Annotated in this window: 38 protein-coding genes (2 of these 38 only partly in view); 18 read left to right on the forward strand and 20 right to left on the reverse strand. The window is 54.6% G+C overall.

Features of this window, described 5'->3' with window-relative positions:
• Both Q371_RS25390 and Q371_RS25395 read right to left on the reverse strand, forming a co-directional pair.
• A protein-coding gene (locus tag Q371_RS25390; RefSeq protein ID WP_051963354.1) for a sensor histidine kinase crosses the window boundary here: on the reverse strand, positions 1 to 1,224 show its 5' portion. Its footprint begins 813 nt before the window's first position; the window shows 1,224 of its 2,037 coding nt (coding positions 1-1,224); it begins with the start codon at positions 1,222 to 1,224; its stop codon lies off the left edge, out of view.
• Entirely contained in the window at positions 1,221 to 2,486 is a 1,266-nt protein-coding gene (locus Q371_RS25395) for an ATP-binding protein (protein WP_051963356.1), read from the reverse strand. Before Q371_RS25395 ends, Q371_RS25390 begins: the two co-directional genes overlap by 4 nt.
• 313 nt (positions 2,487 to 2,799) lie before the next feature.
• Here Q371_RS25395 and Q371_RS25400 point away from each other — a divergent pair, with 313 nt between their 5' ends.
• Positions 2,800 to 4,644, forward strand: coding sequence for a hybrid sensor histidine kinase/response regulator (locus Q371_RS25400; protein ID WP_051963358.1), 1,845 nt, complete (start codon positions 2,800 to 2,802; stop codon positions 4,642 to 4,644).
• Positions 4,645 to 4,665: 21 nt separating this feature from the next.
• Here the strand turns inward: Q371_RS25400 and Q371_RS05555 are convergent, their stop codons facing one another.
• A complete protein-coding gene (locus Q371_RS05555; RefSeq protein WP_034337295.1) occupies positions 4,666 to 6,372 on the reverse strand; it encodes a MutS-related protein in 1,707 nt (568 codons plus the stop codon).
• A gap of 441 nt (positions 6,373 to 6,813) precedes the next feature.
• Between Q371_RS05555 and pgi the strand changes: the two genes are divergently transcribed.
• Positions 6,814 to 8,436: a glucose-6-phosphate isomerase gene (gene pgi / locus Q371_RS05560; protein WP_034337297.1), complete on the forward strand. Its 1,623-nt coding sequence runs from the start codon at positions 6,814 to 6,816 to the stop codon at positions 8,434 to 8,436.
• Between the two features lie 68 nt (positions 8,437 to 8,504).
• Here the strand turns inward: pgi and Q371_RS05565 are convergent, their stop codons facing one another.
• Together Q371_RS05565 and Q371_RS05570 are read right to left on the reverse strand one after the other, a co-directional pair.
• Positions 8,505 to 10,106, reverse strand: coding sequence for a S8 family serine peptidase (locus tag Q371_RS05565; RefSeq protein WP_034337300.1), 1,602 nt, complete (start codon positions 10,104 to 10,106; stop codon positions 8,505 to 8,507).
• 109 nt (positions 10,107 to 10,215) lie between these two features.
• A complete protein-coding gene (locus Q371_RS05570; protein WP_034337303.1) occupies positions 10,216 to 11,247 on the reverse strand; it encodes a GGDEF domain-containing protein in 1,032 nt (343 codons plus the stop codon).
• A gap of 321 nt (positions 11,248 to 11,568) precedes the next feature.
• Here Q371_RS05570 and Q371_RS05575 point away from each other — a divergent pair, with 321 nt between their 5' ends.
• Complete coding sequence (locus Q371_RS05575) at positions 11,569 to 12,567, forward strand: LacI family DNA-binding transcriptional regulator (protein WP_034337569.1); 999 nt, start codon at positions 11,569 to 11,571, stop codon at positions 12,565 to 12,567.
• 71 nt (positions 12,568 to 12,638) lie between these two features.
• Here Q371_RS05575 and Q371_RS05580 read toward each other — a convergent pair whose 3' ends face one another.
• Positions 12,639 to 14,330 (reverse strand): M3 family oligoendopeptidase, encoded by a 1,692-nt coding sequence (locus Q371_RS05580; protein ID WP_034337306.1) that lies wholly within the window; start codon positions 14,328 to 14,330, stop codon positions 12,639 to 12,641.
• A gap of 212 nt (positions 14,331 to 14,542) precedes the next feature.
• On the opposite strand from Q371_RS05580, the gene trpS reads away from it, so the two are divergent.
• The 3 genes from trpS to Q371_RS05595 all read left to right on the forward strand — a co-directional run bounded on the left by trpS (position 14,543) and on the right by Q371_RS05595 (position 17,610).
• A complete protein-coding gene (gene trpS / locus Q371_RS05585) occupies positions 14,543 to 15,556 on the forward strand; it encodes a tryptophan--tRNA ligase (RefSeq protein WP_034337309.1) in 1,014 nt (337 codons plus the stop codon).
• A gap of 17 nt (positions 15,557 to 15,573) precedes the next feature.
• Positions 15,574 to 16,461 carry an endonuclease/exonuclease/phosphatase family protein gene (locus Q371_RS05590; protein WP_034337312.1) on the forward strand — a complete coding sequence of 296 codons (888 nt, stop codon included), beginning with the start codon at positions 15,574 to 15,576 and terminating at the stop codon, positions 16,459 to 16,461.
• 63 nt (positions 16,462 to 16,524) lie between these two features.
• Positions 16,525 to 17,610 carry a protease complex subunit PrcB family protein gene (locus Q371_RS05595; RefSeq protein ID WP_034337314.1) on the forward strand — a complete coding sequence of 362 codons (1,086 nt, stop codon included), beginning with the start codon at positions 16,525 to 16,527 and terminating at the stop codon, positions 17,608 to 17,610.
• A 75-nt stretch (positions 17,611 to 17,685) separates the two neighbouring features.
• On the opposite strand, the gene Q371_RS05600 is transcribed toward Q371_RS05595, so the two are convergent.
• Positions 17,686 to 20,586, reverse strand: a complete 2,901-nt coding sequence (locus tag Q371_RS05600; RefSeq protein ID WP_034337316.1) for a (Fe-S)-binding protein — start codon at positions 20,584 to 20,586, stop codon at positions 17,686 to 17,688.
• 495 nt (positions 20,587 to 21,081) lie between these two features.
• Between Q371_RS05600 and Q371_RS05605 the strand changes: the two genes are divergently transcribed.
• Together Q371_RS05605 and Q371_RS28060 are read left to right on the forward strand one after the other, a co-directional pair.
• Positions 21,082 to 21,474 carry a type II secretion system protein gene (locus Q371_RS05605; protein ID WP_034337319.1) on the forward strand — a complete coding sequence of 131 codons (393 nt, stop codon included), beginning with the start codon at positions 21,082 to 21,084 and terminating at the stop codon, positions 21,472 to 21,474.
• Between the two features lie 74 nt (positions 21,475 to 21,548).
• The gene (locus tag Q371_RS28060) at positions 21,549 to 21,935 is read left to right on the forward strand and encodes a type II secretion system protein (RefSeq protein WP_034337322.1); all 387 of its coding nucleotides are present in this window, start codon (positions 21,549 to 21,551) and stop codon (positions 21,933 to 21,935) included.
• Positions 21,936 to 22,002: 67 nt separating this feature from the next.
• Here Q371_RS28060 and Q371_RS05615 read toward each other — a convergent pair whose 3' ends face one another.
• The 5 genes from Q371_RS05615 to Q371_RS05635 all read right to left on the reverse strand — a co-directional run bounded on the left by Q371_RS05615 (position 22,003) and on the right by Q371_RS05635 (position 27,987).
• Entirely contained in the window at positions 22,003 to 23,937 is a 1,935-nt protein-coding gene (locus Q371_RS05615) for a beta-galactosidase (protein WP_034337572.1), read from the reverse strand.
• A 26-nt stretch (positions 23,938 to 23,963) separates the two neighbouring features.
• Positions 23,964 to 24,836, reverse strand: coding sequence for a carbohydrate ABC transporter permease (locus tag Q371_RS05620; RefSeq protein ID WP_245618242.1), 873 nt, complete (start codon positions 24,834 to 24,836; stop codon positions 23,964 to 23,966).
• Positions 24,833 to 25,696 carry a carbohydrate ABC transporter permease gene (locus tag Q371_RS05625; protein WP_034337325.1) on the reverse strand — a complete coding sequence of 288 codons (864 nt, stop codon included), beginning with the start codon at positions 25,694 to 25,696 and terminating at the stop codon, positions 24,833 to 24,835. The genes Q371_RS05620 and Q371_RS05625 overlap by 4 nt, the downstream gene beginning before the upstream one ends.
• A 94-nt stretch (positions 25,697 to 25,790) precedes the next feature.
• A complete protein-coding gene (locus tag Q371_RS05630; RefSeq protein ID WP_034337328.1) occupies positions 25,791 to 27,056 on the reverse strand; it encodes an ABC transporter substrate-binding protein in 1,266 nt (421 codons plus the stop codon).
• A 172-nt stretch (positions 27,057 to 27,228) separates the two neighbouring features.
• Positions 27,229 to 27,987 carry a DeoR/GlpR family DNA-binding transcription regulator gene (locus tag Q371_RS05635; protein WP_034337331.1) on the reverse strand — a complete coding sequence of 253 codons (759 nt, stop codon included), beginning with the start codon at positions 27,985 to 27,987 and terminating at the stop codon, positions 27,229 to 27,231.
• 384 nt (positions 27,988 to 28,371) lie between these two features.
• Between Q371_RS05635 and Q371_RS05645 the strand changes: the two genes are divergently transcribed.
• Positions 28,372 to 29,979, forward strand: a complete 1,608-nt coding sequence (locus Q371_RS05645) for a DNA repair protein RecN (protein ID WP_034337337.1) — start codon at positions 28,372 to 28,374, stop codon at positions 29,977 to 29,979.
• Positions 29,980 to 30,084: 105 nt separating this feature from the next.
• Entirely contained in the window at positions 30,085 to 30,858 is a 774-nt protein-coding gene (locus Q371_RS25405; RefSeq protein ID WP_051963366.1) for a GNAT family N-acetyltransferase, read from the forward strand.
• Between the two features lie 2 nt (positions 30,859 to 30,860).
• Here the strand turns inward: Q371_RS25405 and Q371_RS05655 are convergent, their stop codons facing one another.
• Positions 30,861 to 31,121, reverse strand: coding sequence for an acylphosphatase (locus Q371_RS05655; RefSeq protein ID WP_245618244.1), 261 nt, complete (start codon positions 31,119 to 31,121; stop codon positions 30,861 to 30,863).
• Positions 31,122 to 31,307: 186 nt separating this feature from the next.
• Here Q371_RS05655 and Q371_RS05660 point away from each other — a divergent pair, with 186 nt between their 5' ends.
• From Q371_RS05660 to Q371_RS05670, 3 genes are all read left to right on the forward strand, one after another.
• Complete coding sequence (locus tag Q371_RS05660) at positions 31,308 to 42,083, forward strand: translocation/assembly module TamB domain-containing protein (protein WP_034337342.1); 10,776 nt, start codon at positions 31,308 to 31,310, stop codon at positions 42,081 to 42,083.
• Between the two features lie 119 nt (positions 42,084 to 42,202).
• Positions 42,203 to 42,832, forward strand: coding sequence for an ABC transporter ATP-binding protein (locus tag Q371_RS05665; protein ID WP_051963369.1), 630 nt, complete (start codon positions 42,203 to 42,205; stop codon positions 42,830 to 42,832).
• Positions 42,829 to 44,313: a hypothetical protein gene (locus tag Q371_RS05670; protein ID WP_034337344.1), complete on the forward strand. Its 1,485-nt coding sequence runs from the start codon at positions 42,829 to 42,831 to the stop codon at positions 44,311 to 44,313. Before Q371_RS05665 ends, Q371_RS05670 begins: the two co-directional genes overlap by 4 nt.
• A gap of 96 nt (positions 44,314 to 44,409) precedes the next feature.
• Here Q371_RS05670 and Q371_RS05675 read toward each other — a convergent pair whose 3' ends face one another.
• The 3 genes from Q371_RS05675 to Q371_RS05685 form a co-directional block, all read right to left on the reverse strand.
• On the reverse strand, positions 44,410 to 45,885 hold the full coding sequence (locus Q371_RS05675) for a phytoene desaturase (RefSeq protein ID WP_034337581.1): 1,476 nt from the start codon (positions 45,883 to 45,885) through the stop codon (positions 44,410 to 44,412).
• Positions 45,886 to 46,026: 141 nt separating this feature from the next.
• On the reverse strand, positions 46,027 to 46,926 hold the full coding sequence (locus Q371_RS05680) for a phytoene/squalene synthase family protein (RefSeq protein WP_034337346.1): 900 nt from the start codon (positions 46,924 to 46,926) through the stop codon (positions 46,027 to 46,029).
• 65 nt (positions 46,927 to 46,991) lie between these two features.
• Entirely contained in the window at positions 46,992 to 47,627 is a 636-nt protein-coding gene (locus Q371_RS05685; protein ID WP_169743794.1) for a class I SAM-dependent methyltransferase, read from the reverse strand.
• 148 nt (positions 47,628 to 47,775) lie between these two features.
• On the opposite strand from Q371_RS05685, the gene Q371_RS05690 reads away from it, so the two are divergent.
• Genes Q371_RS05690 through Q371_RS05700 form a run of 3 tightly spaced genes read left to right on the forward strand, consistent with a single transcriptional unit; the run spans position 47,776 to position 48,860 of the window.
• Complete coding sequence (locus Q371_RS05690) at positions 47,776 to 48,108, forward strand: phage holin family protein (protein WP_084571248.1); 333 nt, start codon at positions 47,776 to 47,778, stop codon at positions 48,106 to 48,108.
• The gene (locus Q371_RS05695) at positions 48,095 to 48,484 is read left to right on the forward strand and encodes a DUF883 C-terminal domain-containing protein (RefSeq protein WP_034337349.1); all 390 of its coding nucleotides are present in this window, start codon (positions 48,095 to 48,097) and stop codon (positions 48,482 to 48,484) included. The genes Q371_RS05690 and Q371_RS05695 overlap by 14 nt, the downstream gene beginning before the upstream one ends.
• Positions 48,459 to 48,860, forward strand: a complete 402-nt coding sequence (locus tag Q371_RS05700) for a Fur family transcriptional regulator (protein ID WP_034337352.1) — start codon at positions 48,459 to 48,461, stop codon at positions 48,858 to 48,860. The genes Q371_RS05695 and Q371_RS05700 overlap by 26 nt, the downstream gene beginning before the upstream one ends.
• Positions 48,861 to 49,025: 165 nt before the next feature.
• On the opposite strand, the gene aceF is transcribed toward Q371_RS05700, so the two are convergent.
• The 3 genes from aceF to Q371_RS05715 all read right to left on the reverse strand — a co-directional run bounded on the left by aceF (position 49,026) and on the right by Q371_RS05715 (position 54,231).
• A complete protein-coding gene (aceF, locus tag Q371_RS05705) occupies positions 49,026 to 50,696 on the reverse strand; it encodes a dihydrolipoyllysine-residue acetyltransferase (RefSeq protein WP_034337355.1) in 1,671 nt (556 codons plus the stop codon).
• A gap of 102 nt (positions 50,697 to 50,798) precedes the next feature.
• Complete coding sequence (aceE, locus tag Q371_RS05710; protein ID WP_034337357.1) at positions 50,799 to 53,507, reverse strand: pyruvate dehydrogenase (acetyl-transferring), homodimeric type; 2,709 nt, start codon at positions 53,505 to 53,507, stop codon at positions 50,799 to 50,801.
• A gap of 298 nt (positions 53,508 to 53,805) precedes the next feature.
• Positions 53,806 to 54,231 (reverse strand): hypothetical protein, encoded by a 426-nt coding sequence (locus Q371_RS05715; protein WP_034337359.1) that lies wholly within the window; start codon positions 54,229 to 54,231, stop codon positions 53,806 to 53,808.
• Positions 54,232 to 54,406: 175 nt separating this feature from the next.
• On the opposite strand from Q371_RS05715, the gene Q371_RS05720 reads away from it, so the two are divergent.
• Entirely contained in the window at positions 54,407 to 54,826 is a 420-nt protein-coding gene (locus Q371_RS05720) for a secondary thiamine-phosphate synthase enzyme YjbQ (RefSeq protein ID WP_034337587.1), read from the forward strand.
• Here the strand turns inward: Q371_RS05720 and Q371_RS05725 are convergent.
• Entirely contained in the window at positions 54,807 to 56,885 is a 2,079-nt protein-coding gene (locus Q371_RS05725; RefSeq protein WP_169743795.1) for an ABC-F family ATP-binding cassette domain-containing protein, read from the reverse strand. The two genes, Q371_RS05720 and Q371_RS05725, sit on opposite strands and share 20 nt — an antisense overlap.
• 129 nt (positions 56,886 to 57,014) lie before the next feature.
• Between Q371_RS05725 and Q371_RS05730 the strand changes: the two genes are divergently transcribed.
• Positions 57,015 to 57,671: the 5' portion of a vWA domain-containing protein gene (locus tag Q371_RS05730; protein ID WP_034337361.1), read on the forward strand. The gene runs 654 nt beyond the window's last position; the window shows 657 of its 1,311 coding nt (coding positions 1-657); it begins with the start codon at positions 57,015 to 57,017; its stop codon lies beyond the right edge, outside the window.

Below are 57,671 nucleotides of genomic sequence, written 5' to 3' on the forward strand. Positions count from 1 at the left end.
GTCACGGACGATGGCGGTGTAAAAACGGCCTTCTGGAATGTCCCAGTGGGCCAGAGAGGCCTCCACAGGAAAACGGGTTCCGTCTTTTTTCAGGTTAACAGCTTCCAGCGTCATGGCAATCTCGGGAGCTTCGGTGGGTTGAGGTTGGCTTGCTTGCTGCTCGCGCACCTCTGGGGGGTTGAGCATGCCTGCATTCTGGCCCAGCACCTCCTCTTCGGTGTAGCCATACAGCTCACGCGCATGGCGGTTCCAGCTCAGGATGGTGCCTTTGGCATCCAAGGTGATGATGGCATCGTGGGCCGATTCCGTGAGAACGCGGTACCGCACCTCACTGTCTTTGAGTTTCTGCACGGCCTCTTGCTGTTGCAAGTCGGTGCGGTGCAATGACCACCCGAGGTAATACACCATCAGGGTGAACACGGCAATGTTGCTGACCGAAACCAGAATGGCTCCAAAATCCATGCCAAACAGGTTGTAGTAAATCCCCTGATACCTGAGCCACGACAAGAGGGCAGGCACCAGAATGGCCGCTGGAATCAAACGGCGAACCACAGCCCCACCAGCGGTTCTCTGGCGCATCAGGTTGACGATGCTCCAATCGGCTCTGGCACACCAGAAACCAAAACACAGCAAGACAAAAGTGTTGGCTGTGCTGAGGGCCATCTGGGCTTTCCAACCCATGAAGGTCAGACCCGTGATGCCAAACAGGTAAGCCAGAATGGAAAAGATGGACAGCAGAAACACCACAAAAACCAGCACTTCTGCAGGCCATCTGCGTTCATCCCGACGCACATCCATGATGGCCAGAGAAAACCCCAGCATCACAAAGCCCAGAGCCGTGGGCACCGCAATGTTGTTGGTCTTCAAATCCGGGTTGTTGTAGAAGGTCTGAAAGAGCAAATCATCCAGCCGGAAATCTTGCTGGGTGATCCAAGAAACACACACCATGGCTCCAAAAACAATCTGAAGCACCGAAATCAGAATCACCAGAGGTCGCCATGTGGTCCGTTCTCCACTCACCAGCAAGAGGGCAATGGCGGTCAACACAAAATTCAAGGCGGTGAGCGGATTCATGAGGGTGAGGGTGGTTTGCTGCCACTCTGGGTTCAGTTTCCATCCCACCAGCACCCAGAGTCCCATGAAAAGCACAGCACACCCTGCAAATCTTGCCAACCAGTCAGCAGAAAAAGGCAGGGGATTGGTCTGGGGTGCAGAGCGGATCATGCCTCCTCCTTTGCAGGGGTGGGCAACGTGAAGTAAATGGTTGCCCCTGAATCCAGAGCCCCTTCGGCCCAGATGCGGCCTCCATGCCGTTCAACAATGCGTTTGACCACTGCCAGACCCATACCATTGCCTTCAAATTCTTGGTGCCCATGCAGGCGGTGAAAAGGCTGAAACATCTGTCCTGCAAACCTCATGTCAAATCCCACCCCATTGTCTCTGACATAAAACACCGTTTCGGATCCAGAGGGACCCTGCTGGATTTCGCTCCCCACATGGATGCTCGGGTGGGGCTTGGTGACTGAAAATTTGATGCTGTTGGTCAGCAAATGGTGAATGAGGGTGCGCATCAGGCCCGGATCTCCGTAGAGGGTCATGTTGGGCATGATGTGCAAATCCACAGGATGCTGGGCCATTTTGACCATGCTGGCAGCCACCTTCTGGGTCAATGTGGAGAAGTCCAGCAAGTTGACCTGCATGGCCGCCCTTGTGACCCGAGAATAGTCCAGCAAGTCATCGAGAAGGTCTCCCATCCGTTGACTGGCCTTGCGGATGCGCTGCAAGTAGCCTCTGGCGGTTTCATCCAGCACTTCGCTGTAGTCTTCCACCAGAGCCTGACTGAACCCATCCAGACCCCTGAGGGGTGTACGCAGGTCGTGTGCCACACTGTGGGCGAAAGATTGCAGGTCGCGGTTGGCGGCTTCCAGTTCGAGGTTGCGTTTGTGCAAATCGAGCATCAATTCTTCGGTGCGAACATGCAGGGCATCATTGGTGGATTGAAGTTGCTCTGGCGTATAGGCCGAAGCGGTCACTTCTCGGGTGAGTTCCGCCGTGCGGTCCTGCACCAGAAAAAGCACACCCTGCCCATCCAGAGGCTGCACCGACAGGCGAATGGGTTTGCGCACCTCCTGCACTTCCAACCAGCGGTCCTCATGGCGAAATGGGCTTTTGAGCACCTCTTCCCAGAGGGCCGTCACAGCAGTCTGACTGTCTGCCAGATAAAGCTTGAGGCTGTGGGCATCCGGAAAATCCTGCTCTGGAGCAAGGGAGAGCAGGTCACGGGCACAGCGGTTGCAGTCCACGGTCTCTCCCTGCGCGTTGTAAACCCACCAAGCATCATGGGAGAGGTCTTTGAGGGCCTGCAATACACTGTGGTCAGAAGGCACAACAGGCTGAGACACCCCGAGGTTCTCTTTCCTCTGGGGCATCCATTTTCCAAGGGCAAATCCAAACAACGCACCAAACACCAAAGAGAGCAGGTTCATGACCCACCTCCTGTAACACTCATTTTGAATTCAGTTTCCAGTCTCAAACAGCAAAAATTGCTACAGGCCGGAACACACAGGGCAAGCACAGGGCAACCTCCACATCCGGCATGCCGGGCATCACAAAATACCACGGGCAAACTTCTATCTCTAGCACTTCTTCAGCTGAAATACAGCGGATTGTATAACAAGCCTCGGGCACAAGAACATCACATGGGGTACGATGCTGCATTCAGAAATGTGCTGTAATCTCAAGAGAGACTGCCATGCGCACCCCTGAAAGCCACCCAATAAGCCCAAAAAGGTCTGATCCATGACATTGAAAGTTCTGATTGTAGAGGACAACCCCGATGATTCTGAATTGCTGATCAGGCGATTGCGTCGGTTGCCTGACCACACCTTCGAATTCACTGTTGCACCCAGTGGACAGGATGGGCTGCATGCCCTGACATTGAACACACCAGAATTGATTTTTCTGGATTTCAACCTGACCGACATGAACGCCCTGACCTTTCTGGAGAGGCTTTCCCAGCTTCCCCTCAAAACCGTGGTGATCACCCTGACCGGCAACGGCGATGAAAAATCTGCGGTCAGTGCCCTGAAAGCCGGAGCTCTGGATTACCTCAGCAAAAACAATCTGGACAGTGAGACCCTCAAACGCACCATTGATTCTGCTCTGGAGCGCCACCGCCTGAACGAGCAACTGGTCAGCACCCAGTTGCAGATTTCCAGAATGATTCAGGAAACCCCGGTCGGCATGTGCCTGCTGGACTCCGATCTGAATTTTTTGAATGTCAACGAGAAATTCGCCCAGTTTGCCCACTTTCCACTGGACGACATGGCAGGCACCTCCTACTCCAGCATCCCGAGTCCCCTCTTGCAGCAACTGGAGTGGATGTGCAAACGGGTGTTGCTCTCGGGCCGTTCTTTTCGGGATGTGGAGGTCAGCACCGGACAGGGCATGCACGCCGAGTTTTATCTGGTGAACATCTACCCGATCTCCAACCAACCCGGCGTGATCCTGTGGATTGGCATCACCGTCACCGACATCACCCGCAGCAAACAGGACGCGTTGCTGTTGCAAGAAAGCCAGAACCAGCTCAACCTCACCCTGGAAGCCACAAAAGTGGGCACCTGGAAATGGAACCCGAGCACCGGAGAAATCGACTGGCTGGGCCAGACCGCCCACATGTTTGGCTTTGACCACTTTCCGATGCGTCCTTCGTTGCAGGATTTGCTCTCGGGCATCCACCCTGAGGACCAATCCAGTTTTGAGGAACACCTGCAAAGCAGCCTCTCAAACCATCAGGATTTTGCTCTGGAAATCCGCATTCCCCGTCTGGATGGCAGCAACCGCTGGGTGATGGCGCGTGGTCGGGCAGATCTGTCAGGGCCTACCCCACAAGTGCTGGGCACCCTTGTGGACATCACCGACCTGAAAGAAGCCGAGTTGGCCCTGAGGGAAATTTCTCAGGCACAGCAGCGCTTTGTGAACGACGCAGCCCACGAACTGCGTGCACCATTGACCGCCATTCAGGGAAATCTGGACCTCATCCACCGTTACTCCAACATGGCAGACGAGGACAAAGAAGAAGCCCTTGCTGATGTCGCCCGAGAAGCCACCCGTTTAAGCCGCTTGGTGCAGGACATGCTCGCTCTGGCGAAAGGGGACGCTGGAACCGAACTTCGCATGGAGGAGTTTGATCTGTCTTCGGTGCTTGAAGATGCCCTCAAGAGCACCAGCATGCTGACCCGAGAGCACCAGTTGCAAGTGTCGGATTTGCCAGAGGTGGACATCCTCGGGGATTATGACCGCCTGAAGCAGGTTCTGGTGATCCTGCTGGACAACGCCTCCAAGTACACCCCTGCAGGGGGCGAAATTCGGGTGAACATGGAAAGCACAGGCAGGCATGCCCTGATCCATGTCTCGGACACCGGGATGGGGATTGCAGAAGAAGACCAGCCCAGAATCTTTGAGCGCTTTTATCGGGGTCAGTTGTCCAGAGAAAAAGATCCGGGCGGGACCGGTCTGGGACTTCCCATCGCCAAGTGGATTGTGGAAAAGCATGGGGGGAAAATCACCCTGCAAAGCACCCTCGGAGTGGGCACCACCCTGACCTTGCACCTTCCGGTGCTGAAAGAAGTGGCTTCCCACTGATTCAACAGACAGATGCAACATTCAGAGGCCCCGTTTTTTGAGGGCCTCTTCAATTTTGTGCAGGCTGATACCGTGCTGGTCTGCAATCCGTCGGGCATAACTGATGCCCTGAGGCAAACCGGGACGCAGGTGGTACGTGGGCTGCACCTCTCCCGAGTCTGCAACCTGCACCTCTGCAATGAGACTCACCACGTCTGCTGTGCCCTCCACGCTCTGGTTGATGGGTTGTGCTTTGTGGGCCAGTTCATGCAGGTGGGTGTTGAAGATGGCTCTGGCCCCGAGCATCCTCAGTCCTTTGACCACATCTTCAGCCAGCAACAGGCTTTCGGAAAGGTTGGTGCTGGTGAGGGATTCATTGAGCAGGATCAGGCTGTAAGGGGTGGCTTTCTGGAAAATTTCGCCCAGACGTGAGGCCTCTTCGCCAAAGCGTCCGGTTTCAAGGTCAGGACGTTCTTCCATCGGATAGTGGGTGTAAATGGCATCCACCGGACTGATGCTTGCCGAGACACCCGGAACGTACCATCCGGCCTGAAACATCGCCTGGGTGAGACTGACCGCCTGCGTGTAGGTGGTCTTCCCTCCCCGATTGGGTCCAGTGATCAGGAAGATCCGGCCTGTTTCATCAAACTGCACCCTGTTGGTGATGACGGTCTCTGGAAGGTGTTCCTGAGCATCGCGGTTCAGGTGCCTCAAAGCCAGCGTCACATTGAAATTCTGCTCGATGTGACACACCCTTTCCTGCATGGGACGGATGCTCGGTCTGCACATGGGCATTCCAGCCTGCTTCAATTGCTGGATGATGCGCGCTGCCCCGAGGTAGAAATGCAGCTCGGGTTCAAGGCGGGAAAGAAATTTGCCATTCAAACTCAGGTACTTCCCGAGGGCTTTGGAAATGGGCTGGGCCACATCGCCCAGAATGCGGGTGAGGTCTGCAAAAAGCGGACTGAGCAGGTTGTCCTGCCGTTCGTGCCTCTGGATGGCCACCCCTCCAATCAGGTCTTCTTTGTAAGGCAGGGCATGGAGGGGTCCAATGCCCTCCAACTGTCCGGGGCGGGGTTTGCTGCCAAACAAACGCTTCAGGATGGGCACCCCCCTGAAGCGCTCACCATGCACCGCCAGCAAGGTGGCCTCCTCTGGCTTGAGCTGTGCATCCAGATTCACCCCAATACTGATGCTGGCCAACCCACCAAACCGGGACTGCATCTCTGGAAGTTCCTGTTTCAGGGATTGAAACTGGGGATCTTCCTGAAGGGATTGCAGCACTGCTTTCAAACCCTGCAAACCAGCAGATTTCAGAGGTTGATGTTGCAGCACACCCAGCAAACTTTCCACGCATTGCAAGTACAGTTCAAGCTCTCCCAGCCTCCAGCTCACTTCGTGGAGTGGGGTGAGCCTTCGTTCCCGACTCGCCACATAATCCGTAAGGGTGGTGATGTGTGGAATCACCTCCTGAAAACCTTGGGCAAGGCTGGGGTTTTTGAGGACATCTTCCAGCACCTCTTGCCTGTAAAAAATCACAGAAGGGTCTGTGCACAAATCCAACAAGGCTTCTGAGAGCACCGCACTGGAAGCCCCACTGGCACGTTGCAAATGCTGCAAAAGCTCTGCAAGCCCGGTGTCCCGGATGCTGTTGCCGGGCCAGTGTCGTTTCTGGCCTTGCAGGGGCCGGGTTTCTGAGGGCCAGAGCAGGCTGTGGTCTCTGGGAAGCAAGTCGCCGGGTTGTGTCATTTGCCTTTCAGCATAGGGGGTAGCCTTCCAAAACTCTGTAATTTGAAGTGGACCTGATTCGGGCTGCTGATTTGGAGCACAAGCCCAGCATCAAGGGAAGCTCAAAGTCGCAGGTCACGATGCAAACGGAGAAAGCCATCAGCCAGAAGAAAAGTTTTCTGCCTTTTGATCTGAAAACCTGAGGGGCTTTGCTTATGGGTCTTGCTGTCTCCGAAAGCAAAAGCTTTTTGGTGGGCTTTTTGCTGAAAGCTGACGGCTGAGAGCTGAAAGCTTTTTCAGTGGACGGGCCAAACTTCAAGCTTTGCATTGAACTGCGCCCGGCCTTGTTTAAGCAAGTTGAAGCACCACCCAGAGCAGAAAATGCAAGGTTGGGCTCTGGACTGGGTGCAGGTGACAAACGTTTCTTTTCGAGTCCCCACCGAATTGGTGTAAATTATACACATGTTGAAGAACCCCACTGAACTCCCCGCATGGAAAGCCCTTGAGGCGCATTATCAAGAGATTCAGCACCTTCACCTGCGCGAACTGTTTCAGCAGGACCCCACCCGAGGTGAACGCCTCACCGCCGAAGCAGACGGTCTGTTTCTGGACTACTCCAAAAACCGCGTCAATGACCTGACCCTCAAACTGCTGCTGGATCTGGCCAGAGAAGCCGGTCTGGAACAACACCGCGCCGCGATGTTCTCTGGCGAGAAAATCAACACCACCGAAAACCGTGCCGTGCTGCACACCGCTCTGCGTGCCCCAAAAGGTGCAGAAATCATCGTAGATGGGGTCAATGTGGTCCCAGAGGTCCATGAAGTGCTGGACCGCATGGCTGCCTTCAGTGAGAAAGTCCGCTCTGGAAGCTGGCTGGGGTACACCGGCAAGCCCATCAAAACCGTGGTCAACATCGGCATTGGTGGGTCTGACCTCGGACCTGTGATGGCTTACGAAGCCCTGCGTGCTTACAGCAACCGTGGCATCACCTGCAAATTCGTCTCCAACGTGGACGGGACCGACTTTGCAGAAGCCGTGCATGGCCTGAACCCCGAGGAAACCCTGTTTGTGGTCTCCAGCAAGACCTTCACCACCATCGAGACCCTGACCAATGCCCACTCGGCACGGAACTGGTTGCTCTCTGGCCTCAAAGATGATGCGGCTGTGGCAAAACACTTTGTGGCTGTGTCCACCAACGCCAAAGAGGTCAGCAAGTTTGGCATCGACACCGACAACATGTTCGGCTTCTGGGACTGGGTGGGAGGCCGTTACAGCATGGACTCCGCCATTGGTCTGTCCCTGATGATCGCCATTGGTCCTGACCACTTCCGTGACATGCTCTCGGGCTTCCATGCCATGGACCAGCACTTCCAGAACGCTCCTCTGGAAGCCAACCTGCCTGTTTTGATGGGCCTCTTGGGCATCTGGTACAACAATTTCTTTGGTGCAGAGAGCGTGGCCATCCTGCCTTACGACCAGTACCTTGCCCGCTTCAGTGCTTACCTGCAGCAACTGGACATGGAAAGCAACGGCAAATACGTGCGTGTGGGCGGCGAAGTGGTGAATTACCAGACCGGACCTGTGGTGTGGGGACAACCCGGCACCAACGGCCAGCACGCCTTCTACCAGCTGATCCATCAGGGCACCAAACTGATCCCTGCTGACTTCATTGGATTTGCCCAGAGCCTCAATCCCAGTGGCCGTCACCATGACCTCCTGATGGCCAACTTTTTTGCACAAACCGAAGCTCTGGCTTTCGGCAAAACCAGCGAGGAAGTGGCAGCAGAAGGCATCTCGGGCAGCCTTGTTCAGCACAAAACCTTCGAGGGGAACCGTCCCACCAACACCTTGCTGGCCACCCGCCTGACCCCCTTTGTGCTGGGTCAACTGATTGCCCTTTACGAGCACAAGGTGTTTGTGCAGGGCGTGATCTGGGACATCAACAGCTTCGACCAGTGGGGCGTGGAACTCGGGAAGGTGCTTGCCAACCGCATCACCCCTGAGCTGGAATCTGCAGATGCAACTGCACTGAACCACGACAGCAGCACCAACCACCTGATTCGCCGTTATCGCAACCTGCGCTGATCCTGTAAAGCTCAAAACAAAAGCTCCTCCATTTGGGAGGAGCTTTTGTTTTGAGCGAAGTCAACGGTTCATTTGCATTGGATGTCGCGGTTCACCACATCTCCACGCTTCACCCAGAAACTGCCCGAGCAGGTGTACACGGTCACAGATGGATTGAATCGATCGTAAATGCGGGCATTCACCTGATACAACCCTGAATCCATGGTGCGGTTGGAAAAAACATTCAGGGTGTTGGCCAGAAAATCAAACTCCACAGTGGTGGAAATGTTGGCTCTGGGAATGTCCACTCTGGCTTCGAAGGTGTTCCTGAGGGGAGGTGGCGGAGCAGGATTGCCTGTAATCTCTTGCAAAGCTCGGTCCACACGCAAGAATTTCACATTTGGGAACTGGGGATCTGTGAGGTCCTCTCCGCTGTTCACCAGAGCACCCACCACCTGTTCCCATGTGGCCTCTGGACGTTTGCTGTACAGCAAAGCTGCAGCAGCACCCACCAGAGGAGCACTGAAACTTGTTCCGGAGTTCAGCATGTAGGTGGACTGCTCGGTGCGGTTGGCGTCGGCAACCGCACGGAACATCAACAAGCCTTCAGCAGGGGCCACCATGCGAAGGCGCCCGCCATAGTGCGAGAACCAGGTTTTCTGTTTGTTGATGTCTGTGCCTCCAACACTGACCACGTTGGCATTGTTGGCTGGATAACCCACATAGGGTTTGTTGTAATTTCCAGCCGATGCCACCACCACCACACCTGCATCTCTGGCCTCTTTCAAAGCCTGATCCAGCACAGGATCGGAAACGGTGTTGGAGCACACCCCGGCACTGGTGAGGCAAAGGCTCAGGTTGATGACTTTGGCGTTTTTCTTGATGGCTGTGCGGATGCCTTTGGCAATGATGTCGGTGCTGGATCCTCCGGAGGCGGTGTAGATGTTGATGGGAACCACCTGAATGGGAGCACTCTGGTTGCCATTCCAGTTCAGCGAAGCCACCCCCTCCTGATTGTTCGTGGTGGCGGCAATCAGGCCAATGATGGACATGCTGTGCGAAGGAAGAGACTCATCCTGATAGTAAGGGTCATCGTTGCGGTCTGCCGGATTCAGACAGTTTTCGCCAGTCTGGGTGTTGCATCCGATGGGTTGCAGATCCAAGCTCTCGGGTTTCAAGTCTTTGTGGAAAGTGTAGCCATCATCCAGAACAGCAACTTTGACCGGGGTGGTGGTGCCCTGATCGTCCCAGGCACTCTGGGCACCCATTTGGGTCAGGTACCACTGTTTGGTGTTGGGGTTTTGAGGATCCCATGCCGTGTTCAGGTAAGGGTCATTGGGGGTCGCCAGTTTGTCATACCGGTAATTGGGCTGAACCCGCAACACACCTGGGAGGTTCTGCAAAGTTTCAGGATGGTTGGTTTTGACCAGCACCTGTGCTGTCTCGGCATTTCGAGAAATCACACTGGCAGAACGGAAAAGCTGCATCTCTGAGCGGGAGGCAAAAGTCACCAGATGCTCGTTGGGAAGGCCCTCAGGTTGTGCCCTCTGGGACACCACACCTTGAGGAAGCACAAGGTTCAGGGTGACTTCACCCTGTCCGTCGGCGGGAACCAGAATGGTGCTGTTGCAACCTACGATCAGGGTGCTGACAGCCAGCAAAAACAGTGGTCTGTGATGTGGATTATGCATCAGAATCTTTACAATTATACTGATTTTGCCTCTGCAGAAATGAAACGATGATGGCAGAAACTGGCAGGCTTCCGGTCCCTCTTGCAATCGAGGTCAGACCACATCGAGGTCAGACCATGCGGATGTTGTTGCGACCAGAGGTCTTCACATTCAGCAGGGCACCATCTGCACGGCGAAAAGCACTTTCTGCGTTGTCCCATGGCTGTACCCTGGTGATGCCCACACTGATGGTCACCCGGAGCTCATTGATGAATTCTGTTTTCTCGATGTGGCGCCGGAAATGCTCACACAGGCTTTCGGTGTCCTCTGGTGTGGTGTCTTGCAGAATCACACAGAATTCCTCTCCTCCCCAGCGGTAAGACCGTCCATGGTCTGAAAAAACATCTGAGGACTGTGCTGCGATGTGCTGCAGGACCAGATCTCCCACGTCATGGCCCTGTCGGTCATTGATGCGTTTGAAGTGGTCAATGTCAAAAACCACCAGATGGGTGGACAGTTGCTGCTCTACTGCAACTTCAAAATCGGTTTGAAAAGCACGTCGGTTTGGCAAACGGGTCAGGGGATCAATGATGGCCAGTTTCTCTGCCATTTCTCTTTTTTCTCCTTCTTCGCTCACTTGTTTGTAAACGTGATGAATGGCCTGACAGATGCAAATGGCCAGCAAACCCACCACAGCCACATCCAGAGATTGCAGTTGAATGTTCCCCTGGCTGTTGGCAACAGAAAAATAGAAAACAGTTGCTGTGAAATAGGCCCCACTGATGGCCAATGAAAAGGCTGGGGTCTGGTGGTAAAGCACCGTCCAATGCCACACCATCATCATTCCCCAGGCAGGAAGCAAATACACCCCTCCTCCTGTGACGCCTAATGCATTCTGCCATTCAAAATAGAGGGTGAAACACAACATGCCCAGTTGTCCCCAGGTGAAAATCACATCCATCCATGGAGCAACTCCCTGTCGATTGCGAAAATACATCACGCTGGACAAAGCCAGCACCACCAGCGTGAAAAACACCACGGTTTGCTCTGTGGGGTTTTTCAGCCCAATCAGATGATGGCCCGTGAGCAGCAATGCTGCTGGCAAAAAAAAGTTGTAATTGTGGTGTTTCAATTGATGGAGCAGTTGGTCCTGGGGTTGCATGGCATATCCCCGCCTCAGGGGTTCCCCTTATTGTGGCAGATTCGCAATAGGCTTTGTAAAGAAAACATTGCAATTTGATGCCGTTGCTCAATCTTGTCTATCTCAATTCGATCGAAGTTCGACAGGCTTTTGAAAATCCTGAGGGTCTCCTTCACGATAAAAATCCATGAAAGGACTTTTCATGGATTCACCAGAGAAATCCATGGATCTGAAGCCATGATTTCGATTGACAAACGATTTCAGGCTGATAAAATAAAGGCAAACGATTTCATTGCTCTGACCTGTTCTGGTCGCAAAAATCAGGAGAAACACAGGAATCCCATGAAAAGAATGGTCACATTGGTTGAAGTAGCCCAGGAGGCCGGCGTCTCTCCCAGCACCGTTTCACGCATCCTGAGTGGCACAGCCAACGTCAGCCAGCGCAAACGCCATGCGGTAGAAGAAGCCATTCGCAAATTGAATTACCAGCCCAACATCATCGCCAAGGGACTGGTGCGCGGTTTGACCATGTCCATCGGGGTGCTGACCCAGGATATTTCCAGCCCTTTTTACAACGATGCGCTGCTCGGGGTGCAAGAGGCACTGCAGGGCACAGACTATGTGCCAGTCTTTGTGGATGGCCACTGGGATTCCAAAGATGAAGAAACCGCATTGCAACGCCTGATGGGCCGCGTAGACGGTCTGATCATCATGGGGGGCAGCCTCGCCGAAGACACCCTGACCCGCCTTGCAGAGAGCATGCCCATCATTGCCATTGGCCGCAAAATTCCAGAGCGGGAAAACCACAGCCTGATTCTGGACAACTACTGGGCCACCCGCAAACTGATGGATTACCTGTTTGAGCTGGGACACACCAGAATCGCCCACATCGCAGGTCCCAAGGACCATCCAGATGCCATTGAACGCCTGCATGCTTACAAAGATGCACTGGAAGCTGCAAACCTTGATCAGGATGAACGCTTGCTCGTGGAGGGAGACTACCATGAGTCTGCTGGTCTGATCGGGGTGGCCACCCTGCTGGAGTCCAGAGTCATGTTCACCGCCATTTTTGCCGCCAACGACCAGATGGCTTATGGGGCAAGGCTGGCCCTGTACCGTCGTGGAATTCGCGTTCCAGAAGAGGTCTCTCTGGTGGGCTTCGATGACTCCAAAACCTCTGAATACTTCTCTCCCCCATTGACCACTGTGCGCCAACCGATGCACGAACTCGGGCGTCAGGCTGCAGAAGGCTTGCTGGCCCTGATCAACGGTGAAGATGTGCACTTGGAGGCTCCAGAGTTGCAACTGGTGATCCGTGAATCCACCCGGCGCATCCGTTAAACCATCCACGAAAAAAGCAAAAACGCTGGAGTTTGACTTCCAGCGTTTTGCTTTTCAGGTTCACAGCAGGTTTACATTTGCTCGCGCAAGAAACCCATCAGGTCACGGATGGTTTCACGGTCAAAAGCAAACTTCAGACCAGCAGCTTCGTAGAGCTCAGGCACAGAGCGGGTGTCTCCAAGGGCCAGAGAAGCCTGATACTTTTCAAGGGCACCTGCGGGATCCTGCAAGGAGTTGCGCCAGAGTTGCAGGGCACCCAGCCAGCTCAGGCCGTACTCGATGTAGTAAAAGGGTGAGGTGAAAATGTGGTGGTAATGCCATGCTTTGCCTTGTTGCGCTTCAAAACCTTCCCATGAGGGCTGGGGTTGCAGGCGGTTGATCAGTTCGCGGCACTTGGCATCAATCTGTTCGATGGTGACATCTTCAGGGGCCTGTGTGTACACCCAATCCTGAAAGGAATCCATGAAAGCAATCCAGGGCAGGATGTGCACCACACGCAAGATCTGGGCTTCTTTGACCCTCTGGATTTCTTCTGGGGTGTAGAACGCCCCGAGGTGAGGGATTGCCAAGCATTCCATCCCCTGTGATGGGACCTCCACAAATTCGGTGGCAGAGAAACCGTTCCAGACAAAACGGTTTTGCTTCATGCTGCTGTAACCGTGGAACGCATGTCCAAATTCGTGCAGGGTGACGGTCACATCCCCTTCCATGCCCACCACGTTTTGCAACACAAAAGGCAATTTGCGGGTGGGCAAAGAGGCACAGTAAGCGTGACTCATTTTGTTTTTTCTGGAGCCCAGATCCATGGACCCTTCCTGACGGAACAACTCAAACTGCTCTCCCAGTTCAGGGCTCAGACTGGCAAACACCTTCTGGATTTTGGTTTCCAGTTCATCCACGGTTTTGAACGGATTCAGGGGTGCTCGGGCCAGAGGGTCCATCTGGGAACGCCAGTAGAAGTCCCAGGGTTTGAGGCTGTCCACCCCAAGTCCCTGACGGTGCTGTTCCAGCAATTCCAGAGCAAAAGGCACCACTTCCTGCTCAATGCTTTGCTGGAATTGCCGGGCATCTGCAGGGGTGTAATCGTAACGGTGGTACATCTTCCAGATGAATTCCTGATGGTTCTGGAACCCTGCATTGCGGGCCACCTGCTGACGCAGGGCGAGTTGCTTCATGAACACTTCGTCGAGCTGGGGGGCAATGCGCAGTCGGGCATCCTGCCAAGCCTTCCAGACCTCTTCACGAAGTTCACGGTCGGGTTCCAGCAGGAGTTGTTCCACTCTGGGTGCGGTGATCTGCTCACCACGGAAGTCCACCAGCATGTTGCCGGTGATCTGGCTGTACTGCTGGCTGAGCTCAGCGAGTTCTGCAAACAGGGGCAAGTTTTCTTCACGGAAAATCTGGCTTTCGGTTTTGAATCGCTTGAGGATCAAAACAGCATCTTCAGGTGGCGCGTAGCCTTCCAGAGCCACCAGTCTCGCCTTGACGGCTGCATCTGCGCTGGAAATCTTGGGGTTGGTTTCTTTGACAAAAGTCAGGTACTTGTCCTGAATGGACTTCTCAGCGGTGTTCAGGTCTGCACGCACACCCAGAATGGTGCTTTTCTCGATGATTTCTGCGGTGAGGTCACTCCAGTCTTGCAGGTACTGGGTGGCCGTCTCGGGCGTCAGGTCGCGTTGCAACAGTTCCTGATAACGGGGTTCATAATCAGACCATTCAATGGTCACATCGGCCATCAAGGCAGGCATGGAAGATACGGACATGCGATCAATCTAACATGTCTGGAAAACTTTGCACTAAGCCAAAAGTCGCATTGCAGGAATCGAACTTGCCCCTAAACTCTGGAGTATGTCACTTTGCCACGCACAACTGAACTGGCTGAACCTCGGTCCTCCCCGAGGTTGAGTTCTTTGTTGCGCCAGAACCGCTCGGGAAACCGGGCGGTTTTTGTTTTGTGACTTGAAAGGAGCACACCATGTCCATCCCCAACAAACCTCGCCTTTTGACAGGAGACAGGCCCACAGGCAAGTTGCACCTCGGGCATTATTTTGGATCTCTGCAGTCCAGAGTGGCCCTTCAGGAGCAGCATCAGAATTTCATTTTGATTGCTGATGTGCAGGCCCTGACCGATCACTTCCACCACCCAGAGCAGGTCTCTGAAAATGTTCTGGAGGTCCTGAAAGACAATCTGGCTGTGGGCCTCAAAGAAGAGCACTGCACTTTTGTCTTGCAGTCTCAGGTCCCTGAGATTGCCGAATTGACGGTGTTTTTTTCCAATCTGGTGACCCTGTCGCGCTTGCAGCAAAATCCCACAGTGCGCCATGAAATCCGGCAGAAACAGGCCCTGTTTGGCGAATCGGTGACTTATGGCTTTCTGGGCTATCCGATCAGTCAGGCAGCGGATCTTGCTGCATTTCAGGCCGAGGTGGTCCCCGTGGGCGAAGACCAGTTGCCCATTCTGGAACAGAGCCGTGAATTGATTCGCACTTTCCATCGGTACTATGGCGAGGTGTTCCCAGAGCCACAAGCCCTGATGGCCCAGCACAGGCGCATCAAAGGCCTGGATGGGCAACAGAAAATGGGAAAAAGCCTAGGGAACGCCATCCATCTGGCCGATTCTGCAGAGGTCACCCAACAAAGAGTGATGGGGGCTGTGACCGACCCTCAAAAGATCCGCAAAAACGATCCGGGACATCCAGAGGTCTGCACCGTCTACACCTACCATGCCCTCTTTCAGCCAGAGAACCTCGGGCAGGTGCATCAGGAGTGCACGCAGGGTCAACGGGGATGTGTGTCATGCAAAAAAGAGCTTTCCGAAAAGATCAACACCCACCTGCAACCCCTCAGGGAAAGACGCTCTGCTCTGAACGAAAAGCACCCTGAATTGACCGCCCTGCTCCTCGACCACACCGAAACCGCCAGAGTCACCTCCAGAGCCACCCTTCAAAAGGTCCGTCAGGGCATGCGCCTTATGGTCAAAACAGAATAGATCCCTATAATGGGTCTGTGCGTTTGACCCTCTGGTCCCTTTTCTACTTGCTGCTCACCGTTGTGCTCTGGATCTTTGAGGAATTTGATCCTTCCAGATCAGATGTTTCTGCCATCCTGACCTACTCACCCCACTTCTTTTACCTGCTGCCCTTGGTGCTGCTGGGATATGGTGCATTCCGGCGCAAAAACTGGGCAGCTCTGGACGTTCAGGCCCTGTGCTGGATTTTTGTGCTGGTGTACCTGATGAACTTCAACATTCCGTTGCCTCAAGACTGCTCTGGAAAGACTTTTCGGCTGTTCACCTACAGCACCACTTCTGGAAAAATCTCACCTTTTGCGTTGCAAGACACCCTCAATGTGCATGATCCAGAGGTGGTGTTGCTGCAAGACACCGGCAGCAACCAGCGAATTTATGCCAGTATGCTGCAAAAAGTGGGCTGGCAGGTGGTCCAACATCAAGGTTTGATCACAGCCAGTCGTTTTGCGGTGGTCCGGCAGTTTGCCCTTCCAGAGGCCCTGATCACCGATGTTCGCATTGGAGGGCGGGCCGTGCGGGTGGTGAATGTCCAGTTGCCCCCTGTCAACAAGCCCCTGTCCTTCAAAGAAGATGCCCGGATGCACCAGCAGGCCATGCTGAAAATCCTGTCCCAGAGCAAAGACAAATACACTTTACTGGCCGGGAATTTCAATGCCCTGCCCAGAGGCCTCTGGGCACAACCTCTCAGGAAACAGTTTGACGAAGCCATCGGACTGGGTCTCGGGTACACTTTTCCTGCTTTCCTGCCTGTAGAACGCAAATCTCAGGTCTGGTACAACTCTGGCCTGTGCCACACCCAACATGAGGTGTTGCCAGAGCGCGGATCCGACCACAGGGCCGTACAGGTGCTCTTGAACGTTAACTGAAGCTCCAGTTTGGATTAAGCGCAACTTAAAGCAACCAGACCGTGTTCACAGTAGGATATTCTCATGAAAACCAGACTGGCCACCATCAGCATCTTCCTCATGGGTTGTACCGCCATGCAAGGAAGTCCCACCTTTGAAGTTCACGATGTGCTCTTTTACGGTGATTCCAATGACCGCATCACCTGGTTCTACGAAACCCAGATGGAGCAAAACACCAAACCCGTCAAAATCAATGGTCTGGGTTACGAACTGAAAACCCAAACGGCCACAGACAGTTTTGCCTTGCCCGGCACCCTGTCCATCAGCGGTCAGAGCAGCCTGATGACCAAAACCAGCAGCATTGACAGCACCCTCAGCAAAGATTTCTCTGTCACCTACAATCCTGCTGCCGACAACTATTTCATTCGCACCTCCAGAGATCTCGAAGGTGTGTTCCTCCTGCAAAATGGCAACTGGTACCGTCTGTCTGGCAGCCTGAGTGCCAGATCCTCCACAGAAGCAGAACCTGAGTTCCGTTCCAGCGACATGCGTGGCATTGGCGAACTGACCGACAATGAAGCCAACGCCCTGAACAACGTTCTGAAAAAAGATGCCCCTCTGGTGGTGGGTGTATTGAAAGATGCCCCGGATGCCCGACTGACCGTTGAACCCGCCCCAGCCCGTTACCGCACCACCGCCCTGTATGTGCAAGAAGGCATTCCAAGAGAGAACCGTCCCACCGGAGGCGCAGTGCGATACACCCAGGTTGAATACGCTGGCAACAGCACCTATCGGAATCAGGACTTCGGGGCTGCGCTGGTCACCAGCGACAGTGTTTTTGCCACCATCTGGCAGAAAGCCAACGCCTACATCCTGCCCGCTCCTGCCGTTCCCGACATCAACTTTGCGAACTCCTCTGCTGTGTTCCTGTTCCTTGGACAGCGTTCCTCGGGTGGATACGGATTCAAAGTCAACAGCATGGAATCCAGAGGCACCGTGCTGACCGTGCGCGTGACGGTGTCCAGTCCGAAACCTGGATCCATCACCACCCAGGCCCTCACCAGCCCATGGGGTCTGTTCACCGTGGCTGGCAAGTACACCAGCCTGCGTGTGCTGGACCAGAACGGCAACCTGCTGGCAAGCACCACCGTGAACCGCAGTCCCCTTTAAAACACGAGGGCTCCAAAACACAAGAACCCAAAAAAGAAAGGCGCATGTGCGCCTTTCTTTTCGTCTGGGCTGAGCTTACCCTTGAGGTTTTTTGGGCTGCCATTTCTTGCGGCCCTCTGTGGAGGGAGTTTCAGGGGCATCAGCATTTGAAGGGGAACTTGCTGAAGGCTCAACCGCTTGAGGGGCTTCCTCTGGTTTCTCTGTTGATGGCTCCGCTGCTTGAGTTTCAACAGGTTTTTCTTGGGATTTGCCACCCCACTTCTTGCGTGCAGGGGGCGTCGCAACAGGACCTGTTGGTTCTTCTTTCAGGGCAGGAGATTCCGCAAGCTCTGGAGCACTTTCCACTGGAGTGGATTTGTTTCCTCCCCACTTCTTGCGAGGTGCCTCCTCTGAAGTGGGTGTCGCTTCAGGTGCAGTTTCTGGAGCGGGCTGCACAGGATCAGCCGATTTTGTGCCCCACTTCTTGCGTGCAGGCGCTGGCTCTGTGCTGTCCGAAAGGGTCTCCTCGACTGCAGGAATGGCAGCGGCCTCACTTGATGCTTCTGTGCTTTTGGCTCCCCATTTTTTGCGGGCAGGAGCAGTTTCAGCGCTCTGAGGTTCGGATGCCTCTGGCAAGGCAGTCTGTGCAGGAGGTTCTGTAACAGGAGTTTCTGTATTTTTGGCTCCCCACTTCTTGCGAGGGCTGGAATCCTGAGCTGGCAGTTCTGGTGCAGTTGCAGGAGTCTCAGGTGTTTCTGAGGGCTCTGTGGGGGGGGTGGTTTTGCTGCCCCACTTCTTGCGTGGCGCGCTTTCCTGTGCAGTTTCAGACGCAGATGCTGTCTCCTGTGCTGCAGTCTGGGGTTTTACCTCTGGAGCAGGTTCCACTCGGGCCTCTACCACATTGGCTTGTGGGGTGGTTTGTGTGGTTTCTACAGAAGGTTGCGGTTCAGCAGGAATTTCAGCAGGTGATGTTGCGCCTCCCACACGTTCCAGCAACAGTTCTGCCACATCTTTGACTTCGATGGTGGTTTCAGCTTTGCCGGGGGTGGAATTCAGCATGCTTTTGCAGAAAGGGCATCCGACAGCCACAGTCTTGCCTTCTTTGGCACCATCCAGACGGCGCTGGATTTCCTGAAAACGGGCTTCGGAGATGCGGGTCTCCCCTTCTTCTTCCTCTTTCCAGAACTGGGCTCCACCTGCACCACAGCAGAAACTCTTTTCTCGGGTGCGTTCAAGCTCCAACACTGTGGTGCCCATGCTTTTCAGGACATCTCTGGGGGCATCGTAGACCCCGTTGTGACGGCCCAGATAACAGGGATCGTGGAAGGTCACCTCGCCACCTTTGTCGATGGGCTCCAATCGGTGGTCATTCAGCAGCAACTCCAAGTATTCCGTGTGGTGCATCACCTGATAGTTTCCACCAAACTGCGGATACTCATTTCTGAGGGTGTTCATGCAGTGGGGGCAGGTGGCCACAATCAATTTGGCATTTGCAGCATTGAGGTTGCCGATGTTCTTGTCTGCCAGTTGTTGAAACAGGAGTTCGTTGCCTGCACGGCGAGCACTGTCTCCGGTGCAGGTTTCTTTTTTGCCCAGCACTGCGAAGTTGACTCTGGCCCGTTCAAGCAGTTGCACAAAGCTGCGGGCCACTTTCTGGGCACCGGGATCATATGCAGCAGCACATCCCACCCAATACAGCACATCCGGGTTGGGATTCTGGTCGATGGTGGGAACATGCAGCCCCTGAGCCCAATCCATGCGTTTGTCCTGAGAAATCCCCCACGGGTTTCCGGCACGCTCCATGCCACGGAAAGCCATGTTGAGTTCCTGAGGGAAATCCCCCTCCACCATCACCTGATTGCGGCGAATGTCAATGATGTCCAGCATCTGCTCGTTCTGAACCGGGCACACCTCCATGCAGGCTCCACAGGTGGTGCAGGCCCACACGGCCTCTGGAGAGATCACCATGTCCAGCAGGATCACATTCTCATCACCAGAGTTGAACGCCATCCGTTTGTTGATTTCCATGGCAGCAGGGCTCAGGGCCTTGCCGGTCTGGGTTCCGGGGCACACATCCTGACAACGGTTGCACTGAATGCAGGCGTACGCATCGATCAGTCGGGGCCACTCCAGATCGTTCATGTGCTTGGCACCAATCTTGAGTTCTTCGGCTTCCAGATCCACCTGCTGCAAAGGCAAAGTGCCCGAGTTCTCAAAGCGTTTGACCGTGTATTTGACCGGAGCCATGAAAAGGTGGATGTGCTTCGAGTAAGGGAAGTAACTCAGGAAAAGCAGGATGCTGCCCAGAGCCCCCCAGTAACACAGTGCGAATCCGGTGATGGCGGTCTCTGGGGTCACCCCAAAACCAGTCAGCATTCCAGCCACATTGGAGGCCAGAGGCTGGTAGGCATCCCGGTAATTGCCTCCTTCACTGAAGTAAATCAGTTTGAAGCCCTGCCCGAGGATTCTGGAGCCCACGTGAAACAGAATGAAACTGCTCACGATGATGCTGTCTCTGGAGATGTAGCGGTCCAGCACTTTGGGATGCAGGAGGGTCCGGTCATTCCAGGAGAAGACCTTTTTGCCTCTGGGCGAGAAACGGCGCAAAGCCAGAGCAATCACGCCCAGCAACACCCCAAGGCTGAGCAAATCTGCCAGAAAGTTGTAAGTGGCGCCGATCACTGTGCTGGATTTGATTTCAATGTGGAAGTATCCTTCCAGACCGTCAATCAGGTTCACCAGCAGGTAAAAGGTGAAACCGTACATGATCAGGCTGTGGAAGAAACTGACCAGAGGACGTTTGCGGAACACCCTGGATTGGGTCAGGGTGGTGGCAAGGGAGTAAATCAGCCGTTTGATGGGTTCATTGAACCGCAATTCGACAGCATTTCGACCCGCTCGAATGTTGGCGTACACCTGTTTGAAGCCTCGCAAACTGTAGGCCACGGCCAGGATTCCGAAGATGGCGAACAGCACCTGGTGCAGGATTGGGAGCACCTTAAACCTCCATTTATAGACTTGGTCTAATTTTGTCTAGGTTATCACGACTCTGGGTATTCCTACTATAGGGGTTTCTGAGATGTCTAAGCCTAAAAGTGAGGTGCTTTGCACTTGATCAGAGCAATTTGTCCCACATGAAGACTGTGCACACCATCAGATTTCTCATGTTTATAGGTCACTTCCGAAGGGACAACTTTGAAAGAAGAGGCCGACTTGCCCATCCGCGATGATAAATTTTACCCAAAAATCTTTTCAGAAATCGATCAAAAGGAGAAATTTCAGTCAGGAATGATACACAAATTTTTTGTCACTTTCCTGTAATAAAATTCTAAACCCATCTGCGACCACCCATTCAGAATGTGTAAGATTTTTGGAAGATTTATGGTATATACTGTGAATCGTTAAGGAAGTTCTCATCCCCCTTAACAGCAATTCAACCTGTTCCTCCGGTCTTTATACATGCGTGATCTGGAGAACAAAAGGAGCTTTTACATGCGTAAAGGTCAAGCAAACGCCGGTTTCACCCTCATCGAGCTGCTCATCGTGATCGCCATCATCGGCATTCTGGCCGCCGTGCTGATCCCCAACCTGTTGGGTGCCCGCAAACGCGCCTACGACGCAGCCGCACAAACCTGCGCTGGCGCTCTGGCAAAAGCCGCTGCCATCTACAAGATCGACAACCCCACCTCTACCACCTTCCCTGCTTATACCGAACTTGAAGGTGATGCTGCCAAGTCCGAGAAATATGGCACCAACAGCTGTGTTGATGCCAACATCACTGTTGGTGGCGCCAGCGCTGCCAACTACAGCTACACTGTGACCCACGCAAACGGAAGCAAAGTTTACACCGTGACCGAGAGCGGCATCACCAGCGTTGACAAATAATCCTTAAGGATATCAAAAACAGGGGCAAGTTTGCCCCTGTTTTTTGATAAAGGCTGCTTCAACAGGAGTGACCCATGCGTAAACAGCAAAGCCTCGCCGGTTTTACGCTGATTGAACTGCTGATCGTGATTGCCATCATTGGCATTCTGGCTGCCGTTCTGATTCCCAACCTCCTCGGTGCACGCAAACACGCATACAACACCATTTCGCAAAATTGCGCCAATTCTCTGGCCAAAGCCGCTGCCATCTACAAGATTGACAACCCTCAATCCACCAGCTTTCCAGCAGCTTCTTTTTTCACAGGCGATCCCACCTCTTATGGAACCCAAAATTGTTTGGATCCCAATCTGACCATCACTGGAGACAGTGCAGCACAGTACGATTACACCATCGTCCATGCCAATGGCAGCAAGGTATTCAACATCACCGAGAATGGAATCATCAGCACACCCAAGCCCTGATACACGCACCACATACCACGAAAAGAAGCCCAGCAATTGCTGGGCTTCTTTTTGATCACCATCAAAGTCATTCCATCAATTCAAAACTGACTGCAGCCAACCTGGTCCCTAGGAAATCCACGCCATAAGGGTTGAAGTTCTGAACCAGCATCTTCCCTGCCCTTCTGGAAACGCGCACACCCTCTGGAACATCAAGGACAGGAACACCCGTTTCCATCAAAATGTCACGGATCAAGTCGTGAATCAGGCCAGAGCTATGCACCCCAATGGTCAGCACGTTGTTCTTGCGCATCACCGCGCATTCCCCTGCCATGGGGCCACTCTCCAAGACGTGCAGAACTTCGGCATCCAAAGGGCGGTAACTTTCAGACCAGATCGTCACGTCGTAACCAGAGACTGTTTCTTTCAAGCCCGGACGCATGGAGTCAAAGTTTTTGAGTTTGCCTCCCACCAGATCAGAAAGCAGTCCAAACTGTCCGTCTTCAGGGGTGCGCCCAGATTCGGTCCGGTAGGCGGTTCTCGGGCCAAAAATCAGGTGGGCATGGTTGCTGGCTTGCTGCAGGTTTTCTGCAGCCCTCTCAGTCATGAGGGTCAGGGCCGGGGCCACAATCACCTGATATCCAGAGAGGTCAGACTCGGGGTGAATCACATCGATGTCCACACCCAGACTGCGCAGGGTGGAGTAATACAGCATCACCTGACGCCAGTAACTGAGGTCTGCGTTGTGTTTTTGCTGGTCAAAAATCCAGAGCGAACGGTAATCGTGCAGCAAGGCCACTTTTGCTGGCACATCCCCAATGGGGAATTGTTCGGTTTGCAGGCTTTTGACTTCATGGTATCCACGGTCAAAAGTCTCATCGTGACGCAACAAGCCTGAGTGCATCACTTCCTGAGCCATGGTGGCAGCCCTCCAGCGGAAGTAAGAAACCGTGTCTGCACCGTGTGCCCACGCCTGCGCCGTCCAGAGCTGGACAGCTCCATCGGCAGGCAGGGGATTGTATGTGGACCAGTTCACCTGCCCGCACTGCTGCTCCATCACCCAGAAGCCGGTTTGCTTGCCTGTGGAGTATGCTTTCAGGCCCCTGTAAAGGTCATGGTTGAAGCTGATCAAATCCGGGTGACCTGTGCGTGCATACTTCAGTTTGGTCTCTTCGCTTTCCCAGAAGGCAAAGAATTCCAGCATGCCCGTTGGGTAAGCGTCCCAGCTGACAAAATCAAGGCATTCAGAGACCTGATAATGGTCAAACTCCGGGAAGAAAATCATGAAGTTGTGGGTGATGAAACGACCCGGTGAAAGTTCACGCAGGATCTCCACCTGTTCTTCCTGAAATTCTTTGACCATATCAGAAGCAAAACGGGCGTAATCCAGCACATGGCTGGGGTTGGGCTCAGTGACGGTCAGGTTTGGGGGTTCAATTTGATCCCATGCAGTGTACTCCTGACTCCAGAACACATTGCCCCAAGCTTCGTTCAATTTGGCCAGAGTACCGTAACGCTTTTCCAGCCAGACCGGGAAAGCCTTGGTGCTGGCAGGACCATAACTGCGGGTGGTGTCATGGCAACCGAATTCATTGTCGGTTTGCCAGCCCACCACGCCGGGATGCTGGCCGTAACGCTCAGCAATGGCTCTGGTGATGCGCCGGGAATGCTCACGGTACACCTGTGAAGCAAAGTCATAATGCCTGCGAGATCCAAAAGCCCGCACCCGCCCCTGAGGGTCATGGGCCAGAATCTCTGGATGCTTGCGAATGAGCCAGGCCGGAGGGGTCGCTGTGGGTGTACACAGCACCACCTTCAGACCTTCTTTGTGCAGGATGTTGACTGCATCGTCCAGCCAATCCCACTGGTACTGGCCTTCGTGGGGCTCCATCAGGCTCCATGCAAATTCGGCAATCCGAACATACGTGAGGCCCAGTTCTTTTTGTTGCTTGGCGTAAACCTCCCAGCGGTCGGCAGGGACGTGCTCGGGGTAGTCACATACCCCGAGCGCCAGGTGGTTCACAAGATCTTGTGTTCCGGTCTGGTGTGTCATCCTTTGACAGATCCCCCTGCGATGCCAGCAATCAGGTGTCTCTGGGCCACCATGAACAGGATCAGGAAAGGCACGGTGGAAATCGCAGTTCCCATCATGATTCCGCCCCAGGAGACGCGGTTCAGACCCACCAGAGTCCCCAGAGCCACGGGAATGGTGTAAGCGTCCTTGTTGTTCAGCACGAGGAGGGGCCACAGGTAATCGTTCCAGCTGGTCAGGAACAGCAGAATCGCCAGAGCTGCCAGAGCCGGACGCACCACAGGCAGGGCGATCTGCCAGTACACCCGCCATTCGCTGGCTCCATCAATGCGTGCTGCATTGAGGAGGTCATTGTGGACGCTCATGAAAGATTGGCGCATGTAGAAGATGCCCACTGTGTTGGCCAGACCGGGCAACACCACGGCCCAGTAGGTGTTGGTGAGCTTGAAGTTGCTGGCCATCAGGATGTACTGAGGAATGATGGTCACGAAAGCAGGAATGGCGAGTGTTGCCAGAATGATCCCGAACCAGAAGTTCTTGCCTGCAAAGTCGTATTTGGTGAATGCAAATCCAGCCATGCTGGTCAGGAACAGGCTGACCGTGGTGTAAATCACCGCAATCATCAGGGAGTTGGTGAGGGCACGGATGAAGTTGGTGTCGGCTTGCAGGTTCTGGAAGTTTTTGGCGGCTTCAGAGCCGAACCACACGGCTCCAGAGTAAATGCCGTTGTCTGGCAGTGTTGCATAAACCATCATCAGGTAGAGGGGAGCCAGGAACAGCAGGGCCAGAAGGGTCAGGGTCAGGTGAAGGGCAACAGACTGGATGGTGGCCGTGACCTTATATATAGAGGTCTCTTTGCGAACGGTGGTGGAACGAATGGGTGTGGTCATGTGTTATCACTTCCCAGCAGTTTGAGTTGGATCCAGCTCACGACAGCACCCAGAATGGCCACTCCGTAAGCAATTGCACTGGCGTAACCGAAGTTGAAGCTTCTGAAGCCCTGCTGGTACAGGTAGGTTCCGATGGTCATGGTGGCGTTGCCGGGTCCGCCAGCGGTGATCAGGGCGGGCTCGGTGTACAGTTGCAGGGTTCCGAACACCGACAAAACCAGAGTGAACAAGATGCTCGGGCGCATCAAGGGCAGGGTGATTTTCCAGAAGGTGGTCCATTTGTTGGCACCGTCAATGGCTGCTGCTTCATACACTTCATTGCCAATCGATTGCAGACCGGCCAGCATGATGATGGCGTTGTAACCCATCCAGCGCCAGGTCATGGCCAGCATGATCACGATCATGGCGGGGGTGGCCTGATTGAGCCAGTCCACAGAGGGCAAGCCAATAGAGTTGAGACCTTGATTCACCGCGCCGTACTGGGTGTTGAAAATCAGACGGAAGATCGCGGAGTAAGCGGTGGTGCCGACCACCAGAGGGGCGAAAAACGCAAAGCGGTAAAATCCCTTGAGTTTCAACATCTGGGAATTGAGGGCAATCGCCAGAGTGAGGGACATCATCAGCATGATGGGCACCTGAATCACCATGATCAGCAGGGTGTTTTTCAGGGCGGTCATGAAGAAGGGATCGCTCAAAAGTCGCGTCCAGTTTGTGGTACTGAAAGAAAATCCCAAGATGCGGGAGTCATCAAAAGAGTCGAACAGACTGCGGACCAGCGGGTAGGCCCAGAACAGCAAAAAAATCAGCAGGTACGGCAACAAAAAGCCGTAAGGTACAAGGTTCTGCCTGAGTCTCAACATGGTGTTTCTCCTTAAATACAGCACCCGTAACACAGGTTACGGTTACGGGTGCTTGACGTTCAAAAGGCGCTACCTGTGTGCTGGCCTTGAAACCTTACTTGGCGATGGGGAGTCCGGTGATGCTGCTGATCTGCTTGGCAGCAGCGTCCAGGGCTTCCTTGGCGGTTTTGTACTTGCCAGAGATGAAGTCGGCCTGGGTGACCACCATCACCTGACGGGCTTCCTGGAAGAACTGGGTGCCACGGGCAGCAGGAACATCACCGAGGGTGTCGAGAATGGTCTTCCAGACTTTCTGGTTGCCCCAGTACTTCTGGCCCTGATTCACGTAGGGATCTTTGGCAGAGGCCAGCAGGGAGGGAACCAGACCGTACTGCTTGAGCATGGCGACTTGACCTTCGTTGGTGGCCAGAGCGTGCTCAATGAAAGCGTAGGCGGCTTCTTTGTTCTTGCTGCTGGCAGGCAGGGCCAGAGCGGAACCCCCGAGGTTGGCTGCGCGCACGCCGCCCTTCTTGGCTGCGGGCATGGGGAACACACCCCACTTGCCACTCAGCTCTGGAGCGTTGCTGCGGATGGTGCCTTCGTACCATGCGCCGAACATCGAGGTGGCAATGTCGCCTTTCTTGAATGCAGTGATCTGTCCGCCCCAGTCGCCGGTTTGCACCACTTTGGCGTCGTAGAGTTTCTTGATGGTGTTGAGGGCGTCCACGCAACCAGCTTTGTTGATGGTGACGCTTTCAGCATCGTTGTCGAAGTAGAAGCAGCCGTTCTGATTGGCCAGCATGCGGAACCACTCGTCGTCCTGACCGTTGGCAACCACACCCATTTTGACTTTGCCACCGAATTTGGCGTTCACTTTCTGTCCGGCTTTGATGAAGTCATCCCAGGTCTTGATGCTGGCTGCACTGACTCCAGCTTGCTTGTAGAGGTCACGGCGGTAGAACATCACCACAGGGCCGGAATCCCAGGGCATGGCGTAACGCTTGTTGCCCACCGACAGTTCAGTCCATTTGAAGGCAGGGAAAGCGTTGATGTACTTGCTGGCTCCCAGAGTGGTGAGGTCAACAAAGCAGTTGGGGAAGCGGGCCCAGAACACTTCGGCTTCGCCGTTTTCCACGCTGTAGACGTCGGGGAGGTCGGCTCCACCTGCGGCGCACCCTGCGAGACCGCGGTCATACACGTTCTGGTTGCCCAGGTCCACCACTTTGACTTTCACGTCGGGGTACTTCTTGTTGAAGCTGGGGATGGTGGCTTCGAGGGCTTTGGCGGCCACGTCCCAGCTCCACACGGTGATTTCACCTTTGGGGGCGGCAAGGGCGCTACCAGCAACGAGGGCCATACTGAACAGAACGGTTTTTTTCATACCTCTCCTCCTGAGAACACGGGCTGGAAACGATCGGCAAGACAGCCAGACCCGTACACATGGATCAACAAGTGCAAACGAGTACACGCAACACAGAGGAACTGCAATGCGCTACACAAATTTCCTGCAATCTGAAGACATTTCAGACTGTCAAGGTGAAGGGAAAATCAACCTAGACCACAATCACACGCAAACCAGCCAATTCCAGATCTTGCAGGTCGTTGCGTTTGACCCGGTGGTCGGTGATGAGGGCTGTCACACTGGACAGGGGAGCAATCAGGGCGGTGGATTCGACCCGGATTTTTTCGTGGTCGGCAAGCACGTACACTTCTCTGGCGTTCTGGCACACGCCGCGTTTGACTTCGGCTTCAGGCAGGTTTTTGTTGCTGATTCCGAAAGCTGCGCTGACCCCATTGCAACCAATGAAAGCTTTGTCGAAGCGAAAGTTGCGGATGATCTCCATTCCGTAAGGTTGAACCAGAGAGTGTTGCAACTTGCGGACGGTGCCTCCGGTCACCACGATGGTGAAGGATTGGCGGGCTTCGAGTTCCAGAGCGATGTTGAGGCCGTTGGTGACGATGGTGACGTGCTGCAGGGTGTTGGGCAGGGCCCGGGCAAGTGCAGTGCAGGTGGATCCCACATCGATGAAGATGGTGTCTCCGTCTTGCACCATTGAGGCAGCTTTTTTGGCGATGCGTTGTTTCTCTGCCTCCAGAATTTTGCGGGTTTCTTCGAGTGGACGTTCGACTTTTTGCAGGATGGGCTTGGTGGCCCCCCCACGGGTGCGGTGGATCAGTCCGGATTCGCTGAGGCGGGTGAGGTCACTGCGGATGGTCACGGTGGACACCCCCAACAGGTCTGCCAGCTCTTCCACAGTCACTTTTCCGGATTGTTCGATGCGTGACAGGATGATGTCATCTCGTGTGGCCATGGTGCAACCCTTTCTGATCTTTTGCTTGTTTCAATTTTTACTCCAGAGCTTGCGAAATGTCAAGCATTCCAGATTTCAAAACCTTCGCTATTTGCGTTTCTTCGATACGGAAATAGGGGTTTTCCCTATTGACCAAAATACTCCGTTTCTTTTCCAGACGGCTTTTTCGACCGTTTTTTATGCATGGTACACACTGTGGGAATTCTTCCTTTGTTCGGTCAGCTTTCAAATTTTTCGCTGGATCAACGAAAAGATGTTCACAAAGTTTCGAAAGCCATGAACACCCGTTCAATTTCATTTGAAAGTCACATCTTGGTCACAATTGGCTGTTCGAAAGGGATTTGAAACCTTCATGCGACATTCAAAAATCCATATAATGAGAACATGATCAACAACCTGGAAGTGCGCAATCTGGCCATTGCCGACGCACTCGATCTGCAACTGAGTGAAGGTTTGAATGTGTTCTCCGGCGAAACCGGAGCTGGAAAAAGTTTGATTGTGGACGCCCTTGAACTGCTGCTCGGGGCCAGAGGCAGTGCCGATCTGGTGCGCAGTGGCGAAGACAGTTTGCTGGTCACCGCATGGTGGAAAGACCAGAGCGCAAGCCGTCGGGTCTCCACTGCCGGACGTTCAACCGCCCGCATTGACGGAGAAGTGGTCACTGTCAAAGAACTGGCAGAATACTCCTCTCCCAGAGTGACCGTGCACGGACAGCATGCCTCTCAAGAACTGCTGGGCATCAAAAAACACCATTCCTTTCTGGACCGTGCCCTATCAGCACAGGTGGTGGAAGGTTTCCGAAGCGCTTATCAGGCTTACACAGCAGCCCAGAACCGATTGAATGCCCTGAAGCAATCTGAACTGGAACGCAACCGCCAACTGGATTTGCTGTCCTACCAGTTGCAGGAAATCGATGAAGTGAAATTCACGGTGGGCGAAGATGCCACCCTGCAAGAAGAAGTGACCCTCCTGAGCAACATGGAGCAAATCTCCAATGGGGCCAGCACCGCAGCAGAGATCCTGTCCAGCAGTGAACAGAATGCTCTGGACGCGGTTCGGGCTGCCATGAAAGCCCTGCAAGGTCCAGCCAAGTACAGCGAAGAGGCCAAAAACCTGCTTTCGGAACTCAGAGAGGCCCTGTCCACCCTGAGCGCCATCGGGCAAGAACTGGTGTCGCTGGCAGAGACCAGTGTTCCAGACGAAGAACGCCTTCGGATGCTGGAAGAACGCCTTGGAAAACTGCACCGTTTGCAAAGCAAGTACGGTCCCGGACTGCAAGATGTTTTGCACTACCGCGAACAAATTGCCATGGAACTTGAAGGGCTGGAATCCCAGAATGCCGACCTCAGCAGTCTGGAAGCCGAAATCGAAACCCTCAAACTGGAAGTGCAAAAGCGGGCTGCAGAACTTTCACAAGCAAGATTGACCGCTGCACCCACCCTCAGTGTGCGCTTGGAAGCCGTGGTGCAAGCCCTCGGGATGCCCAATGCCCGCCTGATGTTCGAGATCAGTCCTTGTGATCTTGGCCCAAACGGCCTGGAAGACGTGGTGCTGCTGTTCAGTGCCAACCTTGGGGAACAACTCAAGGAAATTGGAGCGATTGCCTCTGGTGGTGAGCTTTCCCGCGTGATGCTGGCCATCAGCACAGTGCTGGGCTCTGACACCCCCACCGTGGTTTTTGACGAAGTGGATGCAGGCATCGGGGGCGAAACTGCCATGAAGGTGGGCGAACAACTGTCCAGACTGGCCCGCCACAAACAGGTGCTGGTCGTGACCCACCTTCCGCAAATTGCTGCTTTCGCAACCCAGCATTTCAAAGTGGAAAAAGCCACCAATTCCGAAGGCCGAACCGTTTCCAGGGTCACCCGCCTGAACGATCAGGCCCGCCTGTTCGAACTGGCCCGCATGCTCAGTGGCAGCACCTCCAGTGTGGCCGTGCAGCACGCCATGGAACTGCTGGACAGTGCCAGAGCTTTGCCTCTGGACGTGTAAAGCTTTTTCTGCAAGATCAAACAGGCTGCAGTTTCCATTTCGAAAGAACCGAAAGCTGCAGCCTGTTTTGACATTTCAGCACGCTTTGAGCCCCAAGGAGGCCCCATGGATCTGGAATGGCTGGAACACACCGAAGCCAGAGCATACGAAGCCCAGTTTCGAAGGGCACCTCCCAACCTCGGGTTGCAGTTCGAACAACATGGAGAGCTTTTTCAGCTCTATTCGCCCAAAATGGATGTGTTCATGTTCAACCGTTTGCTGGGCACCGATTGGTCTCTGGGATGGGAAAATCTGCTGGAATCCCACAGGGAAGCTGGCCTGAAAAGGTATGGGGTGCAAATCCCCCCTCCCCTGCTTTCCAGAGAGGTGCAACATCGGCTTGAAGCTGCGGGCCTTGTGCATTCCAGCAACTGGGTGAAAATGTACCGTGCTGCCGGAGATGCCCCAGAGGTCCACACCCCTTTTCGCATTGAACGCATCGATTCCTGCATGGCCCAGCATTTTGCAGAGGTGGTCACTCTGGGGTTTCAAATGCCTGCTTTCCTGAGGCCATGGTTGCAGCAGGTGGTCGAAATTCCGGGCTGGGTGTCTTATCTGGCTTTTGATGGGAACAATCCAGTCGCTGCAGGTGTCATGCATGTTCAAAATGAGGTGGGCTGGCTCGGGATGGGTTGCACTTTGCCTGAGCACCGCAACAAAGGGGCTCAGGGAGCCATCATGCGCTGCCGGATCCGGGATGCTCTGGATCTGGGCTGCAAATGGGTGATTGCAGAAACCGGTGAAGAAAACGCCAAAAATCCCAACCCGTCTTACCACAACATGGTGCGGATGGGATTCAAGTTGGCCTATGCCCGACCCAATTTCATGCCTGCAACCTGAAGTCAGTGCAAGTGGTATCCAGCCAAACCCGTGCTTTCAGACCACTGCTGGTCCAGAATTTTGGGATGGGAAGCAGGATTTCCGCGTTTGATCCAGTGCAAGAAGCGCTCAAGGTCGACTTGATGTCCTTCTGCAACCACTTCAATGCGCCCATCTGTCAAGGTTTCGATGTACCCGGAAAGCTTCAGGTCCAGAGCGTAGCGTTTCAAAAATTGAGGGTAACCGCTGAAGTCCCCTCCCACCAGACAGGTCAGACGTTTCACATCGCCCATTGTGCCATGAAACCTTTGCTGGATATGGAAGTTGTGTTTCAAAAATCCACCATTCCCTTGTGAAAAAAAACTTAAGGTTTGCACAACATCATGAAAGTGCTGATTTTACTGAAAGAAAGCAACATGAGAGAAACCATCACCTGTTTTCATGCCAGAATGGTGTTTAATATTTAGCGTATGTGGCGAAGAACCCTTGGATGGGGAACTTTCATTCTGGTGCTTCTGGCACTGGTCATTGTGATGGTGGGTCCCGTGGGTCTTCGCCTGATTCTGAATGGGGTTCAACAAAGCGGAACAGACATCTCCAGCAAAGGTATTCGGGGCTGGCTCTGGGATTTCACTTTGCTGGATGCCCGTTACCAACAACTTGGCGTCCAACTGAATGCCAGAGAAGCACGCATTCAACTGGATTTCTCAGGCCTGTTCTCCAGAACCATTGGGATTGATGCGGCCCTGAAAGATGCGGTCATTGATCTGGATCCCAGCAAACTGGAATCTGGCACAGGAAGCAACTGGCAAACCCGCATCAATCGCCTTCAGGTGGACAACACCACTTTGCGTTTGAACGGCAAAAGCCTGAACTTGCCAGATGCCCAAGTGAACCTGAACAGCACTTCTGCACGTGAGCTTCAAGCAGACATCCAGACCCAAAATGGGAACCTGCAAGCCAGAGCGGCCTTTGAACCTGACCTGTCCAGCTTTGCCATCGATTTCTCTGGAGATGCAAGCATTCTCAAACACTATTATCCAGGCATTCGTGCAGGCAGCCTGAATGGTCAATACACCCTGAAAAACGGAGACATTGCAGGCACGGTCAACATCTCTGGGGGTCGGGTGGTGGTGCCAGAGTTTGATGTGGTGGATGTCCAGAACATTCAGGGCACCTTGCAGCACCAGAACAACCAGATCACCGCATCCTTGAAAGGAAACGGTCTGGGAGGACCGGTACAGGCCAGAGCCACGGTGGACCTTGAGGGTCAACAATGGAATGTGCTGGCTGATGCCACCCCCCAACTGAACCGCCTCGGATTTGAGGGCTTGAACGGAACCGGACAACTTCGCATCGAAACAGGCGGTTGGGAAAAAGTCAAAGCCACTGCACAATATCTGGGCTCCGTGGGATATCAGGATGTGCAAATTCCAGACGCCAAAATCGGCTACCAACTGACCGAAAAACTCGACAGTCTGGTGCAAGCTTCTGGACAACTGCGGGCTCTGGGCGAAACCGCCAAGCTGCAAGCCGATCTGAAATTTGTGTCCAACGTCTGGTCTGGAGGGGCCACTTTGCAGGGCCCGAATGTGCAGGCCAGAGCCAACATCCAGAACCAACTGCTGACCCTGACAGGCAAAGGGTTCAATGTTGACCTTCAGGGCCAATACCGTCTGGACCGACAAACCTTGCAAGCCACAGCCAGCACACGTTTGCAAGATTTCCAGAAGGATGTGCAGGGTCAGGTCAAAGTGCAGGCCAGTGGACCTCTGGACAACCTGCTCTTGCAGGTGGTGGATTCTGAGGTTCGCACGGACCTGACAGGTCCTCTGTCTTTGAATGGAACAGGGCGCTTTCAGAATGGTGTGCTGGACCTTTCTACCCCCCATCTGGACCTGACGTACAGACCCTCTGGAAGCACATGGCAGGTCAAAGAGATTCCGCTGCAAGGCATCGGGGTGTTGAATGGCTCGGGCAATCTGGTCGGACAGAACCTGCTGGGCACCGTTGACCTGAGCGGATTGCCTCTTCAAGCACAGGACGTGCGTGGAGAACTCTCCCTGAACACCAGCAACTTACAGTTTTCCTTCACATCTCCAGAGCTTCAGGCCAAGGGAATCCCTGATGATTTCAATGTGCTGATCAGAAATTACACGTTTGTCGGAGGGGTGCTGCAAACCTTAAGTGGTCAGGTGCAGGTCAAAAACCTCTCTCCCAGAGGGCAGGTGCGGATCAGAAGTGCATATCAGGATGTCACAGCCACCCTTGATGGTCTGAAATCCACCCTCAAAGGGGAATTGCAAGGCCCCCTAAAAGGACTACCCGTATCTGGAACGGCAGATCTTGAAAATGCCCGTCTGAATCTGGGGGGATTGCTGGCAAACATCCAGTACCAACCCTTGCAAGCCACGGTTTCCCAAAAAGGCCAGAGTCTGAATGTCAGTGTGCAAAACGGCAAGATCAATGCCTCTGGCGCTTTGCCTCTGGACACCTTCCAAAAGCTTTACAACCTGCCCATCTCCGGACAACTGGCAGTGGATTTGCAAAATTCTCAAGGCACTGCAACCTTCTCTGGAAACTATCTTGAGAACCAGATTGAAGCCCTGTTTGATGTGAAGCCAGAGCAAGTCACTGCCCAACTGAAGATCAATGGAAAAGACCTGCAAGCCACCGCACAGGGTCAGGTCTACCCCACTGCAAATCTGAACGGCACCCTGAATGCCCTCGGGGCCACGAGCAACCTGAGGGTATATGGACCTCTGGACCGCCTGAAGTATCAGGCGACTGGCAACACCCCAGCTTTTGTGCAAGGAGACCTTCAACTCTCTTCAAAACCTTTCAATCTTCAGGGCAACTTGACCCCTCAAGTGACCTTGAATGGCAATGTGGGTGGGCTGCAAGTTCGTTTGAAGGACAGCAACGCTTTTGAGTTGGCAGTCACCGGACAGGAAACCCTGCAATACCAGAGCAACACTTACCGGGCATCGCTCTCTGGAAACTGGCGTCCAGACTGGAAAGGCACTGTGAATGCCCGCATCGAGGGCCCCGGAGTGCAGGCCACCGCCCGAGGTCCATGGGGCCAGTTGATGGTGGATGCGGTTTACCGCCAGCAAGACCTGCAACTTCGAGCACAGGTTCGCCTTGGGCTGCCAAACCTAGCGTACTCTGGCACCGTTTCGGCCCGTTACCATGACCTGAACGCCAGAGGATCGGTGCAGGGCTTGGGCAGCCAATTCAGGGCCAGTGCAACCGTGGTCAGCCCGGAGCAAGGCACAGCCAGACTTGAAGCACGAGGTCTGGATGATTTGCGTGTGCAAGCCAGCAATTTTGTGTACCAAGACATCACCGCCAGCGGAAACCTGAGGTATCTGCAAGGCAAGATCAACGGCAGCCTCAATGCCCGTTTGCAAGACCACCGCCTGAGTGTTCAGGCCCTCGGAGAAAGTTTCACTGCCCGACTGCAAAGCCCTCTGGGGCAAGGCACCGCTGAAGGCAATGTGGATTTTTCAAGGTATCAGGTCAACCTGAACAGTCCCTATTTTGATGCCAACGTGAAGGGCAACCTGCAAGGGTTCTCTGGCACTTTGAACACCTTGCCTCAACAGTTTGAGGTGCTGAAAGACCAGCTTCAAATTCCAGCCCAGTCCTTTGGACTGCTTGGAGATTTCCAGAAAAACCGTTTTGCCTTGCAACAAGGGAATGAAGAAGTGGTTTATGCCGATGGAGCACTGTCAGGTGCATTGTCGCTGGATTACCGTTTGAGAGACACAGGCACCGGGCAAGTGCAGGTTCGACCCACCCTGCAAAAAGTGGAGGTTACCCTGACTGGACCTCTGGAAGGCAGTGGTCAGGTGTTCCCTGATGTGGAGGCCAACGTCCGCGCACCTCTGGCCCTTGTGCAACCCTTGCTTCCAGAGGCTTATCAAACGGCTTTGAATCCCGGACAGGTGTTCTTGCAGGTCTCTGGACCGTACAGCAAATTGAATTTCACAGCCCGCACCGAAAACAGCCAGTGGAATCAAAAAGACCTTGCTGTGCAGGCCAACGGTTACTGGACCCCAGACAGCTATCAGGCCAGTGTGCAACTCAAGCATCCGCAAGCCACCTTGCAAGCCACACTGACACCCAAAAACCAGAGTTTCTCTGGCAACCTCGATGCCTTGCTGCTCCCCAATGTGCCCGAAGGGTTGACTGGACAGGTGACGGTTCAAGGCAGCCTGCAAAACTTTGACCCCCAAACCCTGAAAGCCTCTGGCAATCTGGACGCAGCATTGGACTCTGGAAACCTCAAAGCGAAGGGGTCTTTTGACATCCAGCCGGGTTTGCAAGTTCACACCCGCCTGAACGGAACAGCGCTGGAAAACAAAGCGTTCTCTCTGGTCGGTCAGGTGTACCCCAGAGTCAACGCCAGTGTGCAACTTGACCAGAGCAGTGGCACAGCACAGGGCAGCTTTGATCAGCTTGAATTGACCTTGAAGGGGCGTTTGCTGGATCAGCAAGTGGATGTGCGCCTGTCCACCACCGAAACCGTTCAGGCTGTTCTCTCTGGAAGCATCAACGGAGGGCAACTGGACGCAAAACTCAATCTGGCAACAGGTGTGGGTGCCCTCAAACTTGAAGGGCTGGACCTGCAACAAACCGCCAACCTGAAAGGCAACCTGAACCTGAGTGCACAACTCCAGAGTTACCAGCAAGTCACCGCGCAGGTGTCTGGCACAGCAGAGGACATTCAGATAGAGGGGGATCTCCTCTGGCAGGATGGCACTTTGACCGCCCGCACAGCCCAAGCCAGCCTTCAACAGGGGGCTCTGCAAGCCTCAGGGGTGATTTATCCAGAGATGAACCTGCAAGGCTCTGGCAACCTGACCGATCCGGTCAAGGCACCTTTCACATTCACTGCGAAAGGCAAACCTGAAAAGCCTGTGCTGGTTGTGCAGGGAACCCTGACTGAACCCTATCAAGGGCTGCAACTGCAAGGCACAAAAGCCACCATTGAAGTGCGCGACCTGCAAGACATTCTGGTGAACCTTTCAGGGGCCATCTCTGGAAAAGTGGCAGGGCAATACAAACAAACGTTCGGCCTGCAAGAAGCCAATCTGAATTTCAATTTGCCCATCCAGAGGGAGGACCTTGCTGGACTGCTGAAAGGGCAACTGGGCTGGAATGGCTCTTTCTTCGGCCTGCTGAATTTCAGTGGACAACTGAACAAGGAACCCTTGCTGCTGGAGGCCCGAGGCAGCAACACCGGCAACCTGTTGCTGAATGGCAAATACCAGCAAGCCGATTTCAAGGGCACCGTCCAGAAGAACGTTTTTGATGGGCTTCAGGCGCAACTGGAAGTGCCCAACTTTGATGTCTCAGGGTTGCTGGGTTTGAAAGATCCTCTGGTGCTGAATGCAAACGCCAGCATTGAGGGACCATGGAACAAACTGCAAGTACAGGCAGAAGGAAACCTGTCTGAAAATCGGACCCAGCAGCAAGTGCAATTCAAGCTTGCACAACAGGACGACCTCTGGACGGGCACCCTGACTGGAGCCATTGCAGGAGAAGTCCAATACACCCCAGAGAACTGGCGGGCACAACTGGCCACCCAAACCCTGAACTTTGCACCTTTTGTCCCCCAACTGAAAACTGGACTGCTGACCGGAAACTTCAAACTTTCAGGAACAGGGACGGACCTGAGCACCCTTCAGGTTGAAGCCACAGGCTTGCAAGCCATTGCAACCGACACCCAGGACAACCCCATCGAACTTGCTGGCAGTGCCTCTTACCAGAGCGAAACCGCCACCCTGAACCTGCAAGGCCAGTACGATGGCAGTCCCCTGAAAATTGCAGGCAAGTACCCAGACGGCCTTGACGTGCAAATCGAGCGTTTTGCTGTCGCAGGGGGTGAGCTTGGCTTGCAAGGCACCGTTTCAGGCAACCTGAAAGATCCTGCCATCAGGGCCACAGGCACGTTCAACCATCCACAAGGGAACGCAAACCTGCAAGTCTCTGGTTCGCTGCAAGACCTGCTGGTCAAGTTGCAAGCCAACCTGAGTGGTGATGTCAAAGGGACGGCCTCTGGAACCGTTCAGGTGAAAAACCTGGACCTGAACACCCTGCAACTGAACCTCACAGCAGATGCGGAGGGTGCAGGGGTTCTGGCAAGGGGCACCATTCAGGGCAACTACCCTGACCTGAGAGGCCAAATGCGCCTTCAAAGGGGTGATGCCTACGTCACCCTGACAGGGAATGGCGATGGCACGTACAGGCTTTCTGACAGCAATGTGGCCACAGGAACCCTTGCCATTGCTGGAAATCCCCCAGCATTTTCCGGAGATGTGGTCCTGAATGCGGTGCCTTTGCTGGAAGGGGCTTCAGGCAGCACCGCATTGAAGGTCAACTTCAAAGGAAATCTGGACACCCTCTCTGCACAATATTCAGGCACTGTGCAACAGGTGCAATATCAGGAAACCCGCATTGCCTCGGGAACACTGGAAGGCACCTTTGAAGGACCCTACCTTTCTCCGAACCTCCAACTGAAAACCCTCTTGAGTGGGATCCAACAACAGGATCTGAAGGTGCAAACCGCAAACCTGACCCTTGCTTCCAGAGGGGCCTATGCCTCACCTGACCTGAAAGGCAGTGGCACCCTCTCTGGGGTCTCCTACCAGCAAGAAAAACTGGGCGAGATCACCTTTTCAGGAACCTCACAAGGCAACCTCCAGAGCCCCATCCTTGAACTGGAAGCAGACCTGAAAGACCTGCAATACCAGAATGTGCTCGTTTCTGGAGGCAACCTTCTGGTGCAGTCCAGAGGGAGCCTGAACCAACCCGAGGTGTACCTGACTGGAGACCTGAACGGGCTCGGGTATCAGGATTACCAGTTGGATCAACTCACCCTGACTGGGGATTATGCCGGAACATGGCCAAAACCAGACCTTCAGGTGATGGCCACAGGTTCAGGCATCGGATACCAGAACAACCGGGCCGCTTCATCGGTGCTGAACCTGCTGGTCAAACACCGTGCTGACACCTCCAAACTGGAAGGATCCCTGACCGGCAGGATTGAAAGCCTGAGATCCAAGACCGACCAGTTGGGTCTGCTGGACTTCTCTGGAAATGTCCGGGGCACCCTTGCATCTCCTGAAGCGCAAATCAGTGGGAAAATTCGCAACCTGAAGTGGCAAGACGTGGTGGTTGGCACAGGGAATGTTTTTGCCACCTCGGAAGGAAACCTTGATGCCCCCACGGTTCAAATCATGGCCGATCTGGAGGGGGCGCAATACCAGCAGCAAAAACTGCAAACCCTGAACCTGCAAGCCACCTCTCAGGGCAAATGGCAGGAATCCAGCATCAACCTGAAAGCATCAGGAACTGGAATTCAGCTTTTTGGAGCAAACGCTGCAAACATCCATGTGCAGGGCAACAGCACTGGACCATGGTCTGCTCCTTCACTGCAACTGAACACCACCCTTTCCGACCTCCAGTATCAGGAGGGATCGGCCAGACAACTGCAAATCTCCGGGAAATCCACAGGAGACCTGAACAACCCCAACCTTTCCGTCACTGGGGGCTTTCAGGGCCTGAAGTATCAGGACATCCAAACCACAGACGGGGTGTTCACAGCCAATGGACCCCTCAAAGACTTTGAGGTGACCCTTTCCCAGCAAGGCAAGACCACCCTCAGCTTTCAGAAGGAGCAGTTGACCCTGGACGGCTTGACCCTGACAGGTTTTGACCAGACGCTGGCCATCTCTGGTACAGCAGGCTTGAAAGAAGGGAATTTGCAACTCCGCACTGAAGGCCCTGTGAACGGACAAGTGGCAGCCCAGTACCAGCAAACCCGGGCCCTGAACCTGCAATCCCTGACCCTTGAGCAACTTCTGCAAAGTTACAACCTGCAACTGCAACCCGAGGTTTCTTATCAGGGATTCCAGACCCGTGGACGGTTTGCCCTGACCGAACGGGAATGGAGTGGCAGCGGAACCCTTTCTGGTCTGCCAGATTGGCTGTCCAGAGGGCCTGTGAGCTATCGGGTGAGCGGTCAGGACTTCCCTGCCCTGCAAGCCACCCTGAACAGTTCAGGGGTTCAGTCCAACTTGACCCTGAACCGCACAGCTGCCACCCTTGCCTTCCTGAGCACGCCAGAGGTTCAGGGAACAGGAACCCTCACCTACCAGTTTGAGCCCGGCACCTTCTCAGGGGAAACAGGCTTCATCCAGAAAGACACTTCTGTCAATCTGATTGGCCAAGAAAAAACGGTACAGGCCATCCTCAAAAAGGCGCAAGCCACCATCAGCGCACAGGCACAACTGAATCCTCTGGTGGTCGATGTCACCCTCCAAGATGGGGAGCATCAGGGGACCGGTCAATACACCCTGGAAGGCTGGAACCTGGACATTCCAGAGTTCAAAGCAAGCAGCCTCGGGAACACTGGATATCAGGGCACCGTCCGTCTGGTGGGCCGCGGAAAAGGCACCACAGGAACTGTGGAGTTGCAAACCTCGGGCCTGCAACTGCCTTACACGATTCCCTTGCTGGAAGAACAGGTCGCCGGGGATCTCAAGGCTCGCCTTGAACTGGGTGAGGTCATCCGTGCGGTGGGACAGTATCGGGGACCTCTGGGCACTGCAGATCTCTCGGTCAGCAACCAGAATGGCTGGCAAGGCACCCTGAAAGCCAACTTGAAAACCAGCAGCAACCCTGGTTCCTTGCAGGCCGATGTGAAACTTGAAAACCAGAGCATGGATGGAAACATTCAGGTGAACCAGTTTGGCTACACGTTCCGGGACCTCGAAGGGGTCATCACAGGAAAGATCGACATCGAAGACAGTTTCTTCACAGGCAACCTGCAGACCCGTCTGGATGGCGGAGCAGTCACCCTGAACGGGGAAGGCAGCCTGGCCGATGTCTTGCCTGTGCTGGAAAGCATTGGCATTGCCCCCTCTGAGGAAGGCTATCTGGTGACCCTCAGTGCCAGTGCATTCCCTCTGGAAAAGCTGGGGTACTTGCCTTATGCCAGAGGTCGGGTCTTTGGCACCGCCACCCTGACCAGCACCTCCAGCACCGTGAACCTGAGGATTCCAGAACTCAGCTTGCCCGGCAGCACCCCCACCGAAATCCAGATCGGTGGCATCGGGCCTGAAACACCCAACAATGAAAACCGTACCGTCCTGTCTGCCCGTCTGGATGGCACCTTCAGCGGTGGCGATGCCCGTTTCAGGGGTTCCATTGGAGACACCACTTTCGTGGCCAGCAGCACCGATGGGGTTCTGGTTGGAAACTTCGATTTCCGCAACACGCCTGTGCATGCCCTGATTGGTGCCTTCACAGATGCCCTGCCCGGTCAGGGGCTCCTGACCGGCACTGGACGCATCGATGGCAAGCTCTCTGAACTGGACCAGCTTCGCCTGAGTGTGGTGGCAGAAGCCATCAAAGTCACCTCGGCCGGACAGACCTTGATGGGCACCGGACAATTCTCTCTGGAACAAGGGGCTTTGACTGTACCCGGAATTCAACTCTCTGGTGCAGGAAACCTGAACATTCAGGGCAAGTATGCCCCCAACGATGTGAACCTGACGGCCAACTTCCAGAACGCCACCTTCACCCCTCTGCTGGCTCTGGTTCCTGCACTCAAGGGTTACAAGCCCGCTTTGCAGGGCAACCTGTCCATCCGGGCCACGGGAACCTATGGCCAACCCACCATTCAGGTGGAAGGCAGCAGCCTGACTGGAGAACTGGCTGGCATTGGCCTTCAACTCACCAACCTGACGGGTGCTCTGGAGCGCAACCAGATCCGGTTCCAGAGCACCGCCAGCACAACCGGACTGGTCAAGAGCAACCTTCAACTGACCGGCAATGCAGATCTGGTGGCCGGAAAACTTGAAAATTCCCGAATCGAGGCCAATGGCACCACCACAGTCACCAATTTCGGCACCCTGGAGGGTACGGCTTTGCGACTGAACCAGCAAGGGGAAAACTGGAAACTGTTCCTCACAGGCACCAGAGGAGGCAAGTTGCAGGCCTCTGGAGACCTGCTTCCCGACCTGAATGTGCGCATTTTGCTGGATGAGGTGCAACCTGAGCTTCCCAACTATTACATCCAGGACTCAAGCGTCACTGGAGCATTGACCCTGGTTCGTGCAGGTGAATTTTACCGTCTGGGTGGAGAAGTTGACCTTGAAAAACTGCAATTCACCCTTTCCAAGCCCGTGACGGAAAAAACAGACAAAGAAGACACTTTCGAATTCGAAAGCCCCCTTCCCACCGAATACACCACCTTCCCACAGCGCCGGCAGGATCAAGACCGGGCAGCTCTGGCCAGCTGGATTTTTGATGACATTCTGATTGACGCCCAGAACAACATCCGCATCGACGAAAACCTTGTGCGTGCAGAATTTGGTGGACAACTGGTGCTTTCAGGGAATGCCTATGCACCACGCCTGCAGGGAGACATCCTGCCCAAACGCGGAAGTGTGTTCCTCAGGGAAAACGAATTTGTGCTCAACACCGCGGCCACCAGCATCCGCTTCAATGCTGCAGATGGCGCCTATCCGACCATCAACCTCCAAGGAAACGGCTCTGTGCGTGATGGAGGCCAAAATGTCCGGGTGATCATGACCGTGATCGGCACCTTTGTCCCCGACCCGAGCGACCCCAGAGCTCGCAAACTTGAAACCGACACCATCCTCAGGGAAGAAAGAGAACTGCTGGGACAGTGTTCAGATCCGGTCAGGAATCCCAATTCCAATTTGCCACGCTGTCTGGATGAAGCCAGCCTGTATTCACTGCTGGTGTTTGGCACCAAAAACCTGCAAGACATTCCCACCGAACTGACCCAGAGTGCCATCCGCACCACCTTGCAGGTTTTTCTGGTGGGTGAAATTGAGCGCAGCATCGCCAATGCCCTGGGCATTGATGTGTTCCGCATTCGGAATTACACCATCGGTCAGGACAACAGCTTCAATGCAGAGTTCACGGTGGGAACGTACCTGAGCCGCGAATGGTACATCCAGTATCAGGTGGATTTGCTGGGCAACGGCAACGTGCAGGTGCAGTACAGCGCTCTGGATGGTAAACTTGCCCTGACCCTCAGCAGTCCCCTCAACCGTCTGGATTTCAACACCGTGCAACCCGAGATTGCTCTGGCCTACAACTTTGACACCCAGAACAGCATTGAGCTGGGCATCCAGACCGAGGAAAGCCCTCAGGGAGAACGTGGATTCAGTGTGAAGTTGGGTTACAAGCTGCGTTTCTGAACCCATCAAACCTCAGCCCCTCTGGTTTTCAGCAGGGGCTGAACGGTTGAAGGGCGCTGTCCAACACCTTTCAGGCAACATCCATCAAAAGAGGGTACAGTGGTGCAGAAAGGTTGTTCATGCTGCCACTCAAAGTCAAAAATTTCAGCGTCAAACTGCAAAACCGCGTCATCATTGAACGGGCAGAGTTCGAAGTCAAAAAAGGCGAAATTGTCCACCTGGTGGGTCACAACGGGGCCGGAAAAAGCACCTTGCTTCGCGGAATGATCGGGTTGATTCCCTCCAAAGGGGAGGTGCGGGTCTCTGGTGAGCACCCCAAATCCATCGAAGGCCGGAAACACTTTGTGTACGTCCCAGACGAACCCGCCCTTTACGAAGACCTGACCTTGCAAGAGCATGTTCACTATGTGGCCGCCCTATACAGCAAACCCGAGCAGCCCATTCTGGACTGGCTGGAACGCTTTCACCTGACCGACCGCCTGAAGGATTTTCCAGCCACCCATTCCAGAGGAATGCGCCAGAAACTTTCCCTCTCTCTGGCTCTGGGCCTCAACCTGCCCCTCACTTTGCTGGATGAGCCGTACAACGCACTGGATCAGGCGGCACAGGAAGCCCTGTCCCACGGCATCCGTGAAGCTGCCCAGCAAGGCTCTGGGGTGCTCCTCAGTGCCCACCAGACCGAGACCACCGAAATCCTGCAAGCACAGGTGGCCCGGGTGCACGATGGCGTGGTGAACAAAGTTTCATGACCACCTCCAACCACACTGCCCTGAAGGCGGTTCAGGGCATTCGCAACAAAACATTGAAACGTGCATTTGATGTGTGGTGGCAATGGTTCAGCAAAGCCATCGGGATGCCCACTTTCATCTACATGCTGGTCAGTGTGTTGTTTCTGGGATACGGGGCTTTTGAAGACGCCACCCAGCTGATCAAAAGTGTGCCTCTGGTGCAAAAAGCAGGTTTCACCCTGGGGCTGGTGGCCCTCTGGTATGCCATCAAATTGACCCAGATCACCCCTCCTTTTTTCATTTCCCAGAGGGATGCAGTGCGTCTGGGATTCAGCCCTGTGAAACCTTTGCAAACCCTGATTTATCCGATGGTGTTTGCTGGGCTGCGTGACACCGTGGTTTTGCTGTTTGTGGGAGCACTCTGGAGCATGACCACCTGGAAACTGCTGGGATTCATCACACCCTATGCAGTGCTGTCTTGGATCTTGCTGGGTTTGCTGGTGCAGCATCTTGGATGGCTGAAATACCGCTGGCAGGAAGACCAGAGGTCCAGCCTTTTGCCTGTGCTTCTGGGCTTGCTGGTGGTGGGCAGTGCTCTGGCCTTCTGGGTGCCAGAGTTCAGTGTGCTGGGCTCTCTCATCACATCCAGTCCTGTGGGCACCCTGCTTCTGCTGGCTTTGCTGGGCCTGACCCTCTGGCAGGTGGGGCGTGACCTGCAGGAAGATTACCCCAGAGCCTTCCTGCAACACAGCATGATCCTCAGCGAAATCCGGGCCGTGGACACCCTTTTGATTTTCTCTCTGGGCTCCATGAATGCACAGGGCGCACCCGATTTGCTGGTCACCAAACGCAAATTGCAGCAAACCCTCAGGCCCCGAGACCAGCACAACCGGACCCTGAAAGTCCCTTCTGAACGGGCACACCTGCAAATGGTGGCATGGCGCACCCTGCTGGGTCTGTACCGCCAGAGCCCCATCGATCATCTGGTGACCCTCATCGGCCTGACCCTTGTGCTGTATGCCGTGGATTTTCTGGCTTTGCAACCCGACAAAGCCCTGATTGTGGGGGCCTTGCCTCTGGTGGCTCTGGGTCTGGTGATGCCCAGACTGGTCCCGAGCACCACCCAACCGATGTGGGTGCCGATGCCCAAAGAGGTGCGGGCCACAGGGCAGATCCTGCCCGGAATGGTCATTTCCATGGGCTTCTACCTGATCCTGATGCTCGTGTCTCCCCTGCTGGGCATCTCTGGAACTGTGGTGCTGGTGACCCTCACCATGGCACCCCTGTACCTGCTGGCTCTGGAAGCCCTCAACAACTGGACCCAGTTGGGCACCCAGAGCACCTACCTGAAGTTTGGGGCTGGTTTGCTGGCTGTGGTGCCTGCTGTGATTGTTTTGCAACTGGGTTGGGCCGGGTTTGTGATTCCAGCTCAGGTGTTGCTGGCAGGGGTGTTTTACCTGTCTCTGCTGGAACAACCTCCTGTGGAACCTCTGGAGCTTTGAGAACACCATAAAAAAGGACAGTCTTGAATGGCTGTCCTTTTTTGTTTTGATTGAAATTTTTCATGTGCTGCTGGTCATCACCTGATTGTGAGAGCTTCAGTCACAGATCAAGTCTTCGGCAATCTTGGCACTGCTCAAGACGCCGGGCAAACCTGCGCCGGGGTGGGTTCCTGCTCCCACAAAGTACAGGTTCTCAAAGTCCTCAGAACGGTTGTGCGGACGGAACCAGGCGCTCTGGGTGAGGACAGGCTCGATGCTGAAGGCCGCCCCGAGGTGGCTGTTCAGTTCGTCTCTGAAGTGAATGGGATCGATGTGGTGCTCAGCAATCAGGTTTTCCTGCAGACCGGGCAGGTAGTTGTCCTCAAGGAACTTCATAACGCGGTCCCGGTAGACTTTGGCAAAGGTGGTCCAGTCTGTGCCGCTTCCAAGGTGAGGCACCGGAGACAACACGTAGAAACACTCTCCGCCCTCTGGAGCCATGCTGGGGTCGGTCAGGCTTGGCATGTGGAGGTACAGGGAAAAGTCTTCTGCGACCACTTTCTTGTGGAAGATGTCATCCAAGAGGCCTTTGTACCTTGGCCCGAGAATGATGTTGTGGTGCGCAAGGCCCGTGTCACGGTATTGCTTTTTGGTGCCGAAGTAAATCACGAACAGGCTCATGCTGTACTTCATGCCGTCCACTTTGGCGTTGGTGTACTTCTTGCGCTTGTTCTCTGGGATCAGGTTCTTGTAGGTCCAGGCCACATCTGCATTGGAGACGATGTCATCGGCGCGGTGCTCGGTGCCGTCTTTCAGGCGGATGCCCTGCACGCGACCATCATCTGCCAGAATTTCGGCCACTTCGGTGTTGAGGTGGATTTCTCCACCCAGAGAAGCAAACAGTTTGCCCATCCCTTCCACAATGGCTCCGGTGCCACCCATGGCGTACCAGACCCCCCATTTGCGCTCAAGGTAATGGATCATGGCGTAAATGCTGCTGGAGTCGTAAGGGTTGCCCCCAATCAGCAGGGGGTGGAAACTGAAGCACTGGCGCAGGAAGGGATCTTTGATGAACTTGCTGACGTAAGGGTACACGTTCAGGTAGCTTTGCAGACGGATCAGGTCTGGGGCCACTTTCAGCATGTCGGTGAAGTTCAGGAAAGGCTTGTCTGCCAGTTCGGTGAACCCTTTGTCAAAGATGGACTTCGTGGAGTGGATGAAGTTCATGTAACCCCGTTTGTCTTCAGGGCTGATGTTGTGGATCTGCTCCAGAATGTACATCTCGTCGTCGTTGTAATTGAAGACCCGTTTGTTGTGGTCAAAAATGCGGTAGAACGGGTCGCATTTCACGAAAGTCACATCGTCTTCGCGTTTTTTGCCTGCTGCCTGCCAGATCTCATCAAACATGAAAGGTGCCGTGATGATGGTGGGGCCGCCATCAAAAGTGAAACCGTTCTGCTCGTAGACGTACGCTCGTCCGCCGAGTTTGTCTCTTTTTTCGAAAAGCTTGACCCGGTGGCCTCTGGCCTGCAGACGAATGGCAGTGGCAAGTCCTCCAAAGCCACTCCCGATCACGATGATGTTTTTAGGCATGATGTTCCTTCTGGCCCTCTGGTGAAAGGGTACTTGAAACAGGGCGAAAAAGGTCGAAGTGCGAACACCCCAACCGACTTGAAAACCGAAAACCACTCCAAAACAACCTGCATGGTCCTGCTCGGTGATGCCTGCCAAACCTCAGTTGCTGAACTGTTGCTGCTGCAATCCCCACCAGCTCTGGGGAATCATGGCCAGTTTGCGCAAGCCACTCACCTGTGCCCTCTGGTGGAAGTTGTCGTAACCGTTCCGTTCCAGAGCGTCCAGAATGCCTTCGTAAGCTTTTGCAGCCACGGCCACTGCCAGTCTACCTGAACCTTTCAGGCAAGGTATCCCGTCCCGGCCTTCACGGTACCAGCGTCGGGCCATGCCGATCAGGTGCTGCATCAGGCGACGGTACTCTGGGGTGACTTTGCCTTGCTGCATCATTTCGCGGGTGACCCCAAATTCACGGAGCAGGTCGGCAGGGATGTACACGCGGTTGCGGTTGTACAGGTCTTCACCGACATCCCGGAGGATGTTGGTGAGTTGCATGGCCATCCCGAGCTTCAGGGCTTTTTGCAGGGTTTCATCGCCTCCGGTGTAACCACAGATCGGAGAAATCATCAGGCCCACGATCCCTGCCACCCGACGGCAGTACAGTTCCAGATCCGCCTGGGTCTGGTAAACCATCTCATCAAGGTCCATCTTCAGGCCAAGGTACAGCTCGTAGAAAGCCTCCTGGGGCAAAGGGTAATGGTCTGCAGCCCAAGCCAACCCACGGTTGACATCGTCATCGGCAGGGTGGCCCTGCAAGGCATTCTGGGTCCGTTCCCACCATTGCTCCAGAGCTCTGGGGGCATCCTCGGGGCGTGACTCATCTGCGATGTCGTCCCCTGTTCGGCAGACAGCATACACAGCCCACACGGCCTGACGCTGCTGCAATGGAAAGAACTTGCTGCCCAGATAAAAAGTCTTGGAGTGATGCTTGGTGAGTTCGCGGCACACCTGAATGGCTTGTGCTGGTGGGGCGATAATTTCAGGATTGTGATTTCTGATCATGTGCTCCACTCCAGAGTGAGATGGTTTATGTTAGGGGTGCAGTTCCATTGCAACATCGGTCTGGACTACATTCCAGACTTTTTGATGTACAATTCAAAACCCACAATACCACGGTGATTTTCCTGAACCAGAGCAAAATCCTGTAATTGCAGATACTTTCTGACAGTGTCTGCGGCCAAGAACTTGATGCCACCGGCGCCCAAAAAGGACTGAAGTCCCTTGCCTGCAAAGGTCTGTGCAGGCATCAGATACATCAAGTAAAGCAAACCGTTCTCGCGAAGCGCCCGGGCAGATTGGGTAAGCATGTCTTGCCACGAAGACGTCTCGTTGAGGGTTCCAGCAATCACCACACCATCAAATGAAACAGGTTGAAACAGCGTCTCCTCCATGATGCCACATTTGCGGTGCAAACGGGGATGGCGGGGCAAGTGTTTCAGAAACACCTCCGAAAGGTCCAGAGCCGTGACGGTGGCCCCTTCCTGCACCAACACGCGGGCATAATTGCCCGTACTGGTGCCCACATCCAGCCAGTTTCGACCGGACACCGGGCCAACCCAGTCCAGAAATTGCCTGAATTCGCGCTCCAGAGGAAAATCCTCACCCGTCATCAAAGAAATGGAGCGTCTGCGCCAGAGGTCGTAGCCCAGAGCGGTCAGCAGAAGTTTGTTGCTGCTCTGGGCAAGGGTCAATGAAGAAGACATGCCCCATTGTGCCCACAGGCTCTCAATGACACCGTAAACCAGCCTGCCATCGTGAGAAAGCACTGAGGGCAAGATTACATTGCCCTGAAGCCAACATGCAGTGTAAAACACACAACTGCAGGTCTCATGATCTGTTAGGATTAAGGCGATGAACGAGAGGAAACCCATTGGGAACGCTTTTATGGATGTGATCAACGCCTTCATCCGCGTGGTGAAAGCCGAGATCGCTGAAGTGTTCCAGAATATTGGCGCACAAATCAAACAGAAGGGTCTGGGCGTGCTGATCATGCTGGCTGCCCTGTTCCCATTGCTGGCAGCAGTGATTTTCCTGCTGATGGCCCTTTACCAACTGCTGTCCCTGTGGCTCCCTTCATGGGGGGCGTCTCTGGTCATGTTCTTGCTGTCTTTGCTTTTGACCGGAGGCATGGTGATGTTCGCATTGAAAAAAATTGGAGGCACCGACAACGATGACCCAGTCTGATGAAGCCAAACGCCACCTCGAAGAAAGCCTCAACACCCTGCAAGAAAGCACCAGCCTGCACGTCAAATTGCAACAGGATCCCCTCAAAAAAATTGGGGTGGCTGTGGGCGCAGGTTTGTTGCTGGGTGTCCTGATTGGACGCAGCACCAAAAAAACCAAAATCGTCAAGGTGGCTGGCGGAAAAAATGTTGAGCAGGCCAAGGAAGCCGCTGCCAGCAAAGGTGCCCTCAGTGGCGTGATCCTGACCGCAGTGGGCGGCTTGGTCCTCAAAGTGTTGCAGGAAAAGGTGCTGGCCCCTAAACTGGAAGAACTTGCCGACCAGTTGCTGGAACGCACCAAAAAACCCACCAATGACCAGTCCCAGAAGAAACACTAAACAAAGAGACACCATCCTGCACGTCATTGAGGCCGCCAGAGGCCCCTTAAGCGTGCAGGAAATTCTCGATCAGGCCCAACAAAGCCTGCCCAAACTTGGCATTGCCACGGTGTACCGCACCCTGAGAATGCTCCAAGACGACCACCAGATCAAAACCGTGATCCTCCCGAGCGGAGAAAACCGTTTTGAGAAGGCCAACCTCGGGCACCACCACCATTTTCAGTGCCTGAAATGCGGAGAAGTGGTGGATCTGGACATGTGCCCCCTCAACATTCCCACAGGAACTCTGCTTCCCGGCGGTTATTCCGTAGAGGCGCATGAACTGACCCTGTACGGCACCTGCCCGAAGTGCCAAGATTCCCCTGCCTTTCGCTGACGCTCTATAGCATTTGACAGAAGCATAAGAGGCTTTCTCTCTGGTAGAGGTTTTTTGAGATAGGAGGGTTCAGAAGAACCCTCCTATCTCACTGTCAAACGCATTAAAACAAGCTGTCCTCCTCAATGAGGGGGACAGCTTCGAACGCAGTGAGAAGCAGGGGGTTTACAGGCTGATCAGGAAGGGATCTTCCAGAGACTCGCAGATGTAACGCACAAAGCGGGCAGCATCGGCCCCGTCAATCAGACGGTGGTCGTAGCTGAGGCTGAGGGGCATCAGGAAGCGAGGCTCGAATTCGCCTTTGTCTTTGTTCCAGACGGGTTCAAAGCTGGAACGGCTGACCCCGAGGATCGCCACATCTGGTGGGTTGACGATGGGGGTAAAACCATAACCACCAATACCACCCAGGTTGGAGATGTTGAAGACGCCTCCAGCCATTTCATCGGGTTTGAGTTTGCGGTCGCGGGCTTTGCCTGCAATTTCACCCAACTCGATGCTGATTTCGGTGATGGACTTGCGGTCCACGTCTTTGATGACCGGCACCAGCAGGCCCGAGGGGGTGTCCACAGCGATTCCGAGGTTGATGTAATCGCGGTAGATGACCTGTCCGTTGGCCACGTCGATGGCAGCAGCAAATTTGGGGAATTTGCGCAGGGCGTTGGCGACCACTTTCATCAGGATGGCGGTCATGGTCAGCTTGCCACCGGCTTTTTCCACTCTGGCCCCGAAGGACTTGCGGACCTGTTCCATCACGGTGATGTCGGCTTTGTCGAAGTGGGTCACCATGGGCACAGATGCCCATGCGTTGGCCATGCTGCGAACGGTGGCTTTGCGCACCCCATTGAAGTCTTCCTTGCGGATGTTGCCCCACTTGCTGAAGTCGGGGAGGGGCTGGGCCTGTACAGCTGGAGCAGCCACAGCAGCCACCTGTGCAGCGGCAGCAGGAGCGGTGACGGTGGGGGTTCCGGCAGTGCGGCGCACGTCTTCTTCAGAGATGCGTCCGGCAATGCCAGTGCCAGCCACGGTGTTGATGTCCACGTTCAGTTCGCGGGCCAGACGGCGCACGCTGGGGGCAGCGTGGGCGACCTGACGACCATCCATGGCCACCAGAGCAGGTGCAGCTTTGGGACCTTCATTCTGGGCAATCTGGTTGCCGGGAGCCTGTGCAGGAGAACCCTGATTGGCAGGCTGAGGCTGGGCCTTGGGGGCTTCAGCTTTGGGTGCAGCCTGAGGAGCAGCAGGAGCGCTTGCGCCACCTTCCAGCACCAAGAGCACGCCACCCACAGGCACACTGTCGCCTGCTTTGACACGCACTTCTTTGACGGTTCCAGCAGCTTCTGAAGGCACTTCAACGACGGCTTTGTCGGTTTCGATTTCCACGATGGGCTGGTCTTTGGAGATGGTGTCTCCGGCTTTCACCAGCACATTGACCACGGTGGCAGAAGCGATGTTGTCACCGACTTCGGGAAGCTTCACTTCGGTGGAGGCACCACCAGAGGCAGCAGGTTGGGGAACCAGAGTGCCTTCAGGCTCTGCCACAGGAGAAGTGGAGGCGGTCTGGTCGGTCTGGGTGGCAGGAGCAACCACACCGGAGGCCCCCTCCCCTTCCAGCACCAGAATCACGCCTCCAACTGGCACGTTGTCGCCGGTTTTGACTTTGATTTCTTTGACGGTACCGTCGCTGTCAGAGGGGACCTCTACAACAGCTTTGTCGGTTTCAATTTCAATGATCGGCTGGTTGGCTTTGACGGTGTCGCCCACTTTCACCAGCACGTTGACCACGGCAGCAGACGCAATGTTGTCGCCCACCTCGGGGAGTTTCACTTCAGTAGCCACGCATGTCTCCTTTCAACAGGAACAGAATAGTCGAACCTTTTCCACTGTACTGCATGAACCCACCCGAGCTTTTCAAATTGTCTCGGGTGGGTGCGGTGTAGGTTATCGGGTCACAGGGTTGGCACGGTCAGGGTTGATGCCAAAGTCCTTGATGGCTTTTTCGACCACCTCGGGTTTGACTTTGCCTTCGGTGCACAGGGCATAGAGGGTTTGCACCACAATGTGCTTGGCATCCACTTCGAAGAAGTCGCGCAGGGCTTCACGGCTCTCGCTGCGTCCGAAACCATCGGTCCCGAGGGTCCAGACTTTGCGGTCGAGGTGTCCGTTCAGACCATCGGCGGTGAGCTTCACGTAGTCAGAGACACTGACGATCACGCCGGGAGCGCTCTCCAGTTGCTGCTGAACAAAGGACTTCTGGGGCTCCTGGGTGGGGTGCAGCATATTGTGGCGCTGCACAGCCAGAGCGTCCTGGTGGAGTTCTTTGTAGCTGGTGACAGACCAGATGGAAGCGTCCACACCGTAACCCTTGAGCATCTCTTGGGCTTCCTGAGCGGCCAGAATGGCAGGACCAGAGGCCAGAATCTGCGCTTGCAGTTTGGCTTCTTCCAGACCGCTCTTCTTGAACAGGTACATCCCTTTGATGATGTGCTCGAACACGGTTTCTCTGGGGAGGTACTCGGGCAGGGGGGCTTGCACGTAGTTCTCGTTCTCTACAGTGATGTAGTAGAAGATGTCTTCCATGTCGTGGTACATGCGCTTGAGGCCATCTTCGATGATCACTGCAATCTCGAAAGCGAAAGCAGGATCGTAGACCTTCAGGTTGGGCACCACGTAGGCTTGCAGGAGGCTGTTGCCGTCTTCGTGTTGCAGGCCTTCCCCGTTCAGGGTGGTGCGGCCCGCGGTGGCCCCGATCATGAAGCCTTTGCAGCGCAGGTCTCCGGCAGCCCACACCAGATCCCCGATGCGTTGCATGCCGAACATGGAGTAGTACACATAGAACGGAATGGTGGGCACACCAAAGTTGGCGTAAGAGGTGCCTGCCGCAATGAAGCTGGCCATGGCTCCGTCTTCGGTGATGCCTTCTTCCAGCATGTGGCCGGTTTCGGACTCTTTGTAGGCCATCAGGGTGCCAGCGTCCACGGGGGTGTACATCTGGCCTCTGGGGCTGTAAATGCCGATTCTGGGCACCAGAGCGTCCATGCCGAAGGTGCGGGCTTCGTCAGGGATGATGGGGATGACCAGTTGACCCACTTCTTTGTCGCGGATCAGTTTGCTGAGAACCTGCACAAAAGCCATGGTGGTGGACACTTCACGGCCACCTGAACCTGCATAGAACTCGTTGAAGAAGTCAAAGCTGGGGGTGTTGAGGGGTGCAGCTTTCACTTCACGGCGAGGAATCAGGCCACCCAGAGCTTTGCGGCGCTCCAGAGCGTACTTGACCTCGGGGGAATCGGGGCCGGGGTTGTAGTACTCAAGGTTTTCCACCTGCTCGTCGGTCAGGGGAAGGCCGAGGAAGTCACGCAGACCGAGCAGGCTCTTTTTGTCGAGCTTCTTGACCTGGTGGGCCACGTTTCTGGCCTGTGCACTGTCTCCCAGACCGTACCCTTTGATGGTGCGGGCAATGATGATGCTGGGGCTGCCTTTGTGCTCGGTGGCGGCCTTGTAAGCGGTGTAGACTTTTTTGAAGTCGTGACCACCGCGGTTCAGGCGGTCAAGGTCGGCATCGGTCATGCCTTCGATCAGGGCTTGCAGCTCAGGGGTGTTGAAGAAGCGTTCACGCAACTCCTTGCCACCAAAGGCAGCGTAACGCTGGGATTCGCCGTCCACCAGTTGCTCGAAACGGCGCACCAGAGCACCGGTTTTGTCTTTCTGGAGGAGTTTGTCCCAGTTGCTGTCCCAGATCACCTTGATGACGTTCCAGCCTGCTCCACGGAACAGGGCTTCGAACTCCTGAATCACTTTGGAGTTGGCACGCACTGGACCGTCCAGACGCTGGAGGTTGGCGTTCAACACAAACACCAGGTTGTCGAGGTTCTCATAGGCAGCAAAACGAATGGCCCCGATGGATTGGGGTTCGTCCATTTCACCGTCGCCAAGGAAAGCCCAGACTTTGCCTTTGCCTTTTTCCTTCAGGCTGCGGTTCTCAAGGTATTTCATGAAGCGGGCCTGATAGATGGCCTGCAAGGGACCCAGACCCATGCTGACGGTGGGGAATTCCCAGTACTCGGGCATCAACCAGGGGTGGGGGTAACTGGAGAGGCCGGGCTCGTCTTGCAGTTCACGGCGGAACAGGTCGAGCTGCTTCTCATTGAAGCGGCCTTCCAGAAAGCTGCGGGCATACATGCCGGGGCTGGAGTGGCCCTGAAAGAAAATCAGGTCACGGTCCACACCTGCGCCATGTCCACGGAAGAAGTGGTTGTAGCCCACTTCGAGCAGTTCTGCGGCAGAAGCATAGGTGGACAGGTGTCCCCCAATGCCATCGCTCTTTTTGTTGGCACGGATCACCATGGCCACGCTGTTCCAGCGGTTGATGTTCATGATCCGGCGTTCCATCTCGGCGTCACCAGGGAACTCGGGTTCACGGTGGGCAGGGATGGTGTTGATGTAAGGGGTGTTTTGCTTGTGGTGGATCTTCACCCCGTGGAAGTAAGCGTATTGTTTGAGTTCTTCCAGAATCTCCTGAACGCGTTCGTTGCCCGCACTGCCCAGCACATAAGCCAGAGAGTCGAGCCATTCCTGCAATTCCACGGAGTTGAGTTTCGCAAGCTGGTCAGGATTGAGGGCAGCTCGCGCATTGTTAACATCTGCCATGATGCATTGACCCCTTTCTTCGCCAGTAGTGTACTTGGTGAGCAAGTAAACCACTTCAGAGACAAATATACTTTAACTGCCCGAGGCCATTCCTGCATAGAGCTGAATCTTAGATCTAATTTTGAGGCAGGAAAAAGCCGGGCAAGGAACGGATGGTTCACGTCCTGAAAGCCAACATTTTACAGTGTAGGGTTTGTGGAAGGTGTTGGATGTCATCCATTTGACGTTCCCACCCACCAAAGAAAAAATGCCGGAAAGTCCCGACATTTTTCAGAAAGAGAGAAGCGGTGGGGGCTTCTCAGGCCACTTGCTCGAACACGTAGAAGGCCACCAGAGCCACCAGCACCCCAATCCAGCCGGGTGCTTCGCCCAGGTTGAACTCGAAATCTTTACCGATCACGGTTCCACCCAGACGACCAATCAGCTTCTTGCCGTTTTGCTGGGCTGCAACATCCCAACCGACAATGGGGCCACCAAGGCGTCCAGTCACGCGGTCTACACCACGCAAAGTGAGTTCTTGATCACCGATGCTGCCCACCAGTGCACCGTCTTGAAGGTGAACTTCGACGTTCAATCCAGCGGCAGTTCCCTGCACGCCTGTTTCAGTGATCTCAAGGTTAAAGCTTTTACCTGCGAGTTTCCCACCGACGCGACCCTTAATAAAGTCACCGTCCAGGGCACAGCGCACGTCATATCCTGCGGCGCCGTGAAAACGACCAGTCATGAGTTCTTCAGTCACGCTAGGTAGTATAGCAAAGGAATTCTGAAAAATGCAGAAATGCAAGCTGCGCAGAGGCAAATCCCATCCATAGCCACTTTCAAGGGCCTGCCCAGACGTCAAACCCCATCTGGACCTTGTGTGGATGCCCCATAAATTCACCTTTATACTGCGAATCATGTTGTGGTTTCAGCGCAACCTCACCCTGCCCGCCAAGCCCAGAGGCTTTCACCTGATCACCCCTGATGTGGTTCAGGCCCTCCCAGAGATCCGTCAAATTCAAATGGGCATGCTGAATGTGTTCATCCAGCACACCTCTGCCAGCCTGACCCTCAATGAGAATGCATCTCCAGATGTGCGCCGCGATTTTGAACGTTACTTCAACCATGTTGTCCCAGACAGCACCCCTTATTTTGAGCATGATTATGAAGGCCCAGACGACATGCCTGCCCACATCAAAAGCAGCCAGCTCGGGGTCAGCCTTTCCATTCCGATCCAGCAAGGAAAGCTGGCCCTTGGAACGTGGCAGGGCATTTACCTTGGAGAGCATCGGGACCGTGGAGGGTCCAGAAGACTGGTGATCACTGCATTTGGTCAGTGATCCGCTTCACGTAATTGTCCAGCAAATAATCCTTACGCGTGTAAGCCTGACCTACTGCAAACTCAACCCTTGTCACCCGGTACCGTTCAAACAAAAGCACCAGAGCTGCCCTGACCAGAGCCCTCTGGTACCACTTTTCCATGGTGTCTGCTGTGAACTTGAGATGCCCATCCTGAAAAACCAGAGCCGGACACTCTGGGGCATTCAAAGCGGTGAAGGTGATGCCTGTCTCATGCTGGTCAGAGATGATCTTCAATCCCGAATCTCGAATCAGGTGGTCGTACTGGGGTCTGGCGTGTTTTTCGGCATACATTTCATAGAGCAGTTGTTGCAGGTGGTGTTGCTCTGAGCGCAGCCTTCCCTCTTCACGCTGGGACAAACGGGTGAGTTCGGTGAACAGGGTTTTTTGAATGTCCTGAATGCGGTCTTCGGCTTTGTCAATGCGCTCAGACAATGAAGGTGGAGGGGGCGGAGGGGGTGGATCTCCAGCCAGTTCACGGAAGGGATCAAGTGCTTCGGTCCGTGTGAGGGTGCTGTATTCCTTGAGCACCCCATCTTCCAGCGTCCAGAACCGGGTGCCCACATTGCGTGCAAACATCCGGTCGTGCGTGACGATGATGCATGCCCCCTGAAAACCGTTCAGTGCCCTTTCCAGAGATTCCAAGGTCTCGATGTCCAGATGGTTGGTGGGCTCATCCAGAAACAGCAAATCTGCTTTGGAGTGGGCAATCAGGGCCAGCCCGGCCCGGACCCTTTCTCCACCAGAGAGTTCAGCAGGGGTTTTCTCCCATGCCCAACCCAGAGCGTATTGTCCCAGCAAAGTGCGTGCAGTGCGCTCTGGGTAAACCTGCGTGAATTGTTCTTTGAGGGTTTCGGTTTCCGAAAGGCCGTGGTGCTCCTGATCCAGATAATTGAATCGGGTGGTGTAGTAGCGCACCTCGGCTTGTGGATCGGTGGAATACCGCTTCCCAAGCAGCATCTCCATCAGGGTGGTTTTGCCTGAACCGTTGGGGGCAATCAGCATGATGCGGTCCCCTTTGCGCACTTTCAGGTCAGCTTGTCGGATCACCTCACAATCTCCGTACCGCATGGTCAGGTTGCGACCCCACAGGAGCATGGGGGCTCTGGTGTCTGAACTGCTGAAAAACATCTGGATTTCGCGTTCTTTTTGAGGGGCTTCCGTTTGCTCGATGTGCTCTGCACGGCTGCGGATGGGTCGGGGTTTGGCTCCCCAGAGGCTTTGCTGATCGGCCACCTCGGTCAGGCGCAAACGTTCATGCAGGGCTTGCTGGTGAAGACGTTGAAGGGTTTTGCGCTGAATGGCCCGTTCCATGCGGGTTTTGCTGAACCCTCCGGGGTAAACCGTGAGGGTTTGCTGATCGATGTACCAGCTTTTCTGGGCCACCTGATCCAGCAAGGTCCGGTCGTGGGACACCACGATCACCGCCTGCTTGCTGCGTTTGATGCGGTTTTCCAGCCATTCCCGCATGCGGATGTCCAGATGGTTGGTCGGCTCATCCAGAAGCAGCAAATCAGCAGTGTCCAGCAAAGTCAGGGCCAGAGCAAAACGGGTCTTTTCGCCGCCAGAGAGGGTTCCCAGCAACTGGTCCAGTTTGCCGTCCAATCCCAGCACAAACAGGATGCTTTTGGCCCGGTGCTCGTAGGTGTAACCGCCTTCCCGTTCGTATTGCTGGTGGAGGTCGTCCCACTGGGCGAGCAACTCTGGGCGCTCTCCCATCTGGATTTCCAGTTCACGCAACTCTTGTTCCTGCACCAGATGGGGATTGAAAGCCCGCACAGCTTCCATCACGGTCAGGTGCTCTGGCAGGGTGGGGTTCTGTTCCAGCAGGCTGATTTTCAGATCTTCGGCTTTCCACAGGATGCCACTCTGGGCTTTGAGGCGTCCGGTGAGCAAGTTAAAAAGGGTGGTCTTCCCTGAGCCGTTCTGTCCCATCAGGGCAATTTTGTCTCCCGAGGACACACTGAGGGCTGGCACATCGAACAACAGCTTCCTTTCGGTTTCAAAATGCAGATCGGTGAGTTGGAGCAGTGTTCGCATGCTTTCATGGTACTGGAAGCCTGTGGTGCAGCAAATCCGCACAACATTCAGGGGTTCTGGAACAAATGGCGGATGAAACCTTGCAACCATTTCATCTGCAAGCACCGTACAGTACAGACAGGAGGACCCATGACTCAACTCACACAGGGGCAGAGGATGCCCTTGCCTCAAATCGTTTCCGGCCAGAGCCTCACCATTGGCATTCACATTCAGGGAACAGGACTGGTTTTTGATGTGTCGTGTTTTGGAGTGGACCACGAGGACCAGCTTTCCGATGACCGTTATTTTGTGTTCTTCAATCAGAAAAGCTCTCCAGAGGGGGCCATCAAACAGTTGGGTGCTCTGGGAGGGGATCTGGAGCAGTTTCAGATTGAACTGTCCCGCTTGCCTGCATCCATCAAAAAGCTGGTTTTTGCTGTGACCATTGACGGCTCAGGCACCATGTCGCACATCCAGAGTGGACATTTCCGCATTCTGGAAAATGGACAGGAAAAAGCCCGTTTTGCTTTTGGTCCTCAGGGGTTCACACAGGAAAAAGCCATCATTGTGGCCGAAATCTACCTGAAAGACGTCTGGCGTCTGCTGGCTCTGGGTCAGGGCTTTGCAGGAGGCCTCAGTGCCCTGCTCAAAAATTATGGCGGTGAAGAGTCCGATGCAACCCCCCAGTCTCCCCCACCGCTTCCCACACCTGCACAACCCACACCCGCTCAACCCACAGTGAACCTGAACAAAGGGGTCCTCTTGGAGAAAAAAGTGCAGGAAAAAGCCCCAGCTCTGGTCAGTCTG

Origin of the sequence: Deinococcus misasensis DSM 22328 (genome assembly GCF_000745915.1) — a bacterium.
In the GTDB taxonomy this organism is placed as follows: Bacteria; Deinococcota; Deinococci; order Deinococcales; family Deinococcaceae; genus Deinococcus_C; species Deinococcus_C misasensis.

Excerpts from the sequence above, each read along its gene's own strand:
- Q371_RS25395 (WP_051963356.1), bottom strand. The coding sequence starts at position 2,486 with ATGAACCTGCTCTCTTTGGTGTTTGGTGCGTTGTTTGGATTTGCCCTT.
- Q371_RS25400 (WP_051963358.1), top strand. The coding sequence starts at position 2,800 with ATGACATTGAAAGTTCTGATTGTAGAGGACAACCCCGATGATTCTGAA.
- Q371_RS05555 (WP_034337295.1), bottom strand. The coding sequence starts at position 6,372 with ATGACACAACCCGGCGACTTGCTTCCCAGAGACCACAGCCTGCTCTGG.
- pgi (WP_034337297.1), top strand. The coding sequence starts at position 6,814 with ATGTTGAAGAACCCCACTGAACTCCCCGCATGGAAAGCCCTTGAGGCG.
- Q371_RS05565 (WP_034337300.1), bottom strand. The coding sequence starts at position 10,106 with ATGCATAATCCACATCACAGACCACTGTTTTTGCTGGCTGTCAGCACC.
- Q371_RS05570 (WP_034337303.1), bottom strand. The coding sequence starts at position 11,247 with ATGCAACCCCAGGACCAACTGCTCCATCAATTGAAACACCACAATTAC.
- Q371_RS05575 (WP_034337569.1), top strand. The coding sequence starts at position 11,569 with ATGAAAAGAATGGTCACATTGGTTGAAGTAGCCCAGGAGGCCGGCGTC.
- Q371_RS05580 (WP_034337306.1), bottom strand. The coding sequence starts at position 14,330 with ATGTCCGTATCTTCCATGCCTGCCTTGATGGCCGATGTGACCATTGAA.
- trpS (WP_034337309.1), top strand. The coding sequence starts at position 14,543 with ATGTCCATCCCCAACAAACCTCGCCTTTTGACAGGAGACAGGCCCACA.
- Q371_RS05595 (WP_034337314.1), top strand. The coding sequence starts at position 16,525 with ATGAAAACCAGACTGGCCACCATCAGCATCTTCCTCATGGGTTGTACC.
- Q371_RS05605 (WP_034337319.1), top strand. The coding sequence starts at position 21,082 with ATGCGTAAAGGTCAAGCAAACGCCGGTTTCACCCTCATCGAGCTGCTC.
- Q371_RS28060 (WP_034337322.1), top strand. The coding sequence starts at position 21,549 with ATGCGTAAACAGCAAAGCCTCGCCGGTTTTACGCTGATTGAACTGCTG.
- Q371_RS05620 (WP_245618242.1), bottom strand. The coding sequence starts at position 24,836 with ATGACCACACCCATTCGTTCCACCACCGTTCGCAAAGAGACCTCTATA.
- Q371_RS05625 (WP_034337325.1), bottom strand. The coding sequence starts at position 25,696 with ATGTTGAGACTCAGGCAGAACCTTGTACCTTACGGCTTTTTGTTGCCG.
- Q371_RS05630 (WP_034337328.1), bottom strand. The coding sequence starts at position 27,056 with ATGAAAAAAACCGTTCTGTTCAGTATGGCCCTCGTTGCTGGTAGCGCC.
- Q371_RS05635 (WP_034337331.1), bottom strand. The coding sequence starts at position 27,987 with ATGGCCACACGAGATGACATCATCCTGTCACGCATCGAACAATCCGGA.
- Q371_RS05645 (WP_034337337.1), top strand. The coding sequence starts at position 28,372 with ATGATCAACAACCTGGAAGTGCGCAATCTGGCCATTGCCGACGCACTC.
- Q371_RS25405 (WP_051963366.1), top strand. The coding sequence starts at position 30,085 with ATGGATCTGGAATGGCTGGAACACACCGAAGCCAGAGCATACGAAGCC.
- Q371_RS05660 (WP_034337342.1), top strand. The coding sequence starts at position 31,308 with ATGTGGCGAAGAACCCTTGGATGGGGAACTTTCATTCTGGTGCTTCTG.
- Q371_RS05665 (WP_051963369.1), top strand. The coding sequence starts at position 42,203 with ATGCTGCCACTCAAAGTCAAAAATTTCAGCGTCAAACTGCAAAACCGC.
- Q371_RS05670 (WP_034337344.1), top strand. The coding sequence starts at position 42,829 with ATGACCACCTCCAACCACACTGCCCTGAAGGCGGTTCAGGGCATTCGC.
- Q371_RS05675 (WP_034337581.1), bottom strand. The coding sequence starts at position 45,885 with ATGCCTAAAAACATCATCGTGATCGGGAGTGGCTTTGGAGGACTTGCC.
- Q371_RS05680 (WP_034337346.1), bottom strand. The coding sequence starts at position 46,926 with ATGATCAGAAATCACAATCCTGAAATTATCGCCCCACCAGCACAAGCC.
- Q371_RS05685 (WP_169743794.1), bottom strand. The coding sequence starts at position 47,627 with ATGTCTTCTTCATTGACCCTTGCCCAGAGCAGCAACAAACTTCTGCTG.
- Q371_RS05690 (WP_084571248.1), top strand. The coding sequence starts at position 47,776 with ATGAACGAGAGGAAACCCATTGGGAACGCTTTTATGGATGTGATCAAC.
- Q371_RS05695 (WP_034337349.1), top strand. The coding sequence starts at position 48,095 with ATGACCCAGTCTGATGAAGCCAAACGCCACCTCGAAGAAAGCCTCAAC.
- Q371_RS05700 (WP_034337352.1), top strand. The coding sequence starts at position 48,459 with ATGACCAGTCCCAGAAGAAACACTAAACAAAGAGACACCATCCTGCAC.
- aceE (WP_034337357.1), bottom strand. The coding sequence starts at position 53,507 with ATGGCAGATGTTAACAATGCGCGAGCTGCCCTCAATCCTGACCAGCTT.
- Q371_RS05715 (WP_034337359.1), bottom strand. The coding sequence starts at position 54,231 with ATGACTGGTCGTTTTCACGGCGCCGCAGGATATGACGTGCGCTGTGCC.
- Q371_RS05725 (WP_169743795.1), bottom strand. The coding sequence starts at position 56,885 with ATGCGAACACTGCTCCAACTCACCGATCTGCATTTTGAAACCGAAAGG.